The sequence below is a fragment of the Candidatus Francisella endociliophora genome (assembly GCF_000764555.1).
Taxonomy (GTDB): Bacteria; Pseudomonadota; Gammaproteobacteria; order Francisellales; family Francisellaceae; genus Francisella; species Francisella endociliophora.
Genome location: NZ_CP009574.1, coordinates 979288 through 1036958, shown reverse-complemented (window position 1 = coordinate 1036958; position 57671 = coordinate 979288). Strand labels below are relative to the sequence as shown.

Below are 57671 nucleotides of genomic sequence, written 5' to 3'. Positions count from 1 at the left end.
ATGGACTATGTATTATCCTCATTACTCAGCTACTGATAATACTGATTTGAAGCTTGCTACTCATTGCACATCACCAGCTATAAAACATTTACCTTCAAACTTTGCTAGTGAAGTTATCGGTACATTTGTACTTATTATAGCAATATTAACTATGCATGGTGTCGTAGTTCAACCGAACGACCCTAGTATGGTAACAGCTTATCCTGTTGATATGGGTGCTTTGGGGGGTATTCCTGTTGCATTTGTAGTTATAGCTATTGGTTTATCATTAGGTGGTACAACTGGTTATGCAATAAATCCTGCCAGAGATTTTGGCCCAAGATTGTTTCATGCTATTATGCCAATACAGGGGAAAGGCTCTTCTGAGTGGAGTTATGCATGGGTGCCAATAGTTGGTCCTGTGGTTGGGAGTATTTTAGCGACAGTGTTATATTTGTTCTTAAAAGCAAATGGAGTTTTTTAATATTAAATGTGTGAGTTAAATTTTATTCCTGTTTTAGCAGATGACTTATTAAGGCTTGTTATATCATTTTTGCTATTGATGTGTTGTATAATCTTAAGTTTTATCTTTGCACAAAGAAAGCCTTGGAATATTCATTTCTGGATGTGTTTTGCATTATTCTTATTTTGTCTAGGTGGCTATGGTTATGTTGTTCATCATATATATTTGGCGAATACATTTTCTTATGATGGTTTTATCTCTGGAGCTTCTTTTATAACTGTTTGTGGACTTCTATTTACAAAGCATAAATATACTACATTTACAGATAAGGTGTTTAGTGAAAAAGCACCTATATTGTTTGCAACTTTTTTTGTATTTGCATTTATTTATATAGTTACTTTAAAAAGTGACTTTGGGTGTATTAGATCTTATTATGATCTGTTTAGTGAGATTCTACAAATTGTGGTTTATCCGCTTTTATTGTTGTTTGCTATATGTACTTTTTTATATCGTTTTTCTATCTGTATCTCGGTATTTGCTATAAGTATGGCATTATTTATCATAGAAAATATTGTTTTTATAACACATGCATGGTTTGCAAAAATTAGACATGAAATTTTTGTTGAAGAGGTTGCATGTGCTAGTATATGTATTGTATTTGGTTGTATAGCTATATTTGTGTTAACTAGGGCAAAAAGAATTTATAAGGAGAGTAAAGATAATGTTTGAACAGGTAAATAATAGTGGGTCATTTATAATGAACCTTTTCATTGCGATTGTAATTCTAGTGGTTGGTTTTTATGCGTCAAAGCACCTTAAAGCTTTTATTTATAATGTTCTTAAAGAATATGATAAAACAGTATCGCAATTTTTAGCAAGTTTGGCTAATACTGTATTTTTGGTTTTAGTAGTTGTTATTGCCTTGGCTAAGCTGGGTGTGCCTATATCTCCAATCACAGGTGTTTTGACAGGTATTGTTTTTGGTATCTCTATGTCGCTTAAATCATCTTATAATATTGTTGCTTCTGGTATTATGCTAGCATTTAGCAAGCCTTTTGAAGTTGGGGGAAAAGTTGATCTTGGTGGTGTTACTGGTACAGTTAAATCTATAGGTTTTTTGTATACTAAGCTTGATAATGAAAATGGTGATGAGATTGTAATTTCGAATGCGTTGATTATGTCTAGAGTTATAACGAGGTTTTCTCAAGCAGATAAGTAATGCAAAAAAATATTCTATCTTCAAGTAAGTCTTTATATCTTCCAAATGGACAAAAGATACTTCTTAATGATCAACAGCTAGAATCAGTTTCTTTAATAAAGAAATTTTTAAAAGGCAAGGAAAGGTATTTCTTATTATCTGGCTTTGCAGGTACTGGTAAGACAACCGTTGTTAAAAAAATCCTTGATGAGTATTCAAAAAAATCAATAGTATCGGCCCCAACACGTAAAGCGAATGTAGTTATTTCACAATCTACGGCGACACAAGGGTATACCATTCACTCATTATTAGGGTTGCAACCCGATATAAATCTTGAAGATTTTAATCCTAATGATCCAGTATTTGGGCAAATCAAAAAAGCTACAATCCAAAACTATAGCCTTGTTGTAATAGATGAAGCAAGTATGATTAATGAAGCTCTCTTTGAATTGATTGACTCTGAGATAAATAAATCCTTAGCAACAAAAGTGCTATTTTTGGGTGATAAAGCACAAATACCTCCAGTTGGTGGACAAGAAAGCCCAATTTTTGAGCTTGACAATAGATATGAGTTAACCACTCTAATGCGTCAATCTGATGATAATCCTCTTGCTACTCTTAGCCAAGAGCTCCGTGAAGTAACTCAAGAGTTGCCGAAATTTTTACTAGATAGAAAGTCATTGTTAAATAATTCAGATGATGGTTTGGTTTTTGTATCTGCAAATGAAGATTTTCGCGAGCATCTAAAAAAAGTCTTTAGCTCTTCTTACGCAAAAACAGACCCTAATTATGCAAAATTAATTGCGTGGCGTAATAGAACTGTAATGCAATCAAACAGAATTATTAGGGGTTTGGTTTTTGGTGAAGATGCAAACTTAGTTGAGAAAGGTGATGTTTTAACAGGTTATCGCGCGATTAAGGGTAATTCAAAAGAATCTTTTCTGATAAATAACTGTATGGATTATAAGGTTGTTGGTGTATCAGCTAGGCAGAAAAATATTAATGGGCTTTATGGTTTTACAGTTAAGATCTTAGAGAAATCAAAAATTTATAAAGGCTTTGAGGAGAAAAATATCTTTGTGATAGATGCTCGTGATAAAGAAAACCTTCAAGACTATGCTGAAATACATGATAAGCTGTTAGCAGTAGCTAGAGCAGATAGACAGTGGAGCATCTATTATGAATTTCGTAAAAATAATTTATTGATGACAGATATTGATATAAATCGTGATGGAAGTTATAAGGCTAAAGAAAATGTTATTAAAAAAGATTTAGATTATGGTTTTGCTGTAACAGCACATAAAGCTCAAGGTTCAACTTATAGAAAAGTTTTTGTTTTATTAAAAGATATTATCCTTAATAAAAATATAGTAGAAAGAAACCAAATATTGTATGTAGCAATGACAAGAGCACAAAAACAATCAATAGTTTTGTAAAAAACATGTTTGTAGTGTTTACATTTTGCATCAAGCGTAGTAAGATACACACTAGTTTTTTGTAGAAAATGATTCTTGCAAAAAAACACCCCGATAATTAAGCATAAAAAGCTTGATTTTCAATCAAATAAACTTTATAGTTATCTAAAAGTTTTAGGGGAGGGATTCCCGAGCGGCCAAAGGGATCAGACTGTAAATCTGACGGCTCAGCCTTCGCAGGTTCGAATCCTGCTCCCTCCACCATGCGGGTGTAGTTCAATGGTAGAACTTCGGCCTTCCAAGCCGATAGTGTGGGTTCGATTCCCATCACCCGCTCCACCTAATTCTAATTATTAAAATGTATGAGATATAGGCTCGCATGGCTCAGTTGGTAGAGCACTCCCTTGGTAAGGGAGAGGTCACCAGTTCAAGTCTGGTTGTGAGCACCACATTTATTGTTTTTTGTTGAAAAAAAATGGAGTAAAAAATGGCTAAAGAAAAATTTGAACGTTTGAAGCCGCACGTAAACGTAGGTACAATTGGTCACGTTGACCATGGTAAAACTACTCTTACTGCTGCTATCACAAAAGTTATGGCTGAGAAAAACGGTTCTGCAGTTAGAAACTTTGATGAAATTGATAATGCACCAGAAGAGAAGGCTCGTGGTATAACAATTAATACTTCTCACGTTGAGTATGAGTCTCCAAATAGACACTATGCTCACGTTGACTGTCCAGGGCACGCGGATTACGTTAAAAACATGATTACTGGTGCTGCTCAGATGGACGGCGCTATTTTAGTATGTTCTGCAGCTGATGGCCCTATGCCTCAAACTCGTGAGCATATCCTACTTTCTCGTCAGGTTGGTGTACCAAAAATCGTTGTTTTCTTAAACAAATGCGACATGGTTGATGATGAAGAGTTATTAGAGTTGGTTGAAATGGAAGTGCGTGAGCTTCTAGATCAATACGAGTTCCCTGGTGATGACACTCCAGTTGTTATGGGATCTGCTCTTAAAGCTATCGAAGGTGAAGAGCAATATGTTGAGAAGATTGTTGAGTTGGTTCAAGCTATGGATGACTATATTCCAGCTCCTGAGCGTGATACTGAGAAGCCATTCATTCTTCCAATTGAAGATGTGTTCTCAATTTCTGGTCGTGGTACTGTTGTAACTGGCCGTGTTGAGCGTGGTGTTGTAAACGTTGGTGATGAAGTTGAAGTTGTTGGTATTCGTCCAACTCAAAAAACTACAGTAACTGGTGTTGAGATGTTCCGTAAGCTTCTAGATAGAGGTGAAGCTGGTGATAACGTTGGTATCCTAGTTCGTGGTCTTAAGAGAGATGATGTTGAGCGTGGTCAAGTATTATGTAAGCCTGGTTCAATCACTCCACACACTAAGTTTGAAGCTGAAGTATATGTTCTTTCAAAAGAAGAGGGTGGTAGACATACTCCTTTCTTTAAGGGATATAGACCTCAATTCTACTTCCGTACTACAGACGTAACTGGTGCTTGTGAGCTTCCAGAAGGTGTAGAGATGGTAATGCCTGGTGATAACATTAAGATGAATGTTACATTAATCAACTCTATCGCTATGGAAGAAGGTCTACGTTTCGCTATCCGTGAAGGTGGTAGAACAGTTGGTGCTGGTGTTGTAGCTAAAATCTTAGCGTAAGCTGAGTTTTAAAAATTAGGTCAGTAGTTCAATTGGTAGAGCAGCGGTCTCCAAAACCGCAAGTTGGGGGTTCGAGTCCCTCCTGGCCTGCCACATAATTAAGGCGGTGTTGTTTTTGCAACATCGCCTTTTTTATTTGTAATTATCAAAAAAATTATCTCAAGATTATTGTTTCAGTATCCTTATTTATTTATTTATTTATTTATGTTATTTTTTAATTAATTAAATGATAGTTAAAGGAAGTCTTTGATGAAAAAGATGGTTTTAGGTGTAGCTTTGGGTGTTCTTGGTCTAACTGGTGTTTCTTATGCGAATGATGTAATCAAGTTTGTTAATAAGACTGATCAGGATGTGAAAATTAGAGGTCTATGGCTTGAAGGAGATTTGGTTAGTTGTGGAACTGGTGGATCTCCGTGTATAGGAGAGTTTAAAGTTGATGTAGCATCGGGAGGGTCAAAAAATTATAAAGTGCCTTTATCTGACTATTCAAAAACATTGGGTGGATACCTAGGGAAGTTTGGATTTACAACATATGTTGGCACTAGTGAGATTAAAGTTGCTATTCCTGGGGTGGTGTTTAAGATTGTAGATGGTAAATACAAGTTCAATATTATGAGCGCGAGTCTTAGTAATGCTGAAGGAGCAAGTAGTGATAATACAGATCTGATTTTTCAGTTCCCTAAGTATTCAGCTAATTTAACTCAATTTACTGATGCTTCTGGAGAGGTTCATACGCAGATTACCTTTGTGGATGTATCGTAAGTTCTGAAATATATAAGCATTCTTCTTTTTCTTGATATTATATTCCCTGTATGTTATTTTATACCCTACGTTTATAATTCCCTCATGTTAAATCACTTTTTTAAAGGATTGTTTTTGTGAAAAAAAATCAGAATTTTAATAATAATAAAGTTTGGATAAGTGGCGCTACTAAAACTACAGAAGTAGTTAAAATATCTAAGGCTAATAATATTTTGTTATGGTTGCTTGCTACTATTGTTTTGGTAGCTGGTGTTGGTGTTACTATGTATTCAGATACTTTAGGATCGGCATACGCCACATATAATACTTCTTTAGCTGTAATTGTTGTTTTGGCGGCATTATTAATAGCAAGATTTACAAATCAGGGACGCCGCTTTTGGGCCTTTTTTCAGGCTTCTAAGTTAGAGCTTGCAAAAGTCGTGTGGCCAACTCGTAAAGAAACTATGACTATAACGGCTATGGTGATAGTGGTCGTTATAATTTTTGCACTAATAATTTCATTATTTGGTCTTATATTTGAAAATTTCATTCAATACTTTTTAGGATAATTTAAAATGGCTATGCTTTGGTATGTTGTGCAAGTGCACTCAGGTTATGAAAAGAGAGTGAAAACTCAGCTTGAAGAAAATATCGAGATTGCTGGGTTACAAGATAATTTTGGTAGGGTTCTTGTTCCTACTGAAAATGTTGTTGAAATGAAGGGTGGTCAGAAGCGTAAGAGTGAAAGAAAATACTTTCCTGGATACGTTCTAATTGAGGCTGACCTTACTACAGAGGCTTGGGATGTGATAAAAGCTGTTCCAAGAGTATTAACAGTTGTCGGTTCTCGTGGTAAACCTATTCCATTAAGTAAGCAGGAAGTTGAAAGAATACTTGGCTTTATGGAATCTGGTGAGGCTGCAGTTGAGCCAAGATTAAGAAAATCTTATCAGGTTGGTGAGGTTGTTAGGGTTCTTGAGGGACCATTTAATGACTTTACTGGTGTGGTAGAAGAAGTTAACTATGAAAAATCAAGGTTAAGGGTTGCGGTATCTATCTTTGGTAGATCGACACCTGTAGAGCTTGAGTTTTCACAAGTTGAAAAAGAGTCTTAGTTTAAACTAAGATGTTGGGGAGCTTATAGTAATATAAGTGTTAATAACCTAAATTGGAGAAAATAAAATGGCTAAGAAAAAAGTAGAAGCTATTATTAAGTTGCAAGTTGCAGCAGGTAAAGCAAACCCAAGTCCACCGATTGGTCCTGCATTGGGTCAGCACGGTGTAAATATTATGGGTTTCTGTAAAGAGTTTAATGCTAAAACTCAAGGTATGGAGCCAGGCGCACCAGTACCGGTAGAAATTTCTGTATATAGTGATAGAAGTTTTACATTTGAAATGAAAACGCCACCAGCGTCTTTCCTTATCAAAAAAGCAATCAAAGTAAAATCAGGTTCATCAAATCCGTCAAAAGATTTTATTGGAACTATTACTCGTGAGCAATTAGAAGAAATTGCTAAAGTAAAAGATCCTGATTTAACAGCTGCGGACATGGATGCTGCTGTAAGAATTATTGCTGGTTCTGCTCGTAGTATGGGCGTAAAAGTTGAAGGGGTTGAATAATGGCTAAAATTTCAAAAAGAATGAAAGAAATATCAGCTAAGGTTGATGCTGAGAAAAAATATCCAGTAGCAGAAGCTTTTGATATCTTAAGAGATGTATCTTCTGTTAAATTTGTTGAGTCTGTAGATGTGTCTGTAGCTCTTGGTGTAGACCCTCGTAAATCTGACCAAGTAGTTAGAGGTGCTTCTGTACTACCTAATGGTACTGGTAAATCTGTAAGAGTTGCAGTATTTGCTAAAGGTCCTGCAGCAGATGCGGCTAAAGAAGCTGGTGCTGATATTGTGGGTATGGAAGACTTAGCGGATGAAGTTAAAAAAGGAAATATGGACTTTGATGTTGTGATAGCTTCTCCAGATTCAATGAGAGTTGTTGGTCAACTAGGTCAAATTTTAGGTCCTAAAGGTCTTATGCCAAACCCTAAGGTTGGTACTGTAACTATGGATGTTGCCAAAGCTGTTACAGATGCTAAAGCTGGTCAGGTTAGATATAGAGTAGATAAGGCTGGTATTATTCATACTACTATTGGTAAAGTTAATTTCACTACTGATGCTTTAACTCAAAACTTAGAGCAGTTGTTGGTAGATTTGAAAAAAGCTAAGCCTTCAGTGTCAAAAGGTGTTTATCTGAAAAAAGTTTCTGTATCTAGTACTATGGGTCCAGGAATTGGTGTTGACTTTTCTGACTTAAACATATAGAATCTATTTTTGCAATTCTTTGGCTGTATGTAAATACAGCGATCGAAGACCGTAGGAGCTGGGGAAACTCGGCTTAATTTTTCCTACGCAGACGATGTTTTAAACAGCCTTTTTGGTTTTTAAATATCGTGTTAATAGGTAAATAAAGTGTGTAGACAATAAAATAAGGAGTCGATAATGGCACTTAGAATAGAGGACAAAAAAGCGATTGTTGCTGAAGTTGCTGAACAAGTATCCTCAGCGTTGTCTGCAGCAGTAGCAGATTACAGAGGTTTAACTGTTAATGAAATGACTTCATTAAGAGAAGAAGCTCGTAAATCTGGAGTTTATTTAAGAGTTGTTCGTAACAACTTAGCACGTTTAGCAGTTAAAGGTACAGAATTTGAGTGTCTTGCAGATGCTCTTAAAGGGCCTTTGGTTCTTGCTCTTTCTATGGAATCACCAGGTGGTTCAGCTAAGCTATTCAAAAACTTCTCTAAAGACCACAAAGCTTTAGAAGTTAAGAATTTAGTGATGGCAGGCGATCTTTATGGTCCAGAGAAGCTAGATGACTTTGCTAAGATCCCTACAAGGGATGAGGCTATTGCAATACTTATGAGTGTTATGCAAGCCCCTGTCACTAAGCTTGCTAGAACTCTTAATGAAGTTCAGAAGAAACAAGCTGAACAAGCTGAATAACTGCTTGCTACTGTTGAAGATAGTAAAACAATATTAGTTTTTAAAAACAAAGGAGCTTATAAAATGGCTATAACAAAAGAAGATATTTTAAACGCTGTTGCAGAAATGAGTGTAATGGATGTGTGTGAATTAGTAGAAATGATGGAAGAGAAGTTCGGCGTATCTGCAGCTGCTGCTGTAGCTGTAGCTGGTCCTGCTGCTGCTGGCGAAGCTGCTGAAGAGCAAACTGAATTCGACGTTGTTTTAACTGATGCTGGTTCAAACAAAATTGCTGCTATTAAAGCAGTAAGAGGCGCAACTGGTCTTGGTCTTAAAGAAGCAAAAGCTGCTGTGGAAGGTGTTCCATTCACAATTAAAGAAGCTGCTGCTAAAGAAGAAGCTGAAGAGCTTAAGAAGCAACTTGAAGAAGCTGGCGCTAAAGTTGAGCTTAAATAATAAAATTCTAAAATATACTTTTTAGAAATATAGACTAGTGGTCATGATATATGGCCTCTAGTCTTTCTAGTATTGAAAGATACATAGATTATTGGTGCAAATATACTCATATTTGCTTTTTATTTTGTGTAAACAAAATCTTGAGGGTTTTTGATGTCTTACTCATACGCTGAGAAAAAAAGAATTCGTAAAGAGTTTGGGGTTCTTCCTCATATCTTAGACGTACCATATTTACTTTCTATTCAAACAGAGTCATACAAAAAATTTTTGAATGCTAATGAAGCAAAGGGTAAGCTTCACTCTGGTCTTGAATTGGTGCTTAAGCAGTCTTTTCCGGTAGAAAGCAAAAATGGTCAATATGAACTTCATTATGTTGATTATCAAATAGGTGAGCCAACATTTGATGAAACTGAGTGTCAAGTGCGAGGCGCTACTTATGATGCTCCATTAAATGTTAAATTAAGGCTTGTTGTATATAACAAAGAAGCTCTTCCAAAAGAAAAAGTCGTAGAAGATATTAGAGAAGAGTATGTATATATGGGTGATATCCCATTAATGACAACTAATGGTACTTTTATAATCAATGGTACTGAGAGGGTTGTTGTATCTCAGCTACATAGATCACCAGGTGTGTTCTTTAGCAAGGATGACTCTGAGGAGGGGGCGTTCTCTGCACGTATTATTCCATACAGAGGTTCATGGTTAGACTTTGAATTCGACTCAAAAGGTATTGTGTGGGCTAGAATTGACAGAAAAAGAAAATTCTGTGCAACAGTTATTTTAAAAGCTCTTGGCTATACGCAAGAGGAAATTTTAGAGAATTTCTCTGATAGTAAGACAATTACTTTTAATAATAAAGGCTTTGCTCTTAAGCTTGATAATCTTGCTGGTATGAAAGGTGAGTTACTTAAGTTTGATATTTTAGATGAGCAAGGAAAAGTAGTAGTTAAAAAGAATAAGAAGCTAACTACTAGAGATATTAAGAAAATCAAAGATGCAGGCGTTGATTCTGTAGCTATTGATCTTGATCTTGTAAACACACTTAGAGTAGCAAAAGATATTGTTAATGAAGCTACTGGTGAAGTTATCGCGTATGCTAACGATGATATTACGGATAGTCTACTTGAGTCGTGTGTTGAGATTGGTATGCTTGAATTAGAGGTTATCGATTTTATTACTGCTGAAAGAGGCAGATATATTTCTGATACTCTAAAATATGATCTTACAAAAAATACAGATGAAGCTTTGGTTGAGATTTATAAGGTTCTAAGACCTGGAGATCCTCCAGCAGCGGCTTCAGTTAAAGCTTTATTTGAAGGTTTATTCTTTATTGAAAGTAGATATAGTTTATCTGATATTGGTAGAATGAAGCTAAATGCTAGATTAGGCTCAGATAAAGTTTCTAAAGATATTTATACTTTAGAAAATAGTGATATTGTTGGCGTATTAGAAGAACTAATTAATATCCGTGATGGTAAAGGTAAAGTTGATGATATCGATCACCTAGGTAACAGACGTGTTCGTTCTGTTGGTGAGATGGTTGAGAATCAGTTTAGAATAGGTCTTTATCGTGTTGAGAAAGGTATTCGTGAGAGTATGTCATTGGTGCATAAAGATAAGCTTATGCCAAAAGATATTGTGAACTCTAAGCCAATTACAGCTGCAATTAAAGAGTTCTTTACGTCTGGTGCTTTATCTCAATTTATGGATCAAGATAACCCGTTATCAGAGGTTACACATAAGCGTAGAATTTCTGCATTAGGTCCAGGTGGTCTATCTCGTGATAGAGCAGGTTTTGAGGTTCGTGACGTGCACGCAACTCACTATGGTAGATTGTGTCCAATTGAGACTCCAGAGGGTCCAAACATTGGTCTTATTAACTCATTAGCAAGTTACGCAAGAGTTAATGATTATGGTTTCTTAGAAGCACCATACAGAAAAGTTGTTAATGGTAAAGTTACTGATGAAATCGAGTACTTATCAGCTATTGATGAAGATAACTATGTAATTGCTCAAGCGTCAACTAAGCTTGATGATAAAAACCACTTTGTAGAAGATCTAATTCAGTGTCGTTCTGGTGGTGAGGCAATATTTACAGAATCTAGTAGGGTTCAGTATATGGATGTTTCTGCTAAGCAGATGGTTTCAGCTGCAGCAGCACTTATTCCTTTCCTAGAACATGATGATGCTAACAGGGTACTAATGGGTGCAAACATGCAACGTCAAGCGGTACCTACTCTAAAATCAGAGAAGCCATTGGTTGGTACTGGTATGGAGAAGATTGTTGCTAGAGATTCAGGTAACTGTATTGTTGCTAGAAATCCTGGTGAAGTTGCTGAAGTAGATTCAAATAGAATAGTTATTAAAGTAAATACTAAAAAGACTAAAAATAATAAACTTGTAGATATCTATAGTTTAACTAAGTTTAAGCGTTCAAATAAGAACACTTGTATTAACCAGCGTCCAATTGTTAATGTTGGAGATAAGGTTGAAGCAGGTGATATTTTAGCTGATGGTTTTGCAACTGACTTTGGTGAGCTATCTCTTGGGCATAACCTGATGGTAGCGTTCATGCCATGGAACGGTTATAACTTTGAGGATTCAATTTTACTTTCTGAAAGAATTGTAAAAGATGACAAGTATACAAGTATTCATATTGAAGAGTTTACTTGTGTGGCTCGTGATACTAAGCTTGGACCAGAAGAAGTTACAGCAGATATCCCAAATGTAAGTGAGTCTAGTTTAGCTAAACTTGATGAATCAGGTATCGTTCATATTGGTGCTAATGTTGAAGCTGGTGATATCTTAGTAGCTAAAATCACTCCAAAAGCTGAGCAACAATTAACTCCAGAAGAAAGGCTTCTAAGAGCGATCTTTAATGAGAAAGCATCAAATGTTGCTGATAGTTCATTAAGAATGCCAAGTGGTACTTCTGGTACAGTTATTAATGTTCAAGTTTTTGAAAATGATAAAGGTGGTAAGAGCCAAAGAGCACTTGAAATTGAAAAAGAGCAAATCGAAAAAGCTCGTAAAGATTCTGATGAAGAATTTGCGGTAATTGAATCTGTAATTAGACCATCAATAGAAAAAGATATCGTTGGTGCGAAGATTCTAAAAGCAAAAGGTCTTAAAAAAGGCGCAATCCTTACAAAAGAATTTTTAGAAAAATTACCATTTTCTAAGTGGTTAGAAATATCTTTTGAAGATGAAAAACTTGAAGAGAAAGTACAAAAAGCAAAAGAGTACTATGATGAAGCTAAAGTTGCTGTAGATGGCAAATTTGAAGCTAAGAAAAAATCTATTACTCAAAGTAATGAGCTTTCTCCAGGTGTACTTCAAACAGTTAAAGTATTTGTTGCTATCAAGAAGCGTATTCAGCCTGGTGATAAGATGGCTGGTCGTCATGGTAACAAAGGTGTGGTTTCTCGTGTGTTACCAATCGAAGATATGCCGTATATGGAAGATGGTACTCCAGTAGATGTTTGTCTAAATCCTCTAGGTATTCCATCACGTATGAATATCGGACAGATTCTAGAGGCGCACTTAGGTTTAGCTTCTTATGGCTTAGGTAAGCGTATCGAAGAAACTTTTGAGAAGACTCAAAAAGCTGCAGAGCTAAGAAAGACTCTCGAAGAAGTCTACAATAAAGTAGGTGACAAGAAAGTTGATATTAAAGCTTTAAGTGATGAAGAAGTGCTTACTCTTTGTGAAAATCTAAAAGGTGGTGTACCAATTGCGACTCCTGTATTTGATGGTGCAAAAGAGGAAGATATTAAAGAGCTTCTTAAAATAGGTGGTTTTGCGACTAACGGTCAGATGAAATTATTTGATGGTCGTACAGGTCAAGCATTTGATAGAAATGTAACAGTTGGTTATATGTATATGTTGAAGCTAGATCATTTAGTAGATGATAAGATGCACGCTAGATCGACAGGTTCTTATAGCTTAGTTACGCAGCAGCCATTAGGTGGTAAGGCACAGTTTGGTGGTCAGAGATTCGGTGAAATGGAGGTTTGGGCATTACAGGCATATGGTGCTGCTTATACACTAAGAGAAATGTTAACAGTTAAGTCAGATGATATAGCTGGTAGATCGAAAATGTATAAGAATATAGTTGATGGTAAGTTAACTATGAATGTTGATGTTCCAGAGTCGTTTAACGTATTACGAAATGAAGTAAGAGCGTTAGGTATCGATATGGATTTTGACTATTCATCTGAGGAAGAATAAGCATCTTAAATAAGCTACTTATTTTTGTTATTAAAATAAAAGTATAGGAGAATTACCTGTGAATAACGGTATCCTACATCAAAATTACAATAGTAAAAAGTTTGATATTATTAAAATATCTTTAGCATCTCCAGAGGTTGTTCGTTCATGGTCTCATGGTGAAGTTAAAAAACCTGAAACTATTAACTATAGAACATTTAAACCAGAAAGAGATGGTTTATTCTGTGCTAAAATCTTTGGTCCTGTAAAAGATTATGAGTGTCTTTGTGGTAAGTACAAAAGACTTAAGCATCGTGGCGTAGTATGTGAGCGTTGTGGTGTTGAAGTTGAAAAAGCTTCCGTACGAAGAGAAAGAATGGGTCATATTGATTTAGTATGTCCTGTTGTACATATTTGGTACTTGAAATCACTACCTTCTAGAATTGGCTTGTTCTTAGATATGCCGTTAAAGAATGTAGAAAAAGTATTATATTTTGAGTCATATATTGTTACAGACCCTGGTATGACTCCATTAGAGAAAAAGCAGCTTCTTACAGATGAAGAGTATGCAGAAGCTCTAGAAAATTATGGCTATGAATTTGAAGCATCTATGGGTGCTGAGGCTATTAGAGATTTACTATCAGATACGGATCTTGAGTCTGAGATAGAAACTTTACAAGCAGAATATGCAGAAAGTAAATCTACAGCTAAAAAAGAAAAAGCTATTAAAAGATTGAGACTTCTTGAAACTTTCCAAGCATCTGGTAATAAACCTGAGTGGATGGTAATGACAGTATTGCCAGTTCTTCCGCCAGATTTAAGACCGCTTGTACCAATCGAAGGTGGTAGATTTGCAACTTCTGATCTAAATGATTTATATCGTAGAGTAATCAATAGAAATAATAGGTTGAAAAAACTATTAGATCTTAATGCTCCAGATATTATTGTTAGAAATGAAAAAAGAATGCTTCAAGAATCAGTTGATGCGTTACTAGATAATGGTAGAAGAGGTAGAGCTGTAACTGGTTCCAACAAACGCCCACTTAAATCTTTAGCAGATATGATTAAAGGTAAGCAAGGTCGTTTCCGTCAAAACCTACTTGGTAAACGTGTTGATTATTCTGGACGTTCTGTAATTACTGTAGGCCCATCTTTAAGATTACATGAGTGTGGTCTTCCTAAGAAGATGGCTTTAGAGCTATTCAAACCATTTGTGTACTCTAAGTTAAGACTAGGTGGCTATGCAACTACTATTAAACAAGCTAAGAGAATGGTTGAGCTTGAAGAAGCTGCTGTATGGGATATTCTAGAAATTGTTATTAATGAACATCCGGTACTTTTAAACCGTGCCCCTACACTACATAGACTAGGTATTCAGGCATTTGAACCTAAACTTATTGAAGGTAAAGCTATACAGCTGCACCCTCTAGTTTGTGCGGCATTTAACGCTGACTTTGATGGTGACCAAATGGCTGTTCACGTACCTTTAACTGTTGAATCTCAGTTAGAGGCTCGTGTGTTAATGATGTCTACAAATAACATCCTATCACCAGCATCTGGTCAACCGATTATTACTCCAACTCAGGATATTGTATTAGGTTTATATTATATCACTAGAGAAAGAGAAGGTGCGCGTGGAGAAGGTAAATTATTCTCAGGTTATGATGACGTAAGCAGAGCTTATAACTCTGGAACTGTAGATATTCATGCAAAAATTAAATTAAGAATTGATAGACAAGTATTTGATACGAAAGGTAATACTTATAATGAAAAAGGTGTAGTTAATACTACTGTAGGTAGAGCACTTCTTTTAAATATATTGCCAGAAGGTCTATCTTTTTCTTTATTAAACAAAGTATTAGTTAAGAAAGAAATTTCTAAAATTATAAACCAAGCATTCAGGGTGCTAGGTGGTAAAGCTACTGTTGTTTTAGCTGATAAATTAATGTATGCAGGTTTCAAATATTCAACGCTATCAGGTGTTTCTGTGGGTGTTGATGATATGACGATTCCTGATAATAAAGAAGCTAAAGTAGAAGAAGCAGAAAAAGAAATTAAACATATTACAGAGCAATATCAGTCTTCATTAATTACAGAGAATGAAAGATATAACAATATCATCAATATTTGGGGTAAAACTTCTGATGAAGTTGGAGCCGCTATGATGGAAGAAATTTCTAAAGATACTGTAATGGTTGATGGTGAAGAGAAAGAAGTTGAATCATTTAATTCTGTATATATGATGGCTAACTCTGGTGCAAGGGGTTCTTATAACCAAATGAGACAGCTTGCTGGTATGCGTGGTCTAATGGCTAAACCAGATGGAACGATGATTGAAACTGCAATTACGGCAAACTTTAGAGAAGGTTTGTCAGTATTGCAGTACTTTACATCTACCCATGGTGCTCGTAAAGGTCTTGCAGATACAGCACTTAAGACAGCAAACGCAGGTTACTTAACTCGTAGACTTGTTGATGTTGCTCAGGATCTTGTTGTTATTGAAGAAGATTGTGGTACTGATGAAGGTCTAATGTTCTCAGCTATCGTTGAAGATGGTGAGGTTAAAGTGCCTCTGGCAGAGAGAGCTCTTGGTAGAACTTTGGCGGCTGATGTTGTAACAGAGAAAGGTATTGTACTATTAGAAGAAGGCACTTTATTAGATGAGAATCTAGTTGAATTGCTTGATGATAATGGTATTGATATGATCAAAGTTAGATCGCCTATTACATGTAATACTCGTAGAGGTTTATGTGCTAAGTGTTATGGTCGTGACCTTGCTCGTGAAAGAAAAGTCAATGTTGGCGAATCTGTTGGTGTAATCGCTGCTCAATCTATTGGTGAGCCAGGTACACAGCTTACAATGAGAACGTTCCATACTGGTGGTGCAGCATCTCTTGGTGTGACGGTTTCTGACATTAAAGTTAAAACGGCTGGTAAGATCAAGTTTAAAAACATTAGAACAGTAACTAACAAAGAAGGCCAAGAGATTGTAATTTCTCGTGCTGGTGAGATTATAGTTTCTGATACTATGGGCCGTGTTAGAGAGCAACATAAAATCCCTATGGGTGCAAATGTTCCTCTAGCAAGTGGTAAAGCTGTAGAAATCGGTGATGTAATCGCTACTTGGGATCCACATGCTCAGCCATTGATTACTGATGTTGCTGGTAAGGTTGTTCTTGAGGATGTTATTGATGGTATTACATCGAAGCATACTTATGATGATCTAACTGGTCAGCAAACTATTGAGATTACTTCTATATCCCAAAGAACTACATCTAAAAACTTAAAACCTGTTGTTAAGGTTGTTGATGAAAAAGGTAATGAACTTAAATCAATAACTTTAGCAGTTGGAGCGGTACTAAATGTATCTGATGATACAGTGCTAGAGGTTGGTGATGTCGTTGCTAAGATTCCTCTTGAAGGCTCTAAGAACAAGGATATTACTGGTGGTCTTCCACGAGTTGCTGAATTATTTGAGGCAAGACGTCCTAAAGAGGCTGCTGTACTTTCTCCATGTGATGGTATGGTTAGGCTTGGTAATAGAGATACGAAAGAGAAGCAAAGAATTGAGATTCTAGATAAGAATGGTCATATTGTTGAAGAGATCCTATTACCTAAATCTCGTCATTTAGTAGTGTTTGATGGTGAGAGTGTAGTTAAAGGTGATGTTTTGGCAGATGGTCCTACAGATCCTCATGATCTACTTAAATTTAAGGGTCTAGAAGCTTTTGCAGACTATATTCTTGTTGAAGCTCAGTCTGTATATCGTATGCAAGGTGTTGTAATTAATGATAAACATATTGAAACGATTGTAAGACAAATGCTAAGAAAAGCTATTGTCCTTGATGAAGGTGATAGTAAGTTTGTTAAGAATGAGAGTGTTGAGCTTGTTAGAATCTTAGAAGAAAATGATATTCTACGTGAGCAAGAGAAGAGGGAAATTGAGTTTGAACCTGTATTAATGGGTATCACAAGATCTTCTCTATCTACGGAGTCATTCTTATCAGCAGCTTCCTTCCAGGAAACTACAAGAGTATTGACAGAGGCTTCAATAAACTCTCAAGTTGATCAGATGAGAGGTCTTAAAGAGAATGTTCTGATAGGTAGATTAATACCAACAGGTACAGGTCTAGCTGTTAGAAAAGAAACCGATAAGATCGAGAAAATGAGAGAAGAGTTGGGTGTTGAAGATGCTGCTGCATTTAAAGCAATTGCCTCTGGTCTAGCTAATGATGAAGTTTCTAGTGATGAGAACTTTGATATCGAAGAAAAAGATACTAATGATGATATTGAAGAATCTCTAAGAAATGCTCTTGAATCATTAGATTTCTAAATTTCTTTTTCCTATTATTTCCAATAAAATAAATTTTATTATTCTAAGAATTTCAACTATAATGTCTACTTATAGTGGGCATTAGTACTTTATGGTTAATATTTGATATGATAGCAAAACTTTTCTGGCAAATATTTTTTGGTATAGCAATAATTTTAATTGTTATATTATCTATATTGAATACTGACAGAGTGAGCTTTGATTATATTTTTGGAACAACTACTTTACCGTTAATTGTTTTAATGTCTATAGCTTTTGTGCTGGGATTACTACTAGGGTCTTTCATAACGAAGTTTATTCAAATAACAAAAACAAGTGGTGGCGCTAAGAAATAATGCTGGTACTTGGTATCGAAAGTTCTTGTGATGAAACAGGAATCGCTCTTTATGACTTCTCATCAAAAACTTTGGTAGCGGATGCTTTATATAGCCAGATTTCACTACATAAAAAATATGGTGGTGTAGTTCCTGAGTTAGCATCAAGAGAACATATAGCAAAACTTAATGTTCTAACTAAAGAAATTTTGAGAGAGTCAAATCTAAATTTTGATGACATTGATTGTATTGCTTATACCGCTATGCCGGGTTTAGTAGGTGCTTTAATGGTAGGCGCTACATTTGCAAAAACATTAGGGTTTATACACGATATTGATACTTTAGCTATACATCATTTAGAAGGTCACTTATTATCACCATTACTCGATACGGATAGTGAAATAGATTATCCATTTGTGGCATTATTAGTGTCAGGTGGTCATACACAGTTATTTGAAGTTAAAAGTTTTGGAGATTACACGCTTTTAGGTGAGTCAATAGATGATGCTGCTGGAGAAGCTTTTGATAAAACAGCAAAATTATTAGGTATGCCATACCCAGGCGGTGTTGAGGTGGCAAACCTTGCAGATACTGCTCTTGATAAGAAAAAGTATGTACTGCCAAGACCAATGAAGAATAAACCAAATTTAGATTTTAGTTTTAGTGGTTTAAAAACAGCAGTGCTAAATACTTGGTATGCTGAACAAGATCATTCGTTAGAAAATAAAGCAAATCTATGTTATGCCTTTCAAGATGCTGCCGTAGATGTTTTGGTTTCAAAGTGTGATAAAGCATTGCAGAAAACTAATAATAAAAGATTGGTTATTTCTGGTGGAGTAAGTGCTAATAAGCTTTTGCGCCATAGGTTAGGTATTTTATCTAATAAGAAAAGCTATGAAATATTTTTTCCTCCTATGCAATACTGTACGGATAATGGTGCTATGATCGCTCTTGCAGGTGCTTACCGGTATAGTCATAATCAGAAAGATTCTTCTTTAGAAATTAATGTTAAGGCTAGAGAGAGTATTTAGCTGCATTAATTAAGCACTATTAAACTGTCAACTAATATGTTAATATTATACTGTAATAAAAGTTTCATTATTTGTCATTAAGACAAATTCAATTAAAAAGGGCTAAAAAGGTTTTAAATGAATAATAAAAAAGAAATCTATCAAATCGATCAAGAGATAGAAAAAGAAGGTAGCATTGTTTGGAAAAGTGTTTTCGGACTTTTACTGTTACCAATAGTTGCGTTAATCGCTGTTCCTTGGTATGCAATGACTCATGGTTTTACAACATCTGATTATGTAGCTTTGATTATCTTCTATGCATTAACAGGTGTTGGTATTACAATGGGTTATCATAGACTTTGGTCTCATAAAACCTACAAAGCTAATAAGTTTGTGACTTATACTTTGTTACTTTTTGGTACTGCAGCTTTACAGAATAGTGTAATTCAGTGGTCGTCAGATCATAGAAAGCATCATAAAGATGTAGATGATCCAGTTAAAGATCCGTATGCTGCTACAAGAGGCTTTTGGTATTCGCATTTTGGTTGGTTGCTAAGACATAATACTCCAGATGTACAAGAGATTCGTGGAGTAAATGATTTATTAAAAGATAAAGCATTAGTATTTCAACATAAGCATTATACTGTTTTAGCTATATTATCTTGTTTTGGTTTACCTGCATTGATTGGCTTTGGATATGGTTTTTTAAGTGGTAATACTATTACAGCAGCATGGCATAGTGCTCTGAGCTTCCTTCTTTTAGCTGGTTTACTTAGAGTTATTTTAGTACACCATGCAACTTTTTGTATTAACTCATTAGCACATACTATTGGTAAAAGACCATACTCTACGAAAAATACAGCTAGAGATAGTTGGATTACTGCTATCGTAACAGGTGGAGAAGGGTATCATAATTATCATCATGCATTTGCTGGTGATTATAGAAATGGTATTAGATGGTTTGACTTAGATCCATCTAAATGGTTTATTGCTGGACTTGCTAAGATTGGTTGGACGTATGATCTGAAAACAACTCCCAAGCATTTGATAGAAATTGCTAAGGCAAAAGTTAAGCTTGATGAAGCTTTAACTAAGAAGAGCAAATCTTTCCATCTTGGTATTGAAGAAAAATATGCTAAGCTAGTCGCTAATGTTAAAAATATGTATAGTGCTAAGCAAGAGTACTTAAAAGCTAAAAAAGAGAATGTTCTTTGTAAGGCTGAGCTTAAGGCAATAAGATCTAAATACAAAGACTTAAAAATTGAATTTATTCAAGCTAAGAAAAAGTATAATAAAGCTAGTACAATAGCATAAAATTTTTTAAAAATATCAGCAAGTTCTATCAAAACTTAAATGTATAAAATCATAAAAGTTACAAGTAAAAATAGGTCTGAACTTTCTTCTCAATTATCTAATTTAAAAAAACAGATAGTTTATCCACTTGGAAAAAGCACATTTACTATTGAGCATGGTAATGATTATTTTGCATATTATGAAAATATGGGAAAAATGCACTATTGGTGTGTTGTTAAAAATGGAGAGGTTATTGGTTCAGCTTGTGGTATTGTGAAAAGTTTAGAGCTGGGGGGAAGAGCTTGGTATCTTTGCGATTTAAAAGTTGATAAAAATTATAGGGGTCAAGGAATAGCTCGTAAATTATTCCGTAAGATATATTTATATATGTTTATTAGATATCGTATATTTAGAGTTTACGCTATATCTATGAATGATCCTTTAAATGAAGGTGAAGGTTGCAAAAAACTTATTTATATAAGTAATAATTTTTTAAAGGAAAAAGGAAATTTAGAGTTTTTTCTACTTACTAAAGAACAGTATGTTTTTTATAAGCAATATTTGGATGAATATTCCCTTACTCATACAAGAGGTATAAAAGATATAGTTTTTGATCGTTCATCATCTGGAGCTGAAATATATCATTTGAATAGACAAAAATTAAGCAATATAACTTTTGAAGAATTACCTAATGATGCTTATATAACAATATCAACATATAGTAAATCAGAACTTAGCAAGCTTTTTATCCATGATGGTATATTACCTGAAGGGAGTGCTAAAGTCTTAACAAGTTATAGTGCTAAGAATAGGCCATATATAGCAACAGACCAAGTATAAATTTTATAGTTTAGCAGCAGATTTTAGGATATCAGCTTTATCTATTTTTTCCCATTTAAATTCTGCTAATTCACGACCAAAATGACCATAGTTCGATGTTTTTCTATATATAGGATTTAACAGATCAAGGTTTTCGATAATTTTACCAACTCTTAGATCGAAGTTCTCGGCTACTAGTTTTTCAATTTTGTTATCTGTGATTTTACCTGTTCCAAAAGTGTTAACCATTAAAGAAACAGGTTTTGCTACACCAATTGCATAGGCAACTTGAACTTCGCATTTATCAGCAAGTCCAGCTGCTACGATATTTTTAGCAATATATCTACCCATATAAGCACCAGAGCGGTCAACCTTAGATGGATCTTTACCAGAGAATGCTCCACCACCATGATGAGCAGCACCACCATAAGTATCAACGATAATTTTTCTGCCTGTAAGACCACAATCCCCTTGAGGTCCACCAATTAGAAATACGCCTGTTGGATTAATGTGATACTTAGTATCTTTTGTAATCAGCTCAGCAGGAATAACTTCTTTGACAATTTCATCAATCACTATATCATGAAGCTCTTTTTGTGATATTGATTCATCATGTTGTGTTGATAAAACTATTGTATCGATGAATTTAGGCTTATCGTTTTCAAAAGCTAAAGTAACTTGAGCTTTCGCATCTGGTCTTAACCAGTTTAACTTACCTGATTTTCTAAGTTCAGCTTGCTTTCTCATGAGCAAATGAGAATAGTAAATTGCTGAAGGCATTAGTGTTGGAGTTTCATTTGTAGCAAAACCAAACATTAGCCCCTGGTCACCTGCACCAAGGTCTTCTAATGAACCTCGATCGACACCTTGGGCAATATCACCAGATTGTTTACCAATGGCATTAATTACAGAACAAGTTCTTCCATCGATACCTTTATTTGCGTCATCATAACCTGTTTCAACGATTACTTTTCTAACTAGTTCTTCTATATCTACCCAAGCAGAAGTAGAGATTTCACCAGCTACTAGAGCCATCCCCGTTTTTACAAGAGTTTCACATGCTACACGAGCATTTTTATCTTGTTTTAAAATTTCATCTAAAATTGCATCTGAAATTTGATCGGCTAATTTGTCTGGATGACCTTCTGATACTGATTCAGATGTGAATAAATAATTTTTTGACATTTTATTTCTCCTTTTAGTTTGCTAAAAGGCTTCTAGGAAATTTTATGATAAAAATTTAGTAGAAACGCTTTAGCTTATTATTTAAAGTCGCAAGCAAGTTGTTTGTTAAATTCAGCGACAGTTGATGATTATATAGTATGTTTATATGAAGTCAACTATTGACTTTTGGTTTAAGAGCATTTAAAGTATTGCTATTAAATTTTTGCATAATTTTTTGCTAAGTTTATGGCTGCTAAGCTTAGCTGGTAAAATTGAAATATTAAAAATAAAAGATAAAAACCGGAGAATAATTAAATGGTAGTAATTCGTATGGCTCGTGGTGGAGCTAAAAAGCGTCCTTTCTATAGAATCGTAGTTGCTGATAAAAGAAGCCCAAGAGATGGCAGGTTTATCGAAAGACTAGGTTTCTTTAATCCTTTAGCTAAAGGTGGTGAAGAAAGATTGAAGCTTGATGTTGCTAAGGCAGAAGCTTGGTTAGCAAAAGGTGCTCAGCCATCAGATAGAGTAGCTAGCCTGATTAAAGAAGCTAAAAAAGCTGCGTAATTAATTTCATAGTATTTTTTCTTTATGTCACAGGATTTCGTAGAAATAGCCAAACTTGGTGCTACATATAAGCTTGATGGTGAGCTTAATTTATATCCGTTGGCAAATTCAATAGAAACTCTTCTAAGTTATGGTAACTGGTATATTCAGTTGCCTGCCAATAGTATTTGGCAACCTCTCAAAGATGAAAGTGTTTTGAGAAGGGGTGATAAGCTATATATCAAGCTTGCTAATGTCGATAATGCAGAAACTGCAAAAAAATATGTTAATGCTTTAATTGGCGTACCAAAAGAAGCTTTACCAAAAGCTGAAAAAGATGAAGCATATTTTAAAGATCTGATTGGGTGTTCTGTAGTTAATACTAATAATGACTCATTTGGTGAGGTTATTGATATTATTGAAACGGGAGCAAATGAAGTTCTAGTTTGTAAAAAAGAATCAGAAGAATATCTGATTCCTTATGTTAAGCAGTATATAGTCAGTGAAGACCTTGATTCTAAAAAAATAGTTGTTGATTGGGAATACGACTATTAAATAAATCTAATTTTAATAATTTAATGTAGTGATAGCACATTGTGCTGTCATTATTATGACAGATCAATGATCTCCGCTACAAAATATACGCCTTTAAATAGCTCAAATATTTGTGTTTATTAGTTCTAGGCACTACAATTAGAGCTGATTTAGTTATAGGTTTACAGAAATGAAATTTGGAATAATATCAATATTTCCTGAAATGTTTAAAGCAATAAACGATTTCGGGATTACTGCTAGAGCTGTGAAAGATTCTAAAGTCTCTATAAATTGCTTTAACCCACGAGACTATACAACAGATAAGTATGCTACAGTAGATGACACTAGTTTTGGTGGTGGAGCTGGCATGGTTATGAAGTATGAACCACTATCAGATGCTATCAAAGATGCAAAAAAAACTTTAGGTTGTGATACAAAAGTTGTATACTTGTCACCTCAAGGTGGTGTATTTAATCATAAAAAAGCCCTCGAGCTTTTACAAAGTGATTCACTAATACTGCTTTGTGGTAGATATGAAGGGGTTGATGAACGCCTGATACAAGATCATATTGATGAAGAAATTTCTGTAGGTGATTTTGTATTAAGTGGTGGTGAGCTCCCAGCTATGCTAGTTATGGATAGTCTAATTAGACTATTACCAGAGGTGTTGGGTAATAAGGATTCTATGATTGAGGATTCTTTTTATGATGGTCTTTTAGACTACCCACACTATACAAAGCCAGCTGTTTTACCAGATGGTAATGCAGTACCTGATGTTTTGTTATCTGGGAATCATAAAGAGATAGCTAAATGGAGGCGTAAACAGAAGTTGATAAGGACTTATGAGCGTCGTAAAGATTTAATAGAGTGCCTATGCCTATCTGCAGAAGATAAGCAAATTATAAATGATTATAAAAAAGATAAGGTAAGCACAAAAGGAGAAAATAATGAAAAATAAATTTGTTGAGCTAGTAGAAAAGTCACAAATCAGAACTGACCTTCCTGAGTTTAATCCAGGTGATTCAGTAACAGTTAATGTATGGATTAGAGAAGGTGATAAAGAAAGAATCCAGGCTTTCAAAGGTTTTGTTCTTAGAAAGAGAAATAGAGGTCTTCATTCTGCTTTTACTGTAAGAAAAATGTCTTCAGGTATGGGTGTTGAAAGAACTTTCCAAACTCATTCACCATTGATCGACAGTATCACTGTAGAGAAGAGAGCTGATGTTCGTAGAGCTAAGCTATACTACATGAGAGGTCGTACTGGTAAAGCTGCTAGAATTAAAGAAAAAGTATAATTCTAGGAAAATTAAAAAGTGTCTACAGCCGTTGATGCTTTTCTTGATAATCTTTGGCTTGAGCATGGCTTGAGTCAAAACACTATATCATCTTATCGTACAGATCTTAAATTCTTACAAAATTATTTTTCAAAAGTTGATCTCATTAGCTTAGATTTTGAGCAGTTATATGCTTTTATTTCATATCGTTCAAAAAATGGTTATGGTAGCCGTTCAAATGCTCGTATGATCTCTACATTGCGTAAATTCTACGCTTGGCTTATATCAACAGGACAAGCTGATAAAAATCCTACCGCTAAACTTACTCTACCAAAATTAGCAAAAAGTTTACCAAAAGATATGACAGAGATTGATGTTGAGCGATTGTTACAAGCTCCTGATTTGACAGAGGATATTGGTATCCGTGATAAAGCTATGCTTGAGTTAATGTATGCTACAGGCTTGCGTGTAAGTGAACTTGTAGGGCTTAATATCGATGATATGGATCTAAATGTTGGTGTGATTCAAGTGATAGGGAAAGGCTCAAAAGAGCGTATAGTACCTATAGGTGAGTATGCTCTTGAGTACTTACATAAATATTTTAATGAAGCTCGTTCAAGCTTATCTAAAGACTTTAAGGAAAAAGCTGTTTTTATAAGTAAGCATGCTAAAAGAATTACAAGGCAATCATTTTGGCATCGTATTAAAAGTTACGCTCTAATAGCTGGTATAAATACTGATATTTCTCCACATACTTTGAGACATGCTTTTGCAACACATTTGCTTAATCATGGTGCGGATTTGCGTTCTGTACAATTGTTACTTGGCCATAGTAATGTTTCAACGACTACAATTTATACACATATCTCACAAAACCGCTTACAAGAGATATATCAAAAACATCATCCTAGAGGGTAGAGTTGGTAATTATAAAATGTTTAGGATTACAAAATTTGTTAAATTAAAATCTGGAAAAAGATTTTATTGCTTACATAAGTATTTCCGACGCAGGTTATCTAATCCTTTGATTTTAATTGTTTTATTAGCATTTTCTGGGGTATCACTTTTTGCTGGTTTTATTATGTTATTTATACCTGGACCAGGATTACTGTTTATTGGATTATCTTTTTTACCGGTAATTGCTGTTAGTAAAAGATTTGCTAAGTTTCTTGATAGAGTTGAGATTACTTTTAAACAAAAAATTCAAAAATTTAAAGTCCAAAAAGATAAAACTAATAAGAAAAAATAGAGGCAGTATAGATATAATATTTTACCTCTTATAGTTTTATGTACTTAATGCATAAGAAAGTTATTATTGATATAATACATTCGAAATTAAATATCTTTTTCTCAAAAAATACTGGAGCACAAATGAATATTCGTAGTGTTGATTATTATGCAGATAATGCAGCTGAAGAGTTTACTAAATCACTAAAAGAAACAGGTTTTGCAGTTTTAAAGACTCATCCAATTGATTGGAGCTTGATTCAAACAGTTTATAACGAGTGGCAAGAATTCTTAAAATCAGGTGATGCCGAGAAGTATCTCTTTGATGTTGAGAAACAAGATGGTTATTTTCCAAAAGATGTTTCTGAGGTAGCTAAGGGTGAGACTGTAAAGGATATTAAGCATTTTTATCATTTATATTTTCCAAACGGTAGATATCCTACAGAAGTTAGTAATGCTGCTAAAGAAATGTTTGAAAAAATGATGAAGTTAGGTGAAACACTTCTTCAATGGATAGATGATCATATTGATCCAAAAATTGCAAAGAAGTTACCTCAAAGATTAAGAGATACGGTTTCTTATGAAAACACTCTTCTTAGAGTTTTGCATTATCCTGCTATGCAGGGAAATGAAGAGCCTGGTGCTGTAAGGGCTGCAGCACATGAAGATATTAACCTTATAACACTACTACCAATAGCATCATCTCCTGGATTGCAAGTTTTATCACCTGTAACTAATGAGTGGTTTGATGTACCGTGTGATAGCGAATCTTTAGTGATAAATATTGGTGATATGCTTCAGGAAATGACAAATGGTGAGTATATTGCTACTAAGCACAGAGTGGTAAAACCTGAGGGTGAAATAGAAAATTTAGATAGAATTTCTACTCCATGTTTTGTGCATCCAAAATCTGATGTTTATTTGTCTGACAAGTATCCAAAAGCAGAAATGTTTTTAAATGAAAGGCTTAAAGAGTTGGGCTTGAAGTAGACTATATGACAAAACAGGAAGTTATTTCTTTTTATGAAAGTGATGCTCATGAGAATGCTGTAGCAAAAATTCTTGAACAACCAAAAGGAATTATTGATTCTCAAAAATCTCTAGATGGTTACGCTATAGTGTTAGATATTGATGAAACATCTCTAAATCATTATTTACCATTTAGTAAAGCAGGGTTTCCTCAAGACGAAAATCATGAAATTTGGCAAATACTAATTTCAAGTACTAATGGAGAGTCAATTAGGGCGACTTTAGATTTCTATAGATATTGTTTAGAAAAAGGTTTAAAGATCTTTTTTATAAGCGCTCGTCTAGCAGAGTATCTAGATGCGACAAAACAAGCGTTACAATCTGCAGGGTTTCATTTTTTTGAGGATGTATTTGTTTTCCCTAAAGATATTGCAGAATATGAGTCAGAGACTTTTAAGAACTTCAAAGCAGAAAGAAGAGCTTATATAGAATCTTTAGGCTATGAAGTTCTTATCTCAATAGGAGATCAATCTTCTGATTTAGTAGGAGGGTATACAAAATATACTTTTCAAGTTCCTAATTATATGTATGGTGAGAATTCTATATTTTAATATACAGACTTGGATTTAAAAATTAAGAAGTTGCCTGTGAATATTAAAACAGCACACGCAGCTAAAATAATAAAACTAATATCTTGATCAAATAACAAAAATGCAAATAAAGGTCCCCAAATAATATATGTAATATTAAGAGACATAGCAAGTGCAACATTTGAATATTTAAATGCTTGCATATACGCAAGGTCTGCAATATATCCTATAATTCCAATAGCTGCGATCAATAATAAAATATATACGCTAACTGTATGAATAATCATAAATGTAAATGGTAGAAATATGATGATGGTAGAAATCTTGCGTAAAAATAGTAGTGTGTTTGCAGAAACTCCAGCATTTAGAACTACCTTGTATATTATTCCTTCTAATCCCCAAAAAATTGCTGCAAATATGGCAAAGAAAAGTCCAATTAATTGATTGGGTTTATCTGAAAGTTCTCCATAAGCTGTAAGAGTAATTCCCAAAATAACAATTATAAATCCTAATGTTTTTAGAGGTGTTAGAGCTTCTTTAAGAAATATTCTTGCACCTATCATACCAATAGCAGGGTAGCATGATGATAGTACTATTGCTGTGCCTGTCGCTATGTATTTGGCAGATAGCATATACATGGTCATAGCTAAGCCACCTAATAATGGAATACAGCAAATACTAACCATTTGCCAAAATTTTAAACTCTTGACTTTTTTTATGGATGATCTTGAAACTACACCAACTGTTGCTGCTACACCAAGATCATGTATGGAGGTTAGCCACATTGATACTAGAAATGTCATGGTTAAAAGGGTGTGTACTTGACCCGCTAAGGTGTAATCAAGCCCCCAAAATATCCCTGATAAAGTACCATAAAAAAAGGCACGTTTTTTAAAATCCATTAGTTATTTTAGTTCTTGATATACTAGTTAGTAACCATAGTAGATAAGCTTGCTTATTTCAAGTAATGAAAATGATTATTTTAGTATACTAATAGTTCTGATTTTTTACATTATAAATACTAACGAAAAATTGCATTGTAAAAAAATTATAATTATTGCAGCAATGAAATAAATATTAGTGTATTATTTATATTTATTTTTACTAATTTTGGTTTATATATGAAAGAAATGTTAAGAAAAATCACAGTAGCTTTTTTGATAATTTTAATTACTATGATGAGTACTTCATGCGCAACTCAATCAAAAACTGCTAAGGGGGCTGAAATTGGAGCTGCGACTGGAGCAGGAACTGGAGCTGCTGTAGGAGCAGGAACTGGAGCTATGGGAGGAGCCGTAGTAGGAGCAGGTCTTGGATTTGTTATTTGTATGGCTATAACACTAGGGCTTGGGGCACCTTTATGTTTGGGGGTGGCAGGTGCGACAGCCGGTGCAGGTGCTCTAAGTGGAGCAGGCGCAGGAGCCGTGGTAGGTGGAGGTACAGGAGCCGTAGTAGGTGGAGGTACAGGAGCTGCTATTGGTCACTATAATGAAGACTAAAAATATTTATCTACATCATAAAAATATAAAACTATAAAAAATTAGTTTACAATAAAATTAGGTAAAAGAAATTTCTTCTTTGATTATGATAGATAAAAATGGTTATCGAGCAAATGTAGCTATAATATTGCTCAATAAACAAAATAGAGTTTTTTGGGGGCAAAGAAAAAATAGAAGCTCGTGGCAGTTTCCCCAGGGAGGTGTAAGTGTTGGAGAAACACCTCTGCAAGCAATGTATCGAGAGCTACATGAGGAGGTTGGATTACGTCCGCATGATGTTGAAGTTGTAGGGTCAACTAGAGATTGGTATCAGTATAATATACCAGATTCTTTAATTAGAAGCAGGGGACCTCTTTGTATCGGTCAAAGGCAAAAATGGTTTTTGCTTCGGCTAAAAGCTTCAGAGAGTAATATAGATTTAGAAGCAAATGATTCACCAGAGTTTGATAATTGGCGTTGGGTTAGCTATTGGTATCCAATAAACCATGTAGTTGATTTTAAACGAGATGTATATCGTAGAGCATTAACTTTTTTTAAAGAGTTTATTGAATAATATTTTTAAGTATTAGTTATAGAGGTACCCTATATAGTATTTTTATATCGCTTCAAGCATATTATTGACACTACAAACATAAATATAAATAATGGATAAATACTATTTAAAATATCAAATAGTCCGCCACCTTTGAGCAATATCTCTCTAATGATATTTAAGTAATGAGTTAACGGTAAAATATTACCTATAAACTGTGCCCATTCCGGCATACCATCAAACGGAAACATAAATCCTGATAACAATATCGACGGTAAAAAGAAAAAGAAAGTCATTTGCATAGCCTGCAGTTGTGTTTCTGCAATAGTTGAGAAAGTTATCCCTACTATTAAATTAGCTAGAATAAATGGTAATGTTGCTACTAATAGCAAAAAAATGCTTCCAATAATTGTTACATCAAATATCACTTTAGCAAAAAATATAATCAACAGAAGCTGTATATATCCTACTAAAACATACGGAGTTATTTTACCAAAAATAATTTCTAATGAGCTTACAGGAGTTGCTAATAATGACTCCATAGTTCCATATTCTTTTTCTCGAGTTATTGTCATAGCTGTAACCATAACCATAGTCATTGTTAATATAACCCCTGCTAATCCTGGCACGATTGTGTTTTGGGTTTTATTTTCAGGGTTATATTTATTATGTATCACAAAATTAAATGGATAATTATTTGTTGATTTAGTAGCTCCTTTTGTAAAATAGCTACTATAAATATTTTTAACCTTATTCATTGCATCTAATGCTGCCGCACTTGCATTAGCACTTGCACCATCAGCAATTACCAAAATATTAGGCTTTTTGTTTGTATAAACATTTTTGGTAAACTCAGGTGGGATCTCAATAATAAATTGAACCTTTCCTTGACGCATTAAAGTCACAGCCTCTTGTTGAGATAAGTTTTGATATTTAATATTAAAATAGTCAGTATTGTTTAGTTTACTAACTAAATAATTAGTTTGTATAGTTCTATCATAATTAACTAATGCTGTACTTAAATGCTTTGGATTCATATTTATAGCAAACCCAAAGAGTATAAGTTGTATAAGAGGGATACCTATAACTAAACCTATAGTAAGCTTATCTCTCATCATATGGATAACTTCTTTGAGAAGAATGGCGTAATACCTATTAAAACTAAAGTACTTTATCATGCAAAATTATCCTGTTCATTTTTCATTAGATAAATAAAAGCATCTTCAAGTGAAGTTTCAATTTGTTGCCATTGATATTCTTGGTAGTGTTTCTCAATTGGTTCTATGTCACTATCATTTTTTATACTTAAATGAACACTATTTCCAAACATTGAAACTTGTTCAATTTGTAAGCTATCTTGAAGCTCTGTTACTAGTCTAAAGACATTCTGCCCTGAGACATTATAAGTCTTAATCTTACAACTATCGATAATATCTTGTTGTGTACCACTAGAGAGCATTTTTCCATAAGCTATGTAAGATAGCTTATTACACCGCTCCGCTTCATCCATATAATGCGTAGAAACTAAGGTTGTTATACCTTTATTAGATAGTGTGGAAATATAATCCCAAAACTGTCGTCTTGCCTTAGGGTCAACACCTGCTGTTGGCTCATCTAAAAGGAGTAGTTTTGGTTCATGGATTATAGCGACTCCCAAAGCTAAGCGTTGCTTCCAGCCACCAGATAACTCTCTAGCTTTTTGATTTGCTCTAGCTTTACCTATTTCAAGATCATCTATCACTCTTTCAACTGACTCTTTAATATTTTTAAGGTTATGGAGTCTTGCAAATGTTTTGAGATTCTCCCTAACTGTAAGATCCTGATACAAGGTAAACTTTTGTGTCATATAGCCAACTTTTTCTTTGATCTTAGTACCATGTGTGCCAATATCATAACCAAGGCAAGTTCCTTCTCCTTTAGTGATAGGTAGTAATCCACAAACCATACGAATAGATGTTGTCTTACCTGAGCCATTAGGACCTAAAAAACCATAAATATCACCTTCGCTAACTTTTAGAGATATTTCATCAACTACAGTTTTATCCCCGTAAACTTTAGTAAGGTTTTTAACATCTATGACAAATTTATCTTCGCTACTCATCACAAACTCACTCTTACAGGTTCACCAATATGGATATCTGAACTATTTGCTGAATATTCTATTTTAGCTTTAACTTCAAAAGATATTTCAGAATCCGCATTTATTCCATATAACAGTGGCGGCGTATATTCAGCATCTTTTGAGATGTAGTTAACCGTAGCAGTTGATTGTGAACCTGTATCCGTTTTAAGAGTAATTTGTTTTCCTAAATGTACTTTGTCTAGATCTTCTTTAGAAACATAAAACACAATATATACGTCATCTGGGTTTATAAGTGATACTACAGGATTATATGCTGAGATTTCTTCTCCAGGTTGATAAAATATCTGATATACATATGCTTTTTCTATGGATTTAACATTTGCAGAATCAACTTTTGCCTTCGCCTTTATGTAGTTAGCATAAGCAGACTGGTAACTTTTTTCAGAAGTACTATCATAGCTGAGCAGTTTCTTTTGTCTAAGATATTCAGCTTTAGCATATTTAAGGTCTGCATTTGCACTAATTATGTTTGCAGAGACTTTAGTGTTATCTAATTGTCCCTTTGTATCATGTGTCATCTTAATTGAGTCTAATGAGTATAGTAGGTCGCCTTTTTTTACTAATTGTCCTTCTTTAACATTTAATCTAATAAGTCTGCCTGATTCTTCTGAGGATATGTAACGTATATTTGTAGATACATAGCCAGGAATAATTTTTTGATTCGTTCGTAACAGGTAGTAGCAGCTAGCAGTAATAATAGTCGTTAAAATAAAAATTATGATTATTATCTTTTTTGAATTGTTCATACTGATAGCTACAAAAAATATTTTAATAAATAAGGATTATAAACCGAATATTTATTTTATCAAACATTATTTAAATCAATCGTTTGATTTTATTGTGTAGTGGTAAGCAAGATATTTTTTATTAAAACTATTATTATGTTTGCCCTAGAGAAATAAAGGTGTGTTTATAATTGCATCAATGCATATCGAAATCTGTTGCATAATATCAGCTTTCAGATCTTGAATATTTTCATTATTACTCATTCTTTTAAAACTTTCTCGAGCAACAACGAATCCTAGTATTTGCCCAATTACTATCTGTTGTCTAATAGCTATTAGCTTGCTATCAGGTTTACAATCATAAATTACAGAGCTTAACTTTAGAGCCATATTTAAAATATGTTTCATATGTCCTTCATACATTATATTAAATGCTGCAGTTGGGCTAGCTTGTTCACGTATGATTATCTTTGCCCAATCTCTAGACTCTTCATTACCAATCAACATATTTGCAATATTTAAAAATAGTTTTTTATAAATTTCTTTAGCTTTTTGTTTAGATAGTTCGGGATTATTGATCTCTAATACTATTGAACTCATAACCTCTTTATTACCAGACATTATTTTTGAGAATATATATTCTACGACAGCGTGGTATAGGCCTTCTTTGCTCTCAAAATGATATTTTATAGAAGATATATTAGCATTTGCTTCGTTTGCAAGCATACGGGTAGAAGTGGCTTCAAGGCCATATTCACCAAAAAGTTTAAGCCCTGCAAGTATCAGAGCTTGTTTGGTTTTATTTATTTTTTCATTCATTTTTAGTAGTTAAATTATTTGATTCGACAAAAGCTTTTGCCCATAGGTAAGCAAATGTACCTATATAAGCTGAAACTATCACATCGGAAACATAATGATCTAAAATGATAACTCTACTAGCTGCTACCAAGCATCCTATAATTATCGCTATTAATGTTATATATTTTTTCTCAAAAAAGTTAGCTACAGCTAATAAGCCTGCAAATGTAAATACGGTATGGCCAGAAGGCATTGAATTATATGCGCTTTTAAATGAAAAAAAATGAAAACCATATTGATTATCAAATAGTAAAAGCTCAGGTCTACTTCTTGCTAAAAGTACTTTTAAAGTTCCAGAGATAAAGAATGTAATTATTAGAGTTAAAGACATGGTGTATAGCTTAGGAGATGTCTTTTTAGTTATATATTTGAATATACATATTGCTGTAACTATTACAGTAATTACTGCCCATATTTTAGGTGAAAATATTTTTGAGAAAAAAACAGCTAATGTGCTTATACCAGTACCAAAAAAGTCACTAGTATGTATTATGCTAGTGACTTTTATGTCAATGAAATTGTAACTAAATGTAACAATTATCAAAGTTAAAATGCCAAATATAGTAGTATTTTTTACAAGTTTACAGTCAATACAATTCATAATTAAATTATTCAAAATTACCGAATTAGTTGATAGAGTATAATATTATCATAACTAACTTTTAAAACCTAAAATGTTCAAACAAGGTTGGTATAAAAAAGCTCAGCATATTAGTAGTCCAAACTTTAATCAGCGACCTGATAAAAATGATATTAGTTTAGCAGTTATACACTGTATAAGTCTTCCAGAAGGAAAGTATCAAAATACTAATGTTGAGGATTTATTTACAAATAGTCTAGATTGTAATCAGCATGATAGCTTTAAAAGTTTAGAGGGAGTCAAGGTTTCTGCGCATTTTTATATTAAGCGAAATGGTGAGATAGTTCAGTTCGTCTGTGTAGATGATAGAGCTTGGCATGCAGGCATAAGCAAATATAACGGGCGAGATGGTTGCAATGATTTCTCCATAGGTATAGAAATGCAAGGTACTGATAAAACTGTATACACAGACATTCAATATGAGAGCCTAAATATATTGTTAAAAGATCTCAAAAAATCGTATTCAAGTTTGAGAAATATTACAGGACATGAGAATATAGCTCCAGGCAGGAAAACAGATCCTGGTAAATGTTTTGAGTGGGAGAAATTACGTTTTCATAAGCTGTAGTATTATAGTTTATTCTATCTCAGCTTCGTTACCATGACTTTCTAACCAATCGCGACGATCTTTAGATCTTTTCTTTGCAAGTAATTTATCTAAAATTTCATTATCATCATAGACATCAGATATAGTTAACTGTAGCAACCTACGAGATGATACATCCATAGCAGACTCACGTAACTGAATAGGATTCATTTCACCAAGCCCTTTAAAACGCATAATGTTTATTTTGCCAGTTAATTTTGAATTTTCAGCTAGAATTGAATCTCTCTCATTTTCATCAAGAGCATAAAAAGTATTTTTACCAATATCAACTCTAAATAGAGGAGGTTGAGCGATATAGATATGACCGTTTTCAATAAGTTTTCTAAAGTGCTTAAGAAACATTGCACATAGCAGTGTAGCGATATGTAATCCATCAGAGTCAGCATCTGCAAGAATGCAAATTTTGTTATATCTAAGTCCCGAAATATCATCACTATCTGGATCAACACCTATTGCAGTAGCTATATTATGAACTTCTTGAGAATTCATAATAGTATCAGCATCTAATTCCCAGCTATTTAGAATTTTGCCTTTTAAAGGCATTACAGCCTGAAAGTTTTTATCACGTGCTTGTTTTGCAGAACCACCAGCAGAATCTCCCTCAACGATAAAAAGTTCTGTAGAGTTCACATCCGAGCTAATACAATCTGTAAGTTTGCCCGGTAAACGAATTGTTGTATTCATTATACGTTTACGAGCAGTTTTCTTATCAGCATTAATTCTTTTTTGGGCAACACTATTTATATTTTCAATTATTTGACGTGCTTCTTCTGGGTTTTGATTAAGCCAGATAGTTAGTAAATCTTTAACTGTTGTTGCAACAAAAGCAGTTACATCTTTATTTGATAGTTTTTCTTTTGTTTGGCCAGCAAACTGTGGATTTGTTATCTTTACAGATATTACATAATTAAGTTGTGCAAAAGAGTCATTTGCTGTAACTTTAACATTTTTTGCTGCGAGAGAGTTTTTCTCGATATATGTTTTGATAGCATCAAATACACCATTTTTAAGACCTGTAACATGAGTACCATCTTGAGGTGTTGGGATTAGGTTTACGTAACTATTTTTGATACTTTCAGCAGGAGCGTCACACCAGCAAAATACAGCATCAAGATATGATTCTCCATTAGAAAAATTATCAATCATAAATGGTTGAGTAGGTAATGTCTCTGCGTCAAGCTTGTGATCTAGATAGCCTTTTAAGCCTTCATCAAAATGCCATACTTGTTTATCTTTTTTTATCTCGTTTGAATATTTGATTGTTAGAGACTTGCAAAGTATTGCCTTTGCCTCCAATAAACTTTTTAGAGCTTTTATATTAATTTTAATATCATCAAAATACTTTTTATTTGGCCAAAATCTAATTTTTGTGCCAGTATTTTTTTTGCCAACAGTATCAATAACTTCTAGGTCTTTTGTTTTGAAGCCATCTTCAAATACTATGTGCTGTACATTACCATCTCTTTTAACTTCAGCCTCTAGTCTTGTTGAAAGAGCGTTTACTACTGAGACACCAACTCCATGTAAACCTCCAGAGTGGGTATAGTTTTTATTACTGAATTTACCACCAGAATGGAGTTTAGTCATAATTAATTCAATACCAGACATCTTATGTTCTGGATGAATATCAGTCGGCATACCACGACCATCATCTGAAATCTCAATACTGTTATCTGCATATAGAGTGATATTTATTTTACTAGCAAAGCCCGCTAGCACCTCATCGACACTATTATCTACGATTTCTTGTATTAAGTGATTAGGGTTTTCAGTATTGGTATACATACCTGGCCTTTTTTTAACAGGGTCAAGACCAGTAAGTACTTCAATAGCTTTAGCATTATAGTTTTGCATATATAGCAACAAGGATATTTGAATAATATATTGGTATAAATTTTATCATAGAATTGTATTTATATGAAAATATAGCTAATGAGTAGATGGCTTCTTCAAGAAATAACAACTATAAGGTAAAAATATAGTTAAACCAATAAGTGGCAATAGCACAAATGCAAAAGCAAGGGTAAATTCACTACCTAAGTCTATCTGGCTCATAATGGCTGTTGTGATTGAGGCAATGCCCATTTGCATAAAGCCCATGATAGATGAGGCAGCTCCAGCTGTGGTGGTGAAGTTCTCTAAAGCAATTGGAGTAAGTAGTGGAACACTAAAAGATACTCCTACAAAAGTTAGAGATAAAACACCTGTTAGAGCCAATGATAGTTCTAATCCTGAGAGATTTTTAAATGTATAGACACAAAGTATTCCAGATATTAGAGTACATATCATTCCAAAATTTATTAGGTATTTATATGCGACTATACGGCTTAGTTTTGAGCATACCAAAGATCCTATAACTACGGCTGTAACCATAATTGTTAGTAGGTATAAGAAGTTAGATTTTTCTAGCTTAAGTATATTTACAAAAATATCAGGTGCAGTTACTAAGCATGCATATATTACACTGATATTTATACCAAGGACAAAAGTTGCGAAGAAAAACTGGTGATCTTTAAAAAGAGAGAAGTAATTTCTAAATAGCGACCTAATAGTTAGAGCTTCATAATTTTTTTCTCTAATGGTTTCTGGGAAAAATAAAGCTACTTTTATAAATAATAAACTTGCAGCTATTAATAGTACCCAAAATATCAAAGCAGGGCTTAAGAAAACTCCAAGGACAGCTCCGAATGCTGGAGCTAAAGCAAAGGCTATATTCATAATCGCAAATATAGAGCCTTGCTCATTGACTTTAAATGCATCCTTGACGGCAACTGTTGCGATAACTCCACCAGCAGCGGCACCAAAACCTTGAAGAAGCCTAGCATAAATTAGAGTATCGATATGATTAGTTATTAAACAGATTATTGAACTGATAATAAAAAAGCATGATCCTACTAACATAATTGGTTTACGCCCAAATCTATCTGAGAATGGGCCATATAATATTTGACTAATAGAATAGCCAAGTAAGTAAGAGGTTATTGTAAGCTGGACATGTGGATAGTCTGTACCAAGTAGCTTTTTGAGCTCTGGTAATGCTGGGGCATATATTGTGTCGCCAAATGGTCCTAAAGAAACCATTAACAACAAAATAAATAGAGAGGGTCTTATGCCTTTATACATTATTTAGGTTTACCTTTACTAAAATCGCCTATTATTACGTTAACATTTAAGCCTTTTGAAGCCGAATCTTTTTTGCTATCCTTATCAGGTTTTTCTTCAGGTGACTTAGGATTCTCCTGAGGTAAAGGATAGATTTTATCTACATTACTACCTTTATCAACTTCATAATCACTTAGTACACTATCATATACAACCTTGTCACTATATGCATCAACTAAGTATGCTGTACCATTGTCTGCTTCAACGAGAATGCCCTTTTCTGTAGGTATTAGTTGACCTGATATTCCATAGTCAAATATTTTGCTTTTAGGTGTGAGTTTGTATCTTCCAAGATACTCGCCATTTAGTGAGTTAAAAAAGTGTAAATATCCTTGATAATCAGCTACAACTATCATGCCTTTATAATAAATAGGAGCTGTGATTTTGCGCCATTTAAGAGTATCTTGTGTCCAAGCGGTATCGCCATTTTGGATGTCGTAAGCTTTTAATTCGCTATTATCTTGAGTTGTAAATATTATGCCATTATTTATGGCCATATTGTTTATGATAGATGCTTTTTTTGCCCAAAGCATTTTACCGCTATCTCTATCTAGGGTAACTATAGCTCCCTGATATGCTGCAAATATAAGGTAATTACCATATAACATTGGATTGGCTGTTATATCAACCATCTTGTCAGCTGGGGAGGATCCGTGAGCTATAGCTATAGGAATATTTATTGTTCTATCACCATCTTTTAAGGTAAAGCCTAGGACTGTACCAAAAGCATTACCAATCATCACAGTATCATTTAGAACAATTGGCGAAGAGTTACTAGGTAATGTGATTTCTGGAATATTATTAGAAGCACTCCACTTTTTTGAACCATTTCTAGCGTCAAAAGATGCTACAGATCCGTCATGAGTATGGGTATATATGTGGTTGCTGTATATGGTTGGTTGAGAGAAAATACTGCTTGGAGCATCTGTTCTCCATAAAGTGTTACCATCTTTTATATCTATCGCAGTAAGTACACCTTTTATTGAGCCAAATATTACAGCATTTGCTATAGTGTTAGGCTCAGATGATAGGCTTGTACCCGTGTCATTTCTCCAAACTATTTTACCATTTGTAATAGCTAAACCATAAGCCATACCGTTTTGATTTGGTATAAGAACCATATCATCAGCGTAAGCAGGGGCAACATTATAATTAGCTAATCCACCATTACCGTTACCAGTTTTTCTTTTCCATTTAACTTTTACATGAGTTTCTTTAGGAGGCTTTATATCTAGGGGGGTAGGTGGAGGAACATTACTTTTAGAGCAACTAGCTACTAGCAAAGATAATAGTAGAGGTGCTGCAATAAAATATAACTTTTTCATGATTAGTTAGGATTGTTTATCTGTTGAGTAATTATTTGTTTAAATTCTGGAGAGCTACTAGGATCTTGTAATGCTCTTTGCCATGTTTGTATAGCTTTTGTTTTGTCTCCTTTTTCACTATAAGCTTGGCCAAGTAGAGATAAAGGGTAAGCACTATTTTCTAATAATTTTATACTTTGTAATGTTTTGATTGCTTTTTCTGGCTCTTTAGAAGCAATATAAAGCTTAGCTAATCTTGTTTTAGTTATATTTGTTAAGCTATCATTAGGGTTAGCTTCGATACTTTGCTGTAGAGCATATATGGCTTTTGGCATATTGCCAATATTCATTTTAAAGTTTGTAGTATCTAGCTTAGTAGGTATTACATATAAATCAGCTAATTGCCAGCTAGCAAAAATACCAAAACTAGTATTTGGATAATTATCAACTACTGTTTGAAATTTTGCAGCTTTTGTTTCAAGTGATGATTTTGTGTTTTCACTAGCAATAAGAGCTTTTTGATAAGCTGTAGAAGCTTCAAGCATTTGCTTATTATCATTTGACTTATAAAATTGTAAAATTATGGCGCATATTATTGCAACAGCAATAATTCCTACAATAGTATATAAAGCTTGGTTTTGCTTTTTTGATAAGTTCTTGATATTCATATTTTGATACTTATTTGTGAAATCTAATTTGTATTAAACTGTCATCATCTTATCATAAATCCGACGCTGATGTTAGATAGTTTAGGCTTTAGCATTTGCTCAACTACAAAAAAAAGGCTAAGATTGAGGTGGTGAGGGTTATTATGAATATAAATAAATCTAATTTGAAAAAGTATTCTTATTGCAAGGGTGTCTCGTTGATAGAAGCGCTTATATCTGTTGCAATAATGTTATTTATATTATTTTCTATGTTTTTGGTTTTTAATTCTGCAATTCTGTCATCAAGTGTCGTTGATGATAAGGTAAATCTTTATGATCAGCTAAATGATAGAATTGATAATTATAGATTAACAGGAGTCTTTGATAACACTAGTTCAGGAACGATAACTTTTTCTGAACAACAATTGAGTGATCCAGAGCTTATTAGATTTACAATTAATGACTCAAGTAACGGAGGTATGACAGTATCTAAAGATGTCGCTAAATATACATAATTCGTTTTAAATAATTCAATGTAACAAAAATGTTACACAGTGATACATTTCTGAAACAGACTTCTATTTCTTAATTTCCTATAATCTATTTTGCTAAAAAAATCAAAAGAGAGTAAAGCTTTACTTTCATTAAGAAATATAAAGATATATTTATGAGATTTTCTAATGGATTACAAAATGTAAGAAAAAGATTGGGATTAACTCTAGTCGAATTGCTTATAGCTTCAACAATTTCGATTATAGCAATTGGAGTTAGCATAACTATTTATGCATCAGCTAAAGAAAACTACAGTGTAGCAGCAAATAAAAATGTATCAAATATTACACAGTTAAATATAAAGAAAATCATTTTAAAGGCTATTAGAACAGCAGGTTTATCTTGTGGACATGGTTTTACAATTACAAATTATATTGATAGAACGGGAGATATTATTAGTTCAAATAGTTTTTTATTAGATGGCTCAAGTGTAAGGATAGGTAATGTATCTTTTCTAGGAGCACTAAGTGGTCAAAGTGAGAATTATCAAGCTAATACTGACTATATCATGGTTAAAACACAAACTTATGAATCTTTATTATCACAAGATATTGCTAATACCACAATATATGCTGATTCTATTGATGGTGTAACAGGTGGTGATTACATAGCTGTTTGTAATGATAGCGGAGTTAATTTAGTAAAAGCTAAAACTATAAATATAGACTCTAATCAAATTGAGATTGAGCAGACGCCATCTAATTACTTTGGAGCAGGAGATTATATTGGCAAGTTTCAAGTACATACATACTATATAGGAAGCACTGACAACATTGAAGGAGGAGATCCTATATATGCTTTATATTTGAATGTTAATGATGGGGTTGTATCTGAATCTTATAAGTTATTTGACAGAGTTAGTGATTTAGAAGTTTATTATGCAACAGTTAATGAACAAGAAGTTAATTGGACGCATATTGACTCAGATATTGATATAGAGCAGCTTGGTTCTCCAGCTATTCAAGTAAGGTTTAAGGTTGATATGAAAGAATATAAAAAAACAATATTGTTGTGATCTGTAGGAAAGAATATGAAAATTAAGTCTAGAAAGATAAGAGGATCATCGCTACCAATTGTATTGATTATTTCTTTTGTTATTCTAATTACAGTATCTGCTTTAGCGTATAATTTTCATAGAGATTTAGGAACTATTAGAGTTTTGTTAAAGGATGATAATTATGAGCAGATTAACCAAGATAATGTTGATGATATTCCAGATAATATTCCTGATTCTGACTATACTATTGGTACACAGATTGTTGGAGACTATAAATTTATTAATAATATAATAACGGTCGATCCATTATTTTATACTTTTAATACAAATTCAGAATTATATAATGCCGAACCACATGTGATTAATTATCAAATTAAACATGAAATTTATCATAAAGATGTGAGATTGAGTGCAGAAACGGTGTCCATTAATAAACTTCCTGATTATGCTTTGGAACAATATTCAGAGAAGTTAATTCCTCTAAATATACCATATTTAAATATAAAATCATTTACGGAAGACCAAAAAGAAAATCTTTTGGATAGTAATGGGAGAATTATAGATAGCTTTAATGGTAATGTTGGATATCTTGAAAAAGAACAAGATATGTTAGTGGTAAATATTGGGAATGAATCTCAGACGATAGATCTTAAAAGCTATAAGTTAGATGAAAATTATAACGTTTCTATAGGTTGGAATCTTATTAAAGGACATTGGGAGATAATGCTAGCAATTTATGATCAAGATCATTTGCTAATATCTTCAACTAAATTAGAATCGTTAGAAGAAAGCAGCACTTTAAATCAAATAATAGTTAATCTATCAGATTTTAAAACGATTCATAATGAAAATAGTTTAGTAGATGTTGCTATGGCTAAATGGTATTTCAATAGTTCTCAACAACTCCCTAGACTTTTACTAGCTACAGGTGAAGAACAAAATGAAAATAGAGTTGATGTAAGGCTTTATGATGTCTTTTATGAAACTAGAAAAAGTCGCTATGAAGCTGAATATATGGGAGAAATTAATGATATCGGTCAAATTACTCCTGCTGAATTTCATATAACTCCCTTAGACTCTAATATGAACTTAGGTACTAGTGATGTTTTTATATTAGCTGGGGATAAATTATATGATTTGGGTAAGTTGTCTGATAAGAAAATTTCTAATGGCGATAAAGAAGAAATAAGCCTTAATTTGAAAACAGAGAAACCACCAATATTTGTAAAAAAAGCAGACGGAAGCTTTTATGTTATAACATATGATAGTAACGGTTATAACCAATATAGCTATACTTTAAGCTCAAAAGTTATTTCTGGTCAAAGAGTAGAGCTATTTAATAATGAAAACCTTGAAAAAATTATTGTTAAAGATGGTGTGAAATATGCTATTACAGATAAAAGTATTTATGTAATAAATTTTGCAAATGAGATCATTAATAGAATTAATGTTAGTGAATATCTGATTAATCATAACCAACAAAATGATGAGGGTTGATGAGTGGTGAAGTTTATGTGTGTGAATAGAAAAATAAGGTTGGCATTTTTGAGAATATTTTTGCTGTTTGCTGTTTGTATTATGACCACAAGTTTTGGATATGCTAAGTGTGATTTGGTAAAAGCAAAATCTGGGGTTACAGGAGAGATCGTTTTTAAATGTAATAAAGATACTTCTCTGATTGATAATAAGTTGAGTTTTAAGATTAAAGCTAATCATAAAACTAAAAATGAAATTATAGGAATTAGTAATGTTTGGATTGACAAAGCATATGCTAACTATGATATTACTAATGAAAATGGATTTAATGTCGAGGCAAATTTTTACAAAACTTGGACACAAAATAATCCTTATATTGCAGAGGCGAATAAGAAGATAACATTAAAGTTCGATATAACAGATAAAAATGAGAAACACTATGATATAGAGTGGGGAGGGATAAACCTAAACTCAACTTCTCAACAGTCGACTAATCCCTGCACGATAATCAATAATAATAAATCAGACTTTAGCAATAGTGATGCTAATACAAGATTAGAACTAAAATGTAATAACCAAGAGTTGGTTGATGAGAATGCTATAGTTCTATATATTGATTCTAAGAAAAATGATAATGATGAAGCAATTGTTAACTCAATAACAAATATATGGGTATCAGGTTCACATAGTGCAGATGCTAGATATACAGTTGAACAAGTTTCAGATACTCGAAAAAAGGTTGTGATAAATATATATAAATGGTGGCCTCAGGATGAAGGGTATAAGATTGTTGATGGTAGTACGCTTAAAATAAACATATCATATTGGTTTAATAGCTGGCCATTTTATTATACAGTAAGTTTACCTGAGGAAGATCAGGGTCAACAAGATCCTGAACAAACTAAAGAAATTAATGCTTATCAGTTTAAAAGAGACCTTTCTGGTCTTATATATACTTTTAAAGATGAACTTTTTTGTTTAGAAACCTCTGATTGTAAGCCTGAAAAATTATATATTGATTATAAGTGCGAAGAAAATGGTAATTGTGAAGCGATAGACAGACTAAATGAGATTCGTTTAGGTATAATAAGCGAGAAAGAGCTTTAGTTGTATTATGGTTTTTGTGAATGGTCTATATTTAATGTTGTCATATTCTATGATAAACTAGGTAACTGTTTTTCTAAAAGTACCTTGACTATTACTATTTAAAAAATATGGCATTAATATCTTTAGCAATTGATTATAAAAAGTCACCTATAGAAGCTCGTAGCGAGTTTGCGCTATCAGGGTTGGATGTGCCTATGCTATATAAATCAATACTTGCTATAGAGAATGTCTCTCATGCGGTAATTTTATCTACCTGTAATCGTACTGAAATTTATTTAGAGATATCAGATCTGAAAGTGGTAGATGACGCTTTAGCATGGTGGCAGAGTTATGTTAGAAATCCTAAGTATAAGATAAAAGATTATTTCAAGTTAAGACAGGGTACAGAAGTTATCATGCATCTTATGAAGCTTGCTTGTGGTCTTGAATCAATGGTTTTAGGTGAACCACAAATACTTGGACAAGTAAAAGAGTCATATACCCATAGTAAAAATAATCATGCTATTGGTAAAGAGCTAGATAGAGTATTTCAAAAAGTTTTTGCTACAGCAAAAAAGGTTCGTAGTGAAACAAGAATAGGTCATTGTCCTGTATCGGTTGCTTTTTCAGCAATTTCTTTGGCAAAAAAACAGCTTGATAATATTTCAACAAAAAATGTACTTATATTAGGTGCAGGACAAACAGGAGAGTTGTTGTTTAGGCATGTTACAGCCCTTGCACCTAAAGAGATTATGCTTGCTAATAGAACAATTGAAAAAGCAGAGAAAATAACATCTGCTTTTAAAAATGCAAGTGCTCACAATTTAGAAAATTTAGATGAGCTACTCAAAAAAGCTGATATTGTAATTGCTGCAATAAATGTCAAAAGCTATATTGTTTCAGCACAAGATGTTGGAACTAAACCTAGAATATTTATTGATATATCAATACCCCAGGCCTTAGATCCCAAGTTGGGAGATTTAGAACAAAATATTTATTATTGTGTTGATGATATAAATACAGTTATAGAAGATAATAAAGATAAAAGAAAGCATGAGAGCTCAAGAGCTCAAAAAATTATTGTAAAATCTTTAGAAGAGTATTTAGAGAAAGAAAAGTCTATTATTTCAAATAGTGCTATTAAAGAACTTTTTGAAAAAGCTGATGGCCTTGTGGATTTATCCTTAGAAAAAAGTCTATCTAAAATTAGAAATGGCAAAGATGCTGAAGATATCATGAGAAGATTTGCCTATGAAATTAAGAAAAAGGTTCTTCATTATCCTGTTGTGGGAATGAAGGAAGCATCTAAGCAAGGTAGAGATGATTGTCTTGTATGTATGAAACGTATGTTTGGTTTAAATGTGGAAAAATAAATGAAAGATTCTATTAAAGCGAAATTACAAAGTTTGATAGAGAGGCACGAAGAAGTTAGTGCTTTACTAAGTGATGCAGATATTATTTCTGATCAGAATAAATTTAGAGATTTATCTAGAGAATATTCACAGCTTGAGCCTATTGTTAAGGCTTTTAAAAATTATACTCAAGCCTTAGAAGATAAGGAAGCTGCGCAAGAAATGCTGAATGAAAAAGATGCAGACCTTGTTGAAATGGCAAAAGAAGAATTAAAACTAGCTCAAGAATCGATTGAAAATTTAGAGGGTGAGTTGCAGATACTTCTTTTACCAAGAGACCCTAATGATGATGCAAATGTTTTCTTAGAAATTAGAGCTGGTACTGGTGGTGATGAAGCGTCTATATTCTCGGGTGACTTATTTAAAATGTATTCAAAGTATGCTGAACAAAGAGGCTGGAAGGTAGAAGTGATATCTGCAAGTGAAGGTGAGCATGGAGGATATAAGGAAATTATTACAAAGATTAATGGTGATGGTGCTTATTCTCAATTAAAATTTGAGTCAGGAGCTCACAGGGTACAACGTGTTCCAGCAACTGAGTCACAAGGTAGAATTCATACATCAGCATGTACTGTAGCTGTAATGCCAGAGGTTGATGAGGTTGAGGGTATCGATATCAACCCAGCAGATTTGAAAGTTGATACTTTTAGAGCATCTGGAGCTGGTGGTCAGCATGTTAACAAGACAGATTCTGCAATTAGGATTACACACATTCCAACAGGTGTAGTTGTTGAGTGTCAAGATCAAAGGTCGCAGCATAAAAACCGTGCAGCAGCAATGTCTATGCTGAAATCAAGATTGCTTCAAGCAGAGATTGATAAACAGCAAAAAGAACAATCGGATACGCGCAGAAGCCTAGTAGGAAGCGGTGATAGATCTGAGAGAATTAGAACATATAATTATCCACAAGGTAGAGTTACAGATCATCGTATAAACCTTACATTATATAAGCTCGATGAGGTTATGGAAGGTTATGTTGATAGTATAATTCAGCCTTTAATTTTAGAACATCAAGCAGATCTTTTAGCAACTATGTCTGATGAATAATCATACAATTTCATCTTTTATTTCCTCAATTTTTGATAGTTATAAAATCAAACTAACTGATGATATAACAACTCTAAAATATGATATTCAAACAATTATCTGTGATGTTTTAGATGTTAATAAAACTTATTTATATTTAAATTCTGATAAGCAATTAGCTAATGATGAATTTGAACAGATAAATTTAAGAGTATCAAGATTAATTAGAGGAGAGCCATTAGCTTATATTTTAGGCTATAAATATTTTTGGGATCAAAAGCTGCTTGTAACACAAGATACCCTTATACCTCGTGCTGATACAGAAGTTTTAGTCGAGTCTGTTTTGGATAATATAGAAAATAAGTCTGCTAAATTGAAAATATTAGATCTGGGAACAGGTGCTGGTGCAATAGCTTTAGCATTAGCTGGAGAATTACCAAATAGTGATGTTATTGCTGTAGATTTTTCTAAAAAAGCTCTAGAGGTAGCAAGAAGAAACGCTAAAGAAAATAATATAACCAACATTAAATTTATGCAAAGTGACTGGTATCAAAGCTTAGAGAGTGAAGAATTTGATATTATAGTTTCGAATCCTCCTTATATAGATTTTTCTGATTCGGATATTGATGTTGAGGTGACTAAGTATGAACCATCGACAGCACTTTTTGCTAAGAATAATGGTCTAGCAGATATTGAGATAATTATTTCTCAAGCTCAAAATTTTTTGAAAGATAGGGGGCAGATATATATAGAGCATGGCTATGCCCAGGCTAGAGCTATCCAAGAAATATTTAAAAATCATGGTTTTAAATATATTCAAACAGTAAAAGATTTAAATAGTAAAGATAGGTGCACACAAGCTTTATATTGTAATAGAAGTACTTAACTCTCTATAGTTTCCTTTGCTTGAGTGGGCTAAGTTAACATTTGTTTTGACTCTATCTTCAGATAGTTCTATTGTTTTAATTGAACGTTTGATCTCTTTATGAGGAGCTTCATTATTATAAGAAAATTTAGGCTGCTTTGTATCTAAGTAGAACTCATGAACTTCTTTTTTCTTTATCTCTAAAGGAGTGTCTTCAGTAGTTTTCTTATGACTAAAAAATAACATTACAACTATAATGATTATAAATAAAAAAATACAGCTAAAAATGAGGAGTTTTTTCATATTAGTCCTCTACTAAATTCTTCTCGTTAGCAGTTTTTTTACAGTAAGCAACATAACGTTTATCTGTAACTATTAGGTAGAATATTGCACCGATTAAACCTTCAAAATATGTATGATCTATTGGAGAGACAATACAAATAAAGATAATAAATGGCATAACTAATATTATCAGTGGCTTAAACCCAATTCTTCTGTATTCAAATGCGCCAAAAATTGTCATAAGAATAACCAAAATGATACTAAGATGTATATTCGTCTCAACTTCAACAGTGTTTAGAAGCATTGTAAGTAATACAAAGACAATCATGCCAAAGAATCTCGTTTTAGGAGCAATAGCTCCCATGCTAATAGGTGCAGCCATATACCCAAGAATATTAAATCCTGTAACTATAAGCATAAGAGCTGCCCAGTTGTCAGAGAAAAGTAAGAAAACAACACAAATTATGAAGTTTGCAATTAAAGATCTTCTAGAAATATTTACTTTTGGATTTATTTTTGCAAAGTATCTAGGCATTTGTCCTTCTGCAGACATTGCATAAAGCATTCTAGAAGATGCTCCTAGATAGCTATAACCAGTTGCAGATGGGCTAACTATACTATCGATAATTAGTAGTACAGCAATATAACCAAGGCCTATTAGAGTTGCAACTTGTAGTAAAGGAGATTCAAAATCTAGTCCAGCCCAGCCACCTTTCTCAACTAAATATTCATGAGGAACAGCATGCATAAAGGCATACTGTAGACCCATATATAAGATTAGAACTAAGGATAGTGATAATATAATGGCTAAAGGAACATTTCTTGAAGGATTTTTAATTTCACTACTATAAGCAACAACAATCTGAAAACCATTAAATGTATATACTAGACCACCAGCAACAATAGCTGTTAGTGCGTTACCTGCTGTAAAAGTGTTATTAGGGATATCATCAGAAAATAAACTATGATGCTCTCCACTATGTGTGAATGCATATATCAAGAATATTACAACAATAATTGCTGGAACAAACATCTTAAATACTGTTATACCATTATTAACACTTGCTAGCAGCTTAACACCATAAAAGTTGATTATTAGATATATTATTAATATAAATATTGATAGCATCATTCCGTATGTTGAAATAATTCCATTATTCATTAACCATTCGAATCCTTTAATCCCTGCTAAATATTGCGTAGTTGCTTGTGCTTCTGTGGAGATCATTACCACAATACCAAACCAGTTAGCAAATGCAAAAGGCATCGCAAAAACACTATTGTGTGACAGTGCACTTGATCTTGTAGTTGCGCCTCTTACAGGATAAACAGAAACAACCTTAGCAAGACATAGACCAACCATCATAATCATGATGGCAGCTAGAATCCATGCTAAAAATGCCCAGTTACCAGCAGTTTTTGCAGTTAGTTGAGCACTAAATAGCCATCCAGAGCCAACCATTGATGTTACACCAATTAGGATTGCACTAAATAGAGACATTTTCTTTGAAGTATTAAACTCCATGTTATTTTCCTATTTAAAAAAAATGAATATACTTAAAATATACACATAAAAGCTTTTGATTAGCAATAAAATATTGGCTAAAGTTAAAAGAATTTTTTAGTATAAACTTAATGAACTCAATGGTTTGAGCTTGTTTGATGTTAAAAAAAGTTTGTTATATAGAATATAATAGTAAATTCAGTGGAGAAAAATCTAAAGTTTCTTTAAATGGATTTTCGATGTTTTTTATATATTTGTTAGTCATCTTTAAATGGATTTTATTAGTCTTTTCTAAAGGTTTTAAGGCTTTATTTGTTTTTAGATTTTTAGATTGCTTTAACCAAGATCGGCAGATACTTTTGAACTCTTCTTTAGATATTGAAGGAGTGATTTTATCATCGAGTATAATATGATTATAAAAATGCTTTGGAATGCAAAAAATATGTCTAACAATTTCGTTATTTATATTCATTTGTTTGATGATATCTTTATCTAATTCTTTAAAATTATTTAGGTATAGGACTTTAAGGGTTTCTATACCCAAGAAGTTTTTTGAGATATGTTTGTTGAAGTCCCTTTCTGTAGCACTACTGTTGTCTATCGAATGGCTAATATCATCAACTAAATTTTTATATAAAGTTTCAGTATCAAAAATTTCTGCTAGTTTTTTAATTTGAGGTGAAGAGATATTCTTTGCTTCTTTTAAATTATTAATTTCTTTTAGCCACCAGTTCATCTTTTCATTTGCAACTTCTATATTGTTATATAACTCTGTACATGAAATTATTTGAGACTTTAGCTGGTCTAGACTATAAAGGATTTCTTTTTTGTTATCAGATAGTTTACGATAGGCAAAATATGGTACTGAACCATATGGAGGTAGTTTTTCATTAGGGTGATTAAAGTAATTATATTGCATAAAGCTTTATACCTTTTTAAATGCGATGATATAGTTTACATCAGCACCTTTTCCAAGTTTGAAGTTATCAGTTATTGGATTATAGTGTACCCCAACTATCTCTAAAGCAGAGAAACCATATTTTTCAGCAGTTTTTATAAGCTCATAAGGCTTGATGAATTTGCTGTATTCATGAGTACCTCGAGGTACCATTTTTAGGATACGCTCAGCAGCTACTATAGAAAGTAGATATGATTTTAGGTTTCTATTAAGAGTTGATGCAAAGAAGAATCCGTCTTTTTTTACAAGCTTTCCAATAGAAGCTATTATGCTTTCAGGATCTGGAACATGCTCGAGCATTTCCATACAAGTTACTATATCAAACTGCTTATTGTTACCAGCAATAAAATCTTCTATAGTAGAGTTTATATAATTTATGTTTAAATTACTTTTTTGCGCATGCTGTTTTGCAGCTTCAATCGCCTCTGCAGAAGCATCTAGCCCTGCTACAGAATTATCTTGTGTGGTTAGTGACTCTGTTAAGATTCCACCACCACAACCAATATCAATGACTTTTTTATTGTTAAGAGCTACAAATTTTTTAACAAACTCTAAGCGAAGAGGATTGACTTGGTGTAGTGTTTTTAGTTCACCATCAGGGTTCCACCATGAATTTGCAAGACTTGAAAATTTTTTTACTTCATTACTATCTACATTATTCATTTTATAAAGGCTCTTTTGGAGTTGTTGCGTAAATAATATCAAAGATAGTTACTTAAGAAAATTTTTATTAGAGTTTTGTCGGCGAATTTACTATAATTGCATCCGTATGTTTTGTTAATTTAACTAAAATGAGAATCTTTCTAATGAAATTAAATACCAAGAGTATTTTGATGCTGTCTACCTTTGGTATGGCATTAAGCAGTTGTTCTAGTTTAAAAACTACGACGGATAATAGAGACCCTTTTGAGAATTATAATAGAAAAATGTATGCGTTTAATGATAGCGCTTATGATACTCTAAAGCCTGCTGCTAAAGCGTATGATACGGTTGTACCAGATAGTGCTAAAAGTGGTATATTTAATATTTTCCAAAACTTAGCAGAACCAGCAAGAGTTGTAAATGATATGTTCCAAGGTGAATGGGATTATGCTGGCGATGATAGTGTAAGATTCTTGACTAACACAACTCTTGGTCTTGCTGGCTATTTTGATGTTGCTGATAGCTGGTTTGATAAGCCTATGAGATATCATCAAAGTTTTGCTGTAACATTGCATAAGTGGGGAGTGTATGATGATAATGAAGCCTCTCCTTATGTTGTTTGGCCATTAGTTGGTCCTGGAACATTAGAAGATCTTACTACAGGGGTTGATGCTATGTTTAACCCTCTAACTTATGTATTTTTCTTTGCTCCTGTTGGCGCTGCTGTATCTTGGGGTGTTAGTGTTGGTATTACGGGTACTTATTATGTTAACCAAGGTGTCTCATATCTGCCATCATATTCAAACTTAAAAGAAGTATCAATCGATCCTTACATAGCGATGAGAAATGCTTATCTGCAAAATTATGATTATGGTATGGCTCGAGTTCTTAAGCAAAAACTGCACAAAGATCATGCAACGATAGAAACTGATCAAGCAGTATTAGGTGTATTAGGAATCGATAATAAAGATGCCGAGGGTCAAGTTGCATCATCAGGTAATGTAGCTGGAGAGCCAACGCCTCCTGTTATATTTAAGAGTGATATTGGTACAGTAAATAAAGCAACACAGGTTGAAGAAGCATTTGATCAAGATTATTCAACTGATAGCTCAGCTATTGATTTAGCTAATATGGACAAAGATGATACAACAGAGACTGAGTCTAGTAAGCTGAAAACTGAGATTAGAGATGCTAAAGCAGATCTTCCTGGTGATGCTGATTCTCCAGCTTCAGCAGTTCAAACTTTAAAAGAGCAAGGATAAGCCTAGCTTCCAAAAGGATTTAATGTGATTAAATGGCTTTGTATTCCTCTTTTGATTTGGGGAATAGCCACCTTATTTTATGCTTTTGAGATAATGCTCAAATCATCAATGGGCTCTATTTCAGATCTTTTTTCTGTAGAATTTTCACTTAGTAATACACAGTTAGCTAGTTTAAGTTCTGCATTTTACTTTACATATATTATCTTACAAATTCCCTCAGGTATTCTTATAGATAAATATGGTGTGAGAAAGATGTTAATAGTAGCTGTAATAGCTGCTCTTGTGGGAACTCTTATCTTTAGCATTGGCGGAAGCTTTGAAATATTTTTGTTAGCTAGAATTCTGATGGGAGTATGTGGTTCATTAGGTTTTTTATGTGCTATTACTCTGGCGGTTCAATGGTTTTCTATCAAAAATTTTGCTTTATTTGCAGGGTTAACGAACTTTATTGGCTATTTTGGAGGAGCTCTATCTGGGATGCCTCTTACTGTATTACTAACAAAAACAAGCTGGCAAAGTGTTTATCTATCTTTCACAGTAATTTGTATCATTATTTTGATATCTTCTTTTTTGTTTGTTCACGATAATAACAGTATAGCTAAAAATAAAAATAAGCATGAAAATATAAATTTTAAAGAAGTGTTAAGAAGTATATTTAAGCTTGATATAGTTGCGAATGGAATATTTTGTGCTACTACTATGGGAGCAACATTTGCATTATGTGATCTATGGGGAAGAGATTTTCTATTATCATTAGGATATTCTAATTACTACTCATCTTTAGCAGGTAATTCTTTGATTTTTATTGGTATAGCTATCTCTGCACCATTATGGGGATTATTGATTAGGATTTTAACAGCAAAATACTTATTAATGATAGGAGCTATATTAGGGTTTGTTGCAAGTAGTGTATATTTATATTTAGCCTTACCTATAGTTGTGCTGTGTATTTTTTCTTTATGTATAGGGGTAAGTCAATCATCACATATACTTAGTTTTTCTTATGTTCATGATAGTGTTGACAAGAAGGTGATTTCAGCTGTTTTTGCCTTTGTTAATTTATGTGGAGTTGCAGGAGGAGCTATTGTTCAGCTTGTTATAGGAATTCTCCTTGATAGGCATGTTCCTAAGGAGATAGTTATGAGTATAATACCTTTATTATTTTTTGTGGCATTTATCATGAGTTTGATGATGAGAAAAAATAAATAATATTGATTGTTTTAGCTATACTTCAGTAGTAGCTAGTGTTTTCATTGAAAGAGCATGCAACTCACCTGATAGTATATATTCATTAATTTTAGAATATACTAGTTGCTGTCTTTTTACTTTACTTTTTATATCGTTAAACTCTTCTGCTACTATAGTTGCAGAGAAGTGTACATTATCATCACTTTGGATATCTGCTTTGCAGTTTTTAAGTGAGCTTTCTAAAATATCTTTTAACTGTTCTTTTGTCATTTTTATTTCCTAATATTCTTATATAATATATTTTTTTAATATACTCTCAGCACCATGTACTTTGGCTAAAGATATAGCGCTTTTAGATATGCTATCTAGTTCTAGTTTAATATTATGGCTTTGTGCATGTTTTATATATTGAACTATTAATGATAGACCCGCACTATCAATTTTATTACAGTTTTCGAAGTTGATTTTCCAATATTTTGTAATGTTGGTTAAATTTTTTTTGAACTTTTTGTATATTAAAGGAACTGTTTCAAATGTTAGTTCACTTTTTATAGTCCAAGTATCTTGATGTATTTCTATCATTTTAAGTTTTGAAGATTGTAGTTTTTGTCTAAAAGTTTAGGGTATGTCTTTTTCTTTATTCTAGTTGTTACCTTATTGGCAGCTTTAGTCATATCTGCTACATTTGAGTATGGGGCAAATTGTTGCTTGTATGTCTGTAATATACTAACTCCAGCAACATCAAAGTCATAAATATGCCATTTACCATTCTTTTGGAACATTTTAACAGCAAAATCAGAACTTTGATTATTATCAATATTTGTTACTTTACCATTAACCACAACAATAGGTTTAGTCTTCCAGCTATTATCATCTTTATTAAAAGGGAATAAGCTCAGTTTGTATTTACCAGCATAAGCTACATTTTTAGCATACATAAAAGTAAGCATCTCAGTAGCAGTCTGTATAAATTCATTTTGCTCTTTATTTCTTAGTGCAGCTAACTTGTCTTTAACCTCTTTAGAAATCGCTGATTTGTCAGCATCTTCACCCATTTGTTTTTGCACTTCTAAGGTGATTTTTTTAGCTTGTTCTTTACCTGCATTATTCCATTTATCACTACCAACAATTAGTTGAGCAACCACCTTGGGAGCTACTATTGGGATGACTTCTTTATCAACAAGACGAAGAAGTCGATATGGGTCTTGTTTATACTCTTTAGCATTTTTAATTAACTTGTTTTGAGTTGTAACAATTGTTTGGTTTAGCATATCTACAGGGTTTTCAATAGCCCATGCACTTGAGATTAATAGTATTGCTAAACAGAAAAAAACTGAGATTTTACGAATCATCTTTAAGGTTTATTAAAGTTGTTATATAAATTTAGATTCTAATACAAAAAAGGAATATTTTAAAGCAGTAATATACCTACTGTTTGTCTTTGTCATCATCTTTACCAGCAACAAAAGTATTTATTAAAGAGCCTAAATCGATTGCAGACTCAGTATTTTCTAAAGCGATAACACTTCCCTGATGTAAATATTCGTCCTTGGATGAGCTATTATCATCTAACCCTGCTATCGCCATAATATCTTCTTTAGGGGGGCTAAGAGCAACATAGTTGTCTCCAAGTATTCCAGACATTGCTATTGATGCAGAATAATTACTAGGTATTTTTTCATCATCATTAATTGACATGCTTACAACAGCCATAAATCCATTATAAGTCTTTTCTAGGTCTATTTTTGTAACTTGGCCAACTTCTACACCAGCTATTTTAACAGCAGCATTTGTGCGTAATGATCCAACATTTTTAAACTGCGCAGTTACTGTGTACTCTTTTGATCCTAGTGATTTAATAGATGTTCCACTAACTTTAAAGGTCAAAAAGATTAGGCATAAAACACCTATAATTATAAATATACCAACTGAGGTTTCAAAATATTTGTTCCTCATTATATTCCTCCAAACATAATCGATGTTAAAATAAGATCTGCACCTAATACACTCATGCAGCAGTAGACAACAGTTTTTGTCGTGGCTTGAGCAATTCCATTTGAATCAGGAATGCAATAATAGCCTTGATATAATGCTATCCAAGCTGTTACAAAAGCAAATACTAGACTTTTGATAAGTCCATTAGAGATATCTGAAATAGTTACAGAAGACTGGATATTGCTCCAAAACTCTCCGTAGCTTATACCTAAACTAGCTTCTGCTAGTACAAAACCAGCTAGTATTGCAACACTACAAAAGATAAGCGAAAGAATAGGGCCGCTAATGATACAAGCCCAAAATCTTGTTGATAGAATAAAACTAATTGGATTAACATTCATAACTTTTAAGCTATTGATCTGATCGGTTGCTTTCATGAGTCCAATCTCTGAAGTGATTGAGCTACAAGCACGTCCAGCAAATAGCATAGCTGTAACTACGGGTCCGAGCTCTCTAAGTACACTAAGAGCAACCATAACCCCTAGTAGTGAATGGGCTCCAAATTTTGCTAATGTGTAATATCCTTGTAGACTCAGAACTAAGCCAATGAAAATACCGGAGGTGACAATAATTACAATAGAGTTAACACCGACTGCTTTTATCTGCGTGATGCATTCTCTGATATTTAATTTACCAAATATGATATTGAGTATTAACCTTAAAGATTTAATAGAGCTATATATTATTGAGATTACAGTTTCATATATTTTGCTAAATATAAGCATAATTTAGCTCCTTAAAATTTCTCTTTCAAAGAAGTTGGTATCATCTTTTTTTAGATCCTTTTTAGAGTCTTCTAATGGTTCCCCAGCTAAAAACTTTTTAATTAATTTATCATTACTAGATTTAATATTTTGAGGTGTATCGCTAGCAATAATCTTTTTATTACCAACGATGATTATATGATCTGATATGCTTAAAGACTCTTCAATATCATGAGAAACGATAATGGATGTCATTTGCAGAGATTCATTTAGAGTAGCTATTAATTCCAAGAGTTTATTAAATGATGCTGGATCCTGTCCTGTGAAAGGCTCATCGTACATCATAATATTAGGGTCCATTGTTATTGATCTAGCTAACGCAACTCTACGAGCCATTCCTCCAGAGAGTTCACTTGGCATCATATCTATTGTATGAGCTAGCCTTACGGCTTGTAGTTTTAAAAGAACAATATTTCTAATTAGTTTCTCATCTAATTGAGTATTCTTTCTCAGAGGGAATGCGATATTATCATATACGCTAAGATGAGTGAAAAGGGCGCCAGATTGGAAAAGGAACCCCATTTTATGACGTAATTTTTCTAGTTCTTTTTCTTTGGTCTTTTTTTGTATAGAGGCTTTATCAATGTGAATTGTACCTAAGTCTGGCCTAATAAGTCCTGCAATAAGTTGTAATATTGTGGTTTTACCAGCACCAGAAGGACCTAGGATTGTAGTTACTTTATTTGATGGGATCGTGAAAGTAATATCATCATATATGCAACGATAATCTCTATAGAAAGAGACGTTTTCAAATTTAATATCACTCATTTCTAACAAGTTTAGTTAAAAGGGATATTAACTTCTATAGTTGAGTTCTTGCTACTGTCTTCAACTTTTAGATCGATATCTCTAATGTTTTCTTCAGATAAAGCAACATACTTTTTTACAACCTCAATGATCTCATCTTTAAGCTCAGCAAGTAAGTGACTGCTTATTCTTGAAGATTTTGGTTGTAGCTCATTTCTTTGGTGAGCAACTATGATTTGAAGTCTTTCTTTCGCTAAGGAAGCACTTTGCTGTTTCTTACCTAATCCAAAAAGTTTAGCTAGCATAATAATTATTTACCTATTAATTTTTTAAAGAAACCGGTCTTTTGTTCAGTATATCTCATTGGTATATCCTTACCTAGCATTCTATCAACAGCATCATAATAAGCTTTTGACGCTATAGTATCCTCTAAGAATGTTATAGGATTGCCACTGTTAGATGCTTCTAAAATATCTTTTGATTCTGGGATTATCCCAACTATTGGTGTATATAAGATTTCACTAACATCTTCAGCTTTAAGCATAGCTCCTGCTTTAGCTCTAGCAGAGTCATATCTGTTAAGTAACAGATGTACTTCTTTGAATTCGCCTTCTTTTTGAGCCTTGATAGTTTTGCTACCAAGCATACCTAGTATTCTATCTGAATCTCTTACGGATGATACTTCTGGGTTTGTAACTATAATAGCAGCATCAGCGCATCTCATTGCCATTAAAGAGCCTTTTTCAATCCCAGCAGGGGAGTCACAAAGAATAATGTCAAAAGTGTTTTTTAACTCTTCAACAACTCTATCTACACCATCTTCTGTAAGAGCATCTTTGTCTCTTGTTTGAGATGCTGGAATTATATATAGATTATCTACACGCTTATCTTTGATAATAGCTTGATTAATAGTTGCTTCTTCTTTGACAACATTTATTAAGTCATAGACAACTCTTCTTTCACAACCCATAATAAGATCAAGGTTTCTTAAACCTACATCGAAGTCAATAACTACAGTTTTAAGGCCTCTTTTAGCAAAGGCAAATGCAATAGCTGCACTTGATGTGGTTTTACCTACACCGCCTTTCCCTGAAGTAACAACAAATACTTTGCCTTGTTTCTTTTCACTCATTTTTTTTAAGCCTCTTGTTTAAAAAAATTAAAAACCTTCTATATGTATCTTATCATCTTGTAAATACACAATGTATCCATCTGTATTACGATCATCCACAGGAATACTTTCATTATTTAATGTAACATATTTTCCAGCGATTGAGACAAGCTCGGCTTTTAAATCTTTACAAATTATTTTTGCGTCTTTATTACCAGAACTACCTGCTATAACACGACCACCTATTCTACCATAAACTATAACACTACCATCAGCTATAATTTCAGCGCCATTATTTACATTAGCTGTAACAATGACATCAGCATCGCGAGCATTTATAGATTGACCTGTACGCACTGGTGAAGTAATTATTTTTGCAGCAGTTTGACCTTTGTCTTCGTCTGCGTTTACTTCTTTTGCTTTTCCACTTTTAAGTATATTATGACCAGCTTTCGCTAGTTTAGACTTAAGTTCTTTGTTATTTACAACAAACCCTACAGGGATCATGCCAT

Annotated in this window: 62 protein-coding genes and 4 tRNA genes (2 of these 66 only partly in view); 42 read left to right on the top strand and 24 right to left on the bottom strand. The window is 33.3% G+C overall.

The window, feature by feature from the left end; all coding sequences use genetic code 11:
• The 22 genes from QI37_RS05205 to QI37_RS05100 form a co-directional block, all read left to right on the top strand.
• Positions 1–463 carry the 3' portion of an MIP/aquaporin family protein gene (locus QI37_RS05205; protein ID WP_040009166.1) on the top strand. The gene continues 302 nt to the left of window position 1, outside the view, so only the last 463 of its 765 coding nucleotides appear in the window; the start codon falls outside the window, past its left edge; its stop codon occupies positions 461–463.
• Between the two features lie 6 nt (positions 464–469).
• On the top strand, positions 470–1171 hold the full coding sequence (locus QI37_RS05200) for a hypothetical protein (RefSeq protein ID WP_040009164.1): 702 nt from the start codon (positions 470–472) through the stop codon (positions 1169–1171).
• Positions 1164–1661, top strand: coding sequence for a mechanosensitive ion channel domain-containing protein (locus tag QI37_RS05195; RefSeq protein WP_040009161.1), 498 nt, complete (start codon positions 1164–1166; stop codon positions 1659–1661). The genes QI37_RS05200 and QI37_RS05195 overlap by 8 nt, the downstream gene beginning before the upstream one ends.
• On the top strand, positions 1661–3076 hold the full coding sequence (locus tag QI37_RS05190; RefSeq protein WP_040009158.1) for an ATP-dependent DNA helicase: 1416 nt from the start codon (positions 1661–1663) through the stop codon (positions 3074–3076). The genes QI37_RS05195 and QI37_RS05190 overlap by 1 nt, the downstream gene beginning before the upstream one ends.
• A 158-nt stretch (positions 3077–3234) precedes the next feature.
• Positions 3235–3319 (top strand) — tRNA-Tyr (locus QI37_RS05185).
• A gap of 1 nt (position 3320) precedes the next feature.
• Positions 3321–3394 (top strand) — tRNA-Gly (locus QI37_RS05180).
• Positions 3395–3428: 34 nt separating this feature from the next.
• A tRNA-Thr gene (locus QI37_RS05175) sits at positions 3429–3504 on the top strand.
• Between the two features lie 38 nt (positions 3505–3542).
• Positions 3543–4727, top strand: coding sequence for an elongation factor Tu (gene tuf, locus QI37_RS05170; protein ID WP_040009155.1), 1185 nt, complete (start codon positions 3543–3545; stop codon positions 4725–4727).
• Positions 4728–4744: 17 nt separating this feature from the next.
• Positions 4745–4820: transfer RNA gene (locus QI37_RS05165), tRNA-Trp, on the top strand.
• A 156-nt stretch (positions 4821–4976) separates the two neighbouring features.
• Positions 4977–5489: a hypothetical protein gene (locus QI37_RS05160; protein WP_040009153.1), complete on the top strand. Its 513-nt coding sequence runs from the start codon at positions 4977–4979 to the stop codon at positions 5487–5489.
• Between the two features lie 116 nt (positions 5490–5605).
• The gene (gene secE, locus QI37_RS05155) at positions 5606–6037 is read left to right on the top strand and encodes a preprotein translocase subunit SecE (RefSeq protein WP_040009151.1); all 432 of its coding nucleotides are present in this window, start codon (positions 5606–5608) and stop codon (positions 6035–6037) included.
• Positions 6038–6049: 12 nt separating this feature from the next.
• A complete protein-coding gene (nusG, locus tag QI37_RS05150; protein ID WP_081947015.1) occupies positions 6050–6583 on the top strand; it encodes a transcription termination/antitermination protein NusG in 534 nt (177 codons plus the stop codon).
• A gap of 67 nt (positions 6584–6650) precedes the next feature.
• The gene (gene rplK, locus QI37_RS05145; protein WP_040009147.1) at positions 6651–7088 is read left to right on the top strand and encodes a 50S ribosomal protein L11; all 438 of its coding nucleotides are present in this window, start codon (positions 6651–6653) and stop codon (positions 7086–7088) included.
• Positions 7088–7783 carry a 50S ribosomal protein L1 gene (rplA, locus tag QI37_RS05140; protein WP_040009145.1) on the top strand — a complete coding sequence of 232 codons (696 nt, stop codon included), beginning with the start codon at positions 7088–7090 and terminating at the stop codon, positions 7781–7783. The genes rplK and rplA overlap by 1 nt, the downstream gene beginning before the upstream one ends.
• 177 nt (positions 7784–7960) lie before the next feature.
• Positions 7961–8461, top strand: coding sequence for a 50S ribosomal protein L10 (rplJ, locus tag QI37_RS05135; RefSeq protein ID WP_040009142.1), 501 nt, complete (start codon positions 7961–7963; stop codon positions 8459–8461).
• 63 nt (positions 8462–8524) lie between these two features.
• A complete protein-coding gene (gene rplL, locus QI37_RS05130; protein ID WP_040009140.1) occupies positions 8525–8896 on the top strand; it encodes a 50S ribosomal protein L7/L12 in 372 nt (123 codons plus the stop codon).
• Positions 8897–9049: 153 nt separating this feature from the next.
• On the top strand, positions 9050–13126 hold the full coding sequence (gene rpoB, locus QI37_RS05125; protein ID WP_040009139.1) for a DNA-directed RNA polymerase subunit beta: 4077 nt from the start codon (positions 9050–9052) through the stop codon (positions 13124–13126).
• A gap of 58 nt (positions 13127–13184) precedes the next feature.
• The gene (rpoC, locus tag QI37_RS05120) at positions 13185–17438 is read left to right on the top strand and encodes a DNA-directed RNA polymerase subunit beta' (RefSeq protein ID WP_040009138.1); all 4254 of its coding nucleotides are present in this window, start codon (positions 13185–13187) and stop codon (positions 17436–17438) included.
• 98 nt (positions 17439–17536) lie between these two features.
• Positions 17537–17773: a lipopolysaccharide assembly protein LapA domain-containing protein gene (locus QI37_RS05115; RefSeq protein ID WP_040010720.1), complete on the top strand. Its 237-nt coding sequence runs from the start codon at positions 17537–17539 to the stop codon at positions 17771–17773.
• Positions 17773–18783 (top strand): tRNA (adenosine(37)-N6)-threonylcarbamoyltransferase complex transferase subunit TsaD, encoded by a 1011-nt coding sequence (gene tsaD / locus QI37_RS05110; protein ID WP_040009137.1) that lies wholly within the window; start codon positions 17773–17775, stop codon positions 18781–18783. Before QI37_RS05115 ends, tsaD begins: the two co-directional genes overlap by 1 nt.
• Before the next feature lie 117 nt (positions 18784–18900).
• A complete protein-coding gene (locus tag QI37_RS05105; protein WP_040009135.1) occupies positions 18901–20076 on the top strand; it encodes an acyl-CoA desaturase in 1176 nt (391 codons plus the stop codon).
• 39 nt (positions 20077–20115) lie between these two features.
• Positions 20116–20895, top strand: coding sequence for a GNAT family N-acetyltransferase (locus QI37_RS05100; protein ID WP_040009133.1), 780 nt, complete (start codon positions 20116–20118; stop codon positions 20893–20895).
• 3 nt (positions 20896–20898) lie between these two features.
• Here QI37_RS05100 and metK read toward each other — a convergent pair whose 3' ends face one another.
• Positions 20899–22059, bottom strand: a complete 1161-nt coding sequence (gene metK / locus QI37_RS05095; protein ID WP_040009131.1) for a methionine adenosyltransferase — start codon at positions 22057–22059, stop codon at positions 20899–20901.
• 294 nt (positions 22060–22353) lie between these two features.
• Between metK and rpsP the strand changes: the two genes are divergently transcribed.
• From rpsP to QI37_RS05055, 8 genes are all read left to right on the top strand, one after another.
• On the top strand, positions 22354–22602 hold the full coding sequence (gene rpsP / locus QI37_RS05090) for a 30S ribosomal protein S16 (protein ID WP_040009129.1): 249 nt from the start codon (positions 22354–22356) through the stop codon (positions 22600–22602).
• 24 nt (positions 22603–22626) lie between these two features.
• Positions 22627–23136: a ribosome maturation factor RimM gene (gene rimM / locus QI37_RS05085; RefSeq protein WP_040009128.1), complete on the top strand. Its 510-nt coding sequence runs from the start codon at positions 22627–22629 to the stop codon at positions 23134–23136.
• 169 nt (positions 23137–23305) lie between these two features.
• Positions 23306–24073: a tRNA (guanosine(37)-N1)-methyltransferase TrmD gene (trmD, locus tag QI37_RS05080; protein ID WP_040009127.1), complete on the top strand. Its 768-nt coding sequence runs from the start codon at positions 23306–23308 to the stop codon at positions 24071–24073.
• Positions 24063–24410: a 50S ribosomal protein L19 gene (gene rplS, locus QI37_RS05075; RefSeq protein WP_040009126.1), complete on the top strand. Its 348-nt coding sequence runs from the start codon at positions 24063–24065 to the stop codon at positions 24408–24410. Before trmD ends, rplS begins: the two co-directional genes overlap by 11 nt.
• Positions 24411–24428: 18 nt before the next feature.
• Positions 24429–25307, top strand: coding sequence for a site-specific tyrosine recombinase XerD (xerD, locus tag QI37_RS05070; protein ID WP_040009125.1), 879 nt, complete (start codon positions 24429–24431; stop codon positions 25305–25307).
• Between the two features lie 16 nt (positions 25308–25323).
• Complete coding sequence (locus QI37_RS05065) at positions 25324–25638, top strand: hypothetical protein (RefSeq protein ID WP_040009124.1); 315 nt, start codon at positions 25324–25326, stop codon at positions 25636–25638.
• 122 nt (positions 25639–25760) lie between these two features.
• Positions 25761–26606, top strand: coding sequence for a 2OG-Fe(II) oxygenase family protein (locus tag QI37_RS05060; RefSeq protein WP_040010719.1), 846 nt, complete (start codon positions 25761–25763; stop codon positions 26604–26606).
• Positions 26607–26611: 5 nt separating this feature from the next.
• Complete coding sequence (locus tag QI37_RS05055) at positions 26612–27196, top strand: HAD family acid phosphatase (RefSeq protein ID WP_040009123.1); 585 nt, start codon at positions 26612–26614, stop codon at positions 27194–27196.
• On the opposite strand, the gene QI37_RS05050 is transcribed toward QI37_RS05055, so the two are convergent.
• On the bottom strand, positions 27193–28077 hold the full coding sequence (locus tag QI37_RS05050) for a DMT family transporter (protein ID WP_040009122.1): 885 nt from the start codon (positions 28075–28077) through the stop codon (positions 27193–27195). The genes QI37_RS05055 and QI37_RS05050 overlap by 4 nt on opposite strands.
• Before the next feature lie 219 nt (positions 28078–28296).
• Between QI37_RS05050 and QI37_RS05045 the strand changes: the two genes are divergently transcribed.
• The gene (locus QI37_RS05045; protein WP_052399159.1) at positions 28297–28674 is read left to right on the top strand and encodes a YMGG-like glycine zipper-containing protein; all 378 of its coding nucleotides are present in this window, start codon (positions 28297–28299) and stop codon (positions 28672–28674) included.
• A gap of 85 nt (positions 28675–28759) precedes the next feature.
• Positions 28760–29227, top strand: coding sequence for an RNA pyrophosphohydrolase (locus QI37_RS05040; RefSeq protein ID WP_040009121.1), 468 nt, complete (start codon positions 28760–28762; stop codon positions 29225–29227).
• A gap of 29 nt (positions 29228–29256) precedes the next feature.
• Here the strand turns inward: QI37_RS05040 and QI37_RS05035 are convergent, their stop codons facing one another.
• The 5 genes from QI37_RS05035 to QI37_RS05015 all read right to left on the bottom strand — a co-directional run bounded on the left by QI37_RS05035 (position 29257) and on the right by QI37_RS05015 (position 33533).
• Entirely contained in the window at positions 29257–30381 is a 1125-nt protein-coding gene (locus tag QI37_RS05035) for an ABC transporter permease (protein WP_040010717.1), read from the bottom strand.
• Positions 30381–31307, bottom strand: coding sequence for an ABC transporter ATP-binding protein (locus tag QI37_RS05030; RefSeq protein WP_040009120.1), 927 nt, complete (start codon positions 31305–31307; stop codon positions 30381–30383). The genes QI37_RS05035 and QI37_RS05030 overlap by 1 nt, the downstream gene beginning before the upstream one ends.
• On the bottom strand, positions 31307–32095 hold the full coding sequence (locus tag QI37_RS05025) for an HlyD family secretion protein (RefSeq protein WP_040009119.1): 789 nt from the start codon (positions 32093–32095) through the stop codon (positions 31307–31309). Before QI37_RS05025 ends, QI37_RS05030 begins: the two co-directional genes overlap by 1 nt.
• Positions 32096–32239: 144 nt before the next feature.
• Positions 32240–32893 (bottom strand): CerR family C-terminal domain-containing protein, encoded by a 654-nt coding sequence (locus tag QI37_RS05020; protein WP_040009117.1) that lies wholly within the window; start codon positions 32891–32893, stop codon positions 32240–32242.
• Positions 32886–33533 (bottom strand): phosphatase PAP2 family protein, encoded by a 648-nt coding sequence (locus tag QI37_RS05015; RefSeq protein ID WP_040009115.1) that lies wholly within the window; start codon positions 33531–33533, stop codon positions 32886–32888. Before QI37_RS05015 ends, QI37_RS05020 begins: the two co-directional genes overlap by 8 nt.
• A 73-nt stretch (positions 33534–33606) precedes the next feature.
• Between QI37_RS05015 and ampD the strand changes: the two genes are divergently transcribed.
• The gene (gene ampD / locus QI37_RS05010) at positions 33607–34140 is read left to right on the top strand and encodes a 1,6-anhydro-N-acetylmuramyl-L-alanine amidase AmpD (RefSeq protein ID WP_040009114.1); all 534 of its coding nucleotides are present in this window, start codon (positions 33607–33609) and stop codon (positions 34138–34140) included.
• 9 nt (positions 34141–34149) lie between these two features.
• Here the strand turns inward: ampD and parE are convergent, their stop codons facing one another.
• The 4 genes from parE to QI37_RS04990 all read right to left on the bottom strand — a co-directional run bounded on the left by parE (position 34150) and on the right by QI37_RS04990 (position 39307).
• The gene (gene parE / locus QI37_RS05005; protein ID WP_040009113.1) at positions 34150–36033 is read right to left on the bottom strand and encodes a DNA topoisomerase IV subunit B; all 1884 of its coding nucleotides are present in this window, start codon (positions 36031–36033) and stop codon (positions 34150–34152) included.
• A 75-nt stretch (positions 36034–36108) separates the two neighbouring features.
• Positions 36109–37302, bottom strand: a complete 1194-nt coding sequence (locus QI37_RS05000; protein ID WP_040009112.1) for a multidrug effflux MFS transporter — start codon at positions 37300–37302, stop codon at positions 36109–36111.
• Positions 37302–38666, bottom strand: coding sequence for an outer membrane protein assembly factor BamB (gene bamB, locus QI37_RS04995; RefSeq protein ID WP_040009111.1), 1365 nt, complete (start codon positions 38664–38666; stop codon positions 37302–37304). The genes QI37_RS05000 and bamB overlap by 1 nt, the downstream gene beginning before the upstream one ends.
• Positions 38667–38668: 2 nt before the next feature.
• Positions 38669–39307: a YfgM family protein gene (locus QI37_RS04990; protein ID WP_040010716.1), complete on the bottom strand. Its 639-nt coding sequence runs from the start codon at positions 39305–39307 to the stop codon at positions 38669–38671.
• 149 nt (positions 39308–39456) lie between these two features.
• Here QI37_RS04990 and QI37_RS04985 point away from each other — a divergent pair, with 149 nt between their 5' ends.
• The 7 genes from QI37_RS04985 (at position 39457) to prmC (ending at position 46727) form a co-directional block, all read left to right on the top strand.
• Positions 39457–39807, top strand: a complete 351-nt coding sequence (locus tag QI37_RS04985) for a type II secretion system protein (protein ID WP_052399158.1) — start codon at positions 39457–39459, stop codon at positions 39805–39807.
• A gap of 152 nt (positions 39808–39959) precedes the next feature.
• Entirely contained in the window at positions 39960–40859 is a 900-nt protein-coding gene (locus QI37_RS09965) for a hypothetical protein (RefSeq protein WP_052399157.1), read from the top strand.
• A 15-nt stretch (positions 40860–40874) separates the two neighbouring features.
• Positions 40875–42338 (top strand): hypothetical protein, encoded by a 1464-nt coding sequence (locus tag QI37_RS04975; RefSeq protein WP_040009109.1) that lies wholly within the window; start codon positions 40875–40877, stop codon positions 42336–42338.
• Between the two features lie 21 nt (positions 42339–42359).
• Entirely contained in the window at positions 42360–43424 is a 1065-nt protein-coding gene (locus QI37_RS04970) for a hypothetical protein (RefSeq protein ID WP_144242708.1), read from the top strand.
• A 107-nt stretch (positions 43425–43531) separates the two neighbouring features.
• The gene (locus QI37_RS04965; RefSeq protein WP_040009105.1) at positions 43532–44776 is read left to right on the top strand and encodes a glutamyl-tRNA reductase; all 1245 of its coding nucleotides are present in this window, start codon (positions 43532–43534) and stop codon (positions 44774–44776) included.
• Positions 44777–45862, top strand: coding sequence for a peptide chain release factor 1 (gene prfA, locus QI37_RS04960; RefSeq protein ID WP_040009104.1), 1086 nt, complete (start codon positions 44777–44779; stop codon positions 45860–45862).
• Positions 45855–46727: a peptide chain release factor N(5)-glutamine methyltransferase gene (gene prmC / locus QI37_RS04955; RefSeq protein WP_040009102.1), complete on the top strand. Its 873-nt coding sequence runs from the start codon at positions 45855–45857 to the stop codon at positions 46725–46727. Before prfA ends, prmC begins: the two co-directional genes overlap by 8 nt.
• Here prmC and QI37_RS04950 read toward each other — a convergent pair.
• The 4 genes from QI37_RS04950 to ubiG form a co-directional block, all read right to left on the bottom strand.
• Positions 46704–47009: a hypothetical protein gene (locus tag QI37_RS04950; protein ID WP_040009101.1), complete on the bottom strand. Its 306-nt coding sequence runs from the start codon at positions 47007–47009 to the stop codon at positions 46704–46706. The genes prmC and QI37_RS04950 overlap by 24 nt on opposite strands.
• A 1-nt stretch (position 47010) precedes the next feature.
• Positions 47011–48513 carry an APC family permease gene (locus QI37_RS04945; protein WP_040009099.1) on the bottom strand — a complete coding sequence of 501 codons (1503 nt, stop codon included), beginning with the start codon at positions 48511–48513 and terminating at the stop codon, positions 47011–47013.
• A gap of 154 nt (positions 48514–48667) precedes the next feature.
• Entirely contained in the window at positions 48668–49411 is a 744-nt protein-coding gene (locus QI37_RS04940) for a hypothetical protein (RefSeq protein ID WP_040009098.1), read from the bottom strand.
• A gap of 6 nt (positions 49412–49417) precedes the next feature.
• Positions 49418–50113, bottom strand: a complete 696-nt coding sequence (ubiG, locus tag QI37_RS04935; protein WP_040009097.1) for a bifunctional 2-polyprenyl-6-hydroxyphenol methylase/3-demethylubiquinol 3-O-methyltransferase UbiG — start codon at positions 50111–50113, stop codon at positions 49418–49420.
• Positions 50114–50256: 143 nt separating this feature from the next.
• On the opposite strand from ubiG, the gene QI37_RS04930 reads away from it, so the two are divergent.
• Together QI37_RS04930 and QI37_RS04925 are read left to right on the top strand one after the other, a co-directional pair.
• Positions 50257–51354 carry an MlaA family lipoprotein gene (locus QI37_RS04930; protein WP_040009095.1) on the top strand — a complete coding sequence of 366 codons (1098 nt, stop codon included), beginning with the start codon at positions 50257–50259 and terminating at the stop codon, positions 51352–51354.
• 24 nt (positions 51355–51378) lie between these two features.
• Positions 51379–52563 carry an MFS transporter gene (locus QI37_RS04925; RefSeq protein WP_040009094.1) on the top strand — a complete coding sequence of 395 codons (1185 nt, stop codon included), beginning with the start codon at positions 51379–51381 and terminating at the stop codon, positions 52561–52563.
• A gap of 15 nt (positions 52564–52578) precedes the next feature.
• On the opposite strand, the gene QI37_RS04920 is transcribed toward QI37_RS04925, so the two are convergent.
• From QI37_RS04920 to minC, 9 genes are all read right to left on the bottom strand, one after another.
• Entirely contained in the window at positions 52579–52812 is a 234-nt protein-coding gene (locus QI37_RS04920) for a BolA family protein (protein ID WP_040009092.1), read from the bottom strand.
• A gap of 18 nt (positions 52813–52830) precedes the next feature.
• The gene (locus QI37_RS04915) at positions 52831–53124 is read right to left on the bottom strand and encodes an STAS domain-containing protein (protein WP_040009089.1); all 294 of its coding nucleotides are present in this window, start codon (positions 53122–53124) and stop codon (positions 52831–52833) included.
• Entirely contained in the window at positions 53121–53894 is a 774-nt protein-coding gene (locus QI37_RS10100) for an ABC transporter substrate-binding protein (RefSeq protein WP_081946983.1), read from the bottom strand. The genes QI37_RS04915 and QI37_RS10100 overlap by 4 nt, the downstream gene beginning before the upstream one ends.
• A 76-nt stretch (positions 53895–53970) precedes the next feature.
• Positions 53971–54498 (bottom strand): outer membrane lipid asymmetry maintenance protein MlaD, encoded by a 528-nt coding sequence (mlaD, locus tag QI37_RS04900; RefSeq protein ID WP_040009088.1) that lies wholly within the window; start codon positions 54496–54498, stop codon positions 53971–53973.
• Positions 54498–55262 carry an MlaE family lipid ABC transporter permease subunit gene (locus tag QI37_RS04895; RefSeq protein WP_040009086.1) on the bottom strand — a complete coding sequence of 255 codons (765 nt, stop codon included), beginning with the start codon at positions 55260–55262 and terminating at the stop codon, positions 54498–54500. Before QI37_RS04895 ends, mlaD begins: the two co-directional genes overlap by 1 nt.
• Positions 55263–55265: 3 nt before the next feature.
• Positions 55266–56069 carry an ABC transporter ATP-binding protein gene (locus QI37_RS04890; RefSeq protein WP_040009084.1) on the bottom strand — a complete coding sequence of 268 codons (804 nt, stop codon included), beginning with the start codon at positions 56067–56069 and terminating at the stop codon, positions 55266–55268.
• Positions 56070–56080: 11 nt separating this feature from the next.
• The gene (gene minE, locus QI37_RS04885) at positions 56081–56353 is read right to left on the bottom strand and encodes a cell division topological specificity factor MinE (RefSeq protein WP_040009083.1); all 273 of its coding nucleotides are present in this window, start codon (positions 56351–56353) and stop codon (positions 56081–56083) included.
• A gap of 5 nt (positions 56354–56358) precedes the next feature.
• A complete protein-coding gene (minD, locus tag QI37_RS04880; protein ID WP_040009081.1) occupies positions 56359–57180 on the bottom strand; it encodes a septum site-determining protein MinD in 822 nt (273 codons plus the stop codon).
• Between the two features lie 27 nt (positions 57181–57207).
• A protein-coding gene (minC, locus tag QI37_RS04875; RefSeq protein WP_040009080.1) for a septum site-determining protein MinC crosses the window boundary here: on the bottom strand, positions 57208–57671 show its 3' portion. It continues 223 nt past the right edge of the window; the window shows 464 of its 687 coding nt (coding positions 224–687); its start codon lies off the right edge, out of view — the gene reads right to left on this strand; its stop codon occupies positions 57208–57210.

Excerpts from the sequence above, each read along its gene's own strand:
- QI37_RS05200 (WP_040009164.1), top strand. The coding sequence starts at position 470 with ATGTGTGAGTTAAATTTTATTCCTGTTTTAGCAGATGACTTATTAAGG.
- QI37_RS05195 (WP_040009161.1), top strand. The coding sequence starts at position 1,164 with ATGTTTGAACAGGTAAATAATAGTGGGTCATTTATAATGAACCTTTTC.
- QI37_RS05190 (WP_040009158.1), top strand. The coding sequence starts at position 1,661 with ATGCAAAAAAATATTCTATCTTCAAGTAAGTCTTTATATCTTCCAAAT.
- tuf (WP_040009155.1), top strand. The coding sequence starts at position 3,543 with ATGGCTAAAGAAAAATTTGAACGTTTGAAGCCGCACGTAAACGTAGGT.
- QI37_RS05160 (WP_040009153.1), top strand. The coding sequence starts at position 4,977 with ATGAAAAAGATGGTTTTAGGTGTAGCTTTGGGTGTTCTTGGTCTAACT.
- nusG (WP_081947015.1), top strand. The coding sequence starts at position 6,050 with ATGCTTTGGTATGTTGTGCAAGTGCACTCAGGTTATGAAAAGAGAGTG.
- rplK (WP_040009147.1), top strand. The coding sequence starts at position 6,651 with ATGGCTAAGAAAAAAGTAGAAGCTATTATTAAGTTGCAAGTTGCAGCA.
- rplA (WP_040009145.1), top strand. The coding sequence starts at position 7,088 with ATGGCTAAAATTTCAAAAAGAATGAAAGAAATATCAGCTAAGGTTGAT.
- rplJ (WP_040009142.1), top strand. The coding sequence starts at position 7,961 with ATGGCACTTAGAATAGAGGACAAAAAAGCGATTGTTGCTGAAGTTGCT.
- rplL (WP_040009140.1), top strand. The coding sequence starts at position 8,525 with ATGGCTATAACAAAAGAAGATATTTTAAACGCTGTTGCAGAAATGAGT.
- rpoB (WP_040009139.1), top strand. The coding sequence starts at position 9,050 with ATGTCTTACTCATACGCTGAGAAAAAAAGAATTCGTAAAGAGTTTGGG.
- tsaD (WP_040009137.1), top strand. The coding sequence starts at position 17,773 with ATGCTGGTACTTGGTATCGAAAGTTCTTGTGATGAAACAGGAATCGCT.
- QI37_RS05105 (WP_040009135.1), top strand. The coding sequence starts at position 18,901 with ATGAATAATAAAAAAGAAATCTATCAAATCGATCAAGAGATAGAAAAA.
- QI37_RS05100 (WP_040009133.1), top strand. The coding sequence starts at position 20,116 with ATGTATAAAATCATAAAAGTTACAAGTAAAAATAGGTCTGAACTTTCT.
- metK (WP_040009131.1), bottom strand. The coding sequence starts at position 22,059 with ATGTCAAAAAATTATTTATTCACATCTGAATCAGTATCAGAAGGTCAT.
- rpsP (WP_040009129.1), top strand. The coding sequence starts at position 22,354 with ATGGTAGTAATTCGTATGGCTCGTGGTGGAGCTAAAAAGCGTCCTTTC.
- rimM (WP_040009128.1), top strand. The coding sequence starts at position 22,627 with ATGTCACAGGATTTCGTAGAAATAGCCAAACTTGGTGCTACATATAAG.
- trmD (WP_040009127.1), top strand. The coding sequence starts at position 23,306 with ATGAAATTTGGAATAATATCAATATTTCCTGAAATGTTTAAAGCAATA.
- rplS (WP_040009126.1), top strand. The coding sequence starts at position 24,063 with ATGAAAAATAAATTTGTTGAGCTAGTAGAAAAGTCACAAATCAGAACT.
- QI37_RS05065 (WP_040009124.1), top strand. The coding sequence starts at position 25,324 with ATGTTTAGGATTACAAAATTTGTTAAATTAAAATCTGGAAAAAGATTT.
- QI37_RS05060 (WP_040010719.1), top strand. The coding sequence starts at position 25,761 with ATGAATATTCGTAGTGTTGATTATTATGCAGATAATGCAGCTGAAGAG.
- QI37_RS05055 (WP_040009123.1), top strand. The coding sequence starts at position 26,612 with ATGACAAAACAGGAAGTTATTTCTTTTTATGAAAGTGATGCTCATGAG.
- QI37_RS05050 (WP_040009122.1), bottom strand. The coding sequence starts at position 28,077 with ATGGATTTTAAAAAACGTGCCTTTTTTTATGGTACTTTATCAGGGATA.
- QI37_RS05045 (WP_052399159.1), top strand. The coding sequence starts at position 28,297 with ATGAAAGAAATGTTAAGAAAAATCACAGTAGCTTTTTTGATAATTTTA.
- QI37_RS05040 (WP_040009121.1), top strand. The coding sequence starts at position 28,760 with ATGATAGATAAAAATGGTTATCGAGCAAATGTAGCTATAATATTGCTC.
- QI37_RS05030 (WP_040009120.1), bottom strand. The coding sequence starts at position 31,307 with ATGAGTAGCGAAGATAAATTTGTCATAGATGTTAAAAACCTTACTAAA.
- QI37_RS05025 (WP_040009119.1), bottom strand. The coding sequence starts at position 32,095 with ATGAACAATTCAAAAAAGATAATAATCATAATTTTTATTTTAACGACT.
- QI37_RS05020 (WP_040009117.1), bottom strand. The coding sequence starts at position 32,893 with ATGAATGAAAAAATAAATAAAACCAAACAAGCTCTGATACTTGCAGGG.
- QI37_RS05015 (WP_040009115.1), bottom strand. The coding sequence starts at position 33,533 with ATGAATTGTATTGACTGTAAACTTGTAAAAAATACTACTATATTTGGC.
- ampD (WP_040009114.1), top strand. The coding sequence starts at position 33,607 with ATGTTCAAACAAGGTTGGTATAAAAAAGCTCAGCATATTAGTAGTCCA.
- parE (WP_040009113.1), bottom strand. The coding sequence starts at position 36,033 with ATGCAAAACTATAATGCTAAAGCTATTGAAGTACTTACTGGTCTTGAC.
- QI37_RS05000 (WP_040009112.1), bottom strand. The coding sequence starts at position 37,302 with ATGTATAAAGGCATAAGACCCTCTCTATTTATTTTGTTGTTAATGGTT.
- bamB (WP_040009111.1), bottom strand. The coding sequence starts at position 38,666 with ATGAAAAAGTTATATTTTATTGCAGCACCTCTACTATTATCTTTGCTA.
- QI37_RS04985 (WP_052399158.1), top strand. The coding sequence starts at position 39,457 with ATGAATATAAATAAATCTAATTTGAAAAAGTATTCTTATTGCAAGGGT.
- QI37_RS09965 (WP_052399157.1), top strand. The coding sequence starts at position 39,960 with ATGAGATTTTCTAATGGATTACAAAATGTAAGAAAAAGATTGGGATTA.
- QI37_RS04975 (WP_040009109.1), top strand. The coding sequence starts at position 40,875 with ATGAAAATTAAGTCTAGAAAGATAAGAGGATCATCGCTACCAATTGTA.
- QI37_RS04965 (WP_040009105.1), top strand. The coding sequence starts at position 43,532 with ATGGCATTAATATCTTTAGCAATTGATTATAAAAAGTCACCTATAGAA.
- prfA (WP_040009104.1), top strand. The coding sequence starts at position 44,777 with ATGAAAGATTCTATTAAAGCGAAATTACAAAGTTTGATAGAGAGGCAC.
- prmC (WP_040009102.1), top strand. The coding sequence starts at position 45,855 with ATGAATAATCATACAATTTCATCTTTTATTTCCTCAATTTTTGATAGT.
- QI37_RS04950 (WP_040009101.1), bottom strand. The coding sequence starts at position 47,009 with ATGAAAAAACTCCTCATTTTTAGCTGTATTTTTTTATTTATAATCATT.
- QI37_RS04945 (WP_040009099.1), bottom strand. The coding sequence starts at position 48,513 with ATGGAGTTTAATACTTCAAAGAAAATGTCTCTATTTAGTGCAATCCTA.
- QI37_RS04940 (WP_040009098.1), bottom strand. The coding sequence starts at position 49,411 with ATGCAATATAATTACTTTAATCACCCTAATGAAAAACTACCTCCATAT.
- ubiG (WP_040009097.1), bottom strand. The coding sequence starts at position 50,113 with ATGAATAATGTAGATAGTAATGAAGTAAAAAAATTTTCAAGTCTTGCA.
- QI37_RS04930 (WP_040009095.1), top strand. The coding sequence starts at position 50,257 with ATGAAATTAAATACCAAGAGTATTTTGATGCTGTCTACCTTTGGTATG.
- QI37_RS04920 (WP_040009092.1), bottom strand. The coding sequence starts at position 52,812 with ATGACAAAAGAACAGTTAAAAGATATTTTAGAAAGCTCACTTAAAAAC.
- QI37_RS04915 (WP_040009089.1), bottom strand. The coding sequence starts at position 53,124 with ATGATAGAAATACATCAAGATACTTGGACTATAAAAAGTGAACTAACA.
- QI37_RS10100 (WP_081946983.1), bottom strand. The coding sequence starts at position 53,894 with ATGATTCGTAAAATCTCAGTTTTTTTCTGTTTAGCAATACTATTAATC.
- mlaD (WP_040009088.1), bottom strand. The coding sequence starts at position 54,498 with ATGAGGAACAAATATTTTGAAACCTCAGTTGGTATATTTATAATTATA.
- QI37_RS04895 (WP_040009086.1), bottom strand. The coding sequence starts at position 55,262 with ATGCTTATATTTAGCAAAATATATGAAACTGTAATCTCAATAATATAT.
- QI37_RS04890 (WP_040009084.1), bottom strand. The coding sequence starts at position 56,069 with ATGAGTGATATTAAATTTGAAAACGTCTCTTTCTATAGAGATTATCGT.
- minE (WP_040009083.1), bottom strand. The coding sequence starts at position 56,353 with ATGCTAGCTAAACTTTTTGGATTAGGTAAGAAACAGCAAAGTGCTTCC.
- minD (WP_040009081.1), bottom strand. The coding sequence starts at position 57,180 with ATGAGTGAAAAGAAACAAGGCAAAGTATTTGTTGTTACTTCAGGGAAA.